Origin of the sequence: Halomonas sp. HAL1, from assembly GCF_030544485.1 — a bacterium.
Taxonomy (GTDB): Bacteria; Pseudomonadota; Gammaproteobacteria; order Pseudomonadales; family Halomonadaceae; genus Vreelandella; species Vreelandella arctica.
The window spans coordinates 1,545,746-1,601,981 of sequence record NZ_CP130610.1; the positions used below are offsets into that span (position 1 = coordinate 1,545,746).

A 56,236-nucleotide genomic window follows, 5' to 3' on the forward strand; every position below is an offset into this window, starting at 1 on the left:
CTGGATAGCAGCGTAGCAGAGCAAACGCTGGAAGTGACGGGTGGCTTTATTGTTCGCACCGCCGCTGAAGGGGTGGGCGATGAAGAACTGAAAGGCGATATGTATTTCTTGCTGCGTCTATGGCGCAAGGTAAGTGAGCGTAAAGTTACCGCGACGCCCCAAAGCGTGATTTATGATGATTTACCGCTCTTTATGCGTACGCTACGCGACGTTATGCGCGACGATATCGAAAAAGTGCGTATCGACTCACGAGAAAACTTCGTCAAGCTGGTAGAGTTTGCTGAAGAGTTTATGCCTGCTGCGGTTGAGCGTATTGAGTACTACCCCGGCGAGCGCCCCATCTTTGATCTCTACAGCGTCGAAGATGAGATCCAGAAAGCGTTAGGCCGTAAGGTACAGCTCAAGTCTGGTGGCTATTTGGTCATTGACCCCACTGAGGCCATGACCACCATTGATGTGAATACCGGTGGTTATGTGGGGCACCGCAATCTTGAAGAGACCATTTTCAAGACCAATCTTGAAGCAGCGACGGCGATTGCCCGCCAGCTTCGGCTGCGTAATCTGGGCGGCATTATCATTATCGACTTTATCGATATGATTGATGTTGAGCATCAGCGGCAGGTATTGCGGGTGCTGGAAAAAGCCTTAGAGCGCGATCACGCCAAAACCAAGTGTACCGGCGTCACCGAACTAGGCCTTGTTCAGCTTACTCGTAAGCGTACCCGGGAAAGTTTGGAGCAGACGCTCTGTGAAGCCTGCCCCACTTGCAGTGGCCGTGGAACGCTGAAAACCCCGGAAACGGTCTGCTATGAAATCTTTCGCGAGATTCTCCGAGAGGAGCGCGCCTACAGTGCCGAAACTTACATGGTGCTTGCCTCGCAGTCAGTCGTTGATCGTCTATTAGATGAGGAGTCAGCTGCGGTAGCAGACCTGGAGACATTTATTAATAAAACGATCCGCTTCCAGGTTGAACAGCACTACTCCCAAGAGCAGTACGATATCGTACTGATGTAATCATGCAGACTAGTTCGCTGGTGCGTTGGAGTTTACTGATAGCGGCTTGGCTGCTGGGTAGCGCCGCTGTGTTGCTGCTACTGCTTCGCTTGGCTTTTAGTCAATCCGACGCTCTTACCCCCCGCGTTGAAGCGCTGCTTGAAGCGCGTATTGGCGTGCCGGTTACTATTGAGCGGTTATCGCTTTCCTTCGCCCGGAGCGACCTGCTGTTACGCCTTGATGGGTTGAACGCAGAAACGCCTGATGGCCAAGCACTGTTTTCCCTGGACCATGCGGGGCTGCGTTTGGATACCTGGGCGTCGCTTGTCAATATGGCGCCGATTTTTAGCGACGCACGCATAAGCGGAACCGAGTTTCATCTCTATCAAGGCACGGGAGCCTCTTGGCAATGGCCTGAGCCGGCCGAGTTGCCGCTATTAATGGCGGCTGAACCGGAGGTCGATCTGACCGCTATTGATGACTGGGCTGAACTCATATTGCGCCAGCGTCTATGGGTAGATGACACCCGCGTGGTGCTGCATGGTAGACACGATACCGTGATGTTGCATGCCGAGACGCTGCTGCTGACTGGCGATGAACGGCGCACACGGCTGGAAGGCGCGATCAATATTGCAGAATCCCTCCAGCAGGCGCGCAAGGTTGCCCTTCCCGCGGCTGAAATTAAGGTTGAGATGCAGCCCGGTCAACATGGCTTGAGCGACTTTTCTGCAGCACTGCAGCTGGATATTCAGCTTGACCAATTGGTAGTGTTGGCCGCTATGTTCCGTCCTGATCATGCCGCCTATTTAGAGCAGGCTGGGGGGAGTGCGCGGTTATGGGGCCGCTGGAGCGCTGGACGTCTTGAGGAAGCCCGTGTTGCCGTCAATGTGCCCCAGTTAACCCTTCGCCATAATGTTCAATACGCGGTGCTAAGGGATATTGCAGCGAATGGCTTATGGCAGCGTGACGGCGACGGGGGCGAGGCCTGGCTAAGTGGTGACGCCGAGAGCGTCGAGTGGGCGCAACCCCCCGGGGGCAGCGTTGGCCCGGCCTTGCCGCGATACTGGCACGCCACCCATCAACCAGGGATGTGGGAAGTTCGCACCAGTGCCTTTGAACTCGCCTCGCTGACAGCCTGGCGCGATTATGTATTGCTACCTGAGTCAGTAACGCGAGTATTGCAAACCCTTGCCCCCCGCGGGCAAGTGCAGGGGTTGCACGTTGGGCAGCAAGATGGTCGCTGGGGAGTCGATGCGGCCCTAACCGGTGTCGAGGTCTCGCCTTGGCAACAGGCCCCAGGCGGTGGCCCGTTGGATGCCTGGGTGCAGGCGCGGGATTTTCGTGGCCGTGTACTGTTTAGCAGCGACGGCGACAGTACCCTCTATTTCCCCGAGTTTTTTGCCGCTCCCATGCAGTTAAGACGTGCCGAAGGAGAAGTAGAGTGGGTATACGATGGTCCCAATACCATGGTGAGTGGCAAGAACCTCAGCGTTGACTGGGATGGCGCTCAGGTGTCGGGTGGTTTTGGTTTAGTCACCGGTAATCAGCGCGGCCATTTTGGCTTAGATCTAGATTTTAGTGAGGTGGACGCGCTAGACAGACCACTGGCTCAATGGCTGCCGCTTAGTGTGATGGATGAAGGGCTACGCGATTGGCTGCTCAACGATATCGGTGGCTATGTCACCGAGGGGTCGTTACAGCTAAGCCAGCCCTTAGGAGAAACGGTAACCGTTGAGGATTTTACCGCCACACTTGCGCTGGCAATTACACAAGGCCATTTGCCGATTGCGCCAGGCTGGCCACGCCTTGATGACGTTGAAGGTCGTCTAAAATGGCAAAATAAGGTGTTAAAGGCTGAAGTTGAACATGCTCAAAGCCATGGTGTTACTGCTTCAGAGGGTGAAGTGGTGATGGAGAATGAGATACTTAATCTATCGGGCCAGTTGAAGGCGGATGGTTCGGCGTTAACGACCTTTTTACAGGCGATGCCCGATATTGATCTTTCCCCACTGAGTGATTTGCGCGTAACGGGCGATGTTAATGGCGATATTGCCTTGTCGCTACCGCTGGAAACGCCTGATGCGCTGCAACTGGAAATTAACGCCTTGCCACGCTTCTCCGAAGTGGTTTACCAGCCGCTGGGTTTACGGCTTCAGTCGGTCCAGGGTGACCTCGCTTGGCTGCAGGACGGAGAGAGCAGCGGGCTGGTGGGTGACGCCAGTGGCCAATTGCTAGGCGGGCAAATAGCCGCAGATATCCACACCCAAAACGACAGAATACAGCTGCAGGGTAATGTAGCGACCTCTGCACTTTTTGAGCTTGCTGGGTTAAATGACAGCCAAGGGCGCCTGCCGTTAGAAGGGCAGCTACAGTGGCAAGGCAATGTCAGCTTAATGCCCACGCCAACCCTGCGCCTGGAAAGCCGTCTACTCGGTGTCACCAGCCATTTACCGGCACCCTTTGCCAAGTCGGCCCAGCAGCCATGGCCCTGGAGTGTGACGGCTGACATTGAAGCTGGACGGATCCAAAGCCGTTTGGCTGATATTGCTTCCGCGCGACTTCAGCAGCGCAATGGCTCTATTGCTGGGTCGCTATATCTAGGCAATGAGGCAACGCGCACGCACGCTTGGCCTACTCAGGCTGGATTTAGCATTGATGCCGATGTGCCACGTATTGACCCGCTGGCTTGGCAGCAGGCGATTGCACTGTTAATGGCAGAAGGCGCGTCTACGCCCAGCAATGGTAACGGCCAGGTGCCCTTAACAGTAGCGTTATCGACACCCTGCGTGGTTTATCAAGATGAGTGTTTAGGCAGCCTTAGTGCCACCGGTGGCATGAACGGTGGCCTCATTGATATGGATTTAAGCGGTAATCTTGTGACCGGGCGTTTGCAGTATAATGCGCAATCGCCGCAGCCTTTGGATATGACGATTGAAGCGTTGTCACTCGATCGTTTGCTGGCGTTAGCTAACAAGCAGTATGACAGTGATGCGCCTACGCCAGACTCCTGGATGCAAGCGGTTAAAACCCAGCGCCAGGCGCCAGCCGCCATTCCTGATTGGCTGGCCGATGTGCCTGATGGGCGATTACGGTTAGCCGAAATTTCCATGGGGCCACGCCGTTTCGGTCCGTTGACCGCCTACTGGAAAACCGATGGAGAGCGCTTTTCGCTCACTCCGGTTGGTTTGACCCTGGGCCAGCTCTCCGCGCGAGGCGAGCTGCACTGGGAGGGTAACGCCGCTTCCAGCCACACCCGTGCGGACATCTCAATTCAAGGTGGGGATATCGGCACCGCCCTTGAGCGCCTAGACCAGCCTGTGGCCATGCGCAGCCGCAGCACCGATGTGGTGGCCTCGCTGGATTGGCCGGGCGCCCCCTGGCAACTAGCGTTAAGGCATGCCGATGGCTATATCAGCACCGACATTCGTGACGGCAGCTTCGTCACCCTGGAATCGGCACCGGCGCGGTTAATCGGCTTGCTCAATTTCGATAACATCTTACGACGGCTGCGCTTGGATTTTTCTGACGTTACCGGCCAGGGCACTGCATTTGACCGTGTCAACGGTACCGCCGATGTAACCGGTGGACTGTTAACCCTTCGCGGCCCATTGCAAATTGACGCCCCGGCCACCACCCTAACGTTGACAGGCAACGTCGATCTTGTAACGCGTGAACTTGACCAGCGGCTTGGCGTCACACTGCCAGTGACGCAAAGTTTGCCGATTGCGGCCATTGCCGTTGGTGCGCCCATCGTCGGCGGCGCGCTATTCCTCGCCGATCAACTGTTTGGCGACGCCCTAGATCGCGCCACAACGCTTCATTATCGCGTGCGAGGCCCTTGGACCTCGCCGCAGGTTACTTTAGAAGGCCCCCAATGACCGCATATAAAAGTGATGTAGATACCGCTGCAGCCATCCTGTTGACTCCCGGAGGGTTGGATTTAGACGCTCTGGAAACAGGGCTGGGCTACGCCATGGGCGCGGGTATTGACTACGCCGACCTTTATTTTCAGCGGACTTGGCAAGAGGGCTGGGTGCTGGAAGATAGCGAGGTAAAAGAGGCCAGTTATAATATCGATGGCGGTGTCGGCGTGCGTTCGCTGGCGGGTGAGAAGACCGGTTTTGCCTACTCCAACCAAATTACCGCTGATGCATTGATGGATACCGGCCGCACCGCGGCTGGCATTGTGCGCAGTGGTAAGCGCTTGCCTGGGCAGCTGGTTAGTCCGGTGTCCGCCATGTCGCGCTATGCAGGGATTGATCCCTTGGCCGGCCTGAGTGCTGAAGAAAAAGTCGCCATGCTGAAACAGGCTGACCGTGTGGCGCGTGCTGCCGATCCCAGTATTAGCCAGGTAAGTGCCTCCTTATCGGGCACTTATGAAGTGGTTTTGGTAAGGGCTAGTGATGGCACGTTGGCGGCCGATATCCGCCCGCTGGTGCGCTTCAATGTCAGCGTGATTGCAGTTAAGAATGGGCGTCGCGAACGCGGCAGCGCCGGTGGTGGCGGTCGTTACTCCATGGCTAAACTGCGCGATGATCAAGTGGCGGAGCATTACGCCAAAGAGGCGGTGCGTCAGGCATTGGTCAACCTGGAAGCCATCGATGCACCCGCAGGGCAAATGCCTGTGGTGTTGGCATCCGGCTGGCCGGGGATCTTGCTGCATGAAGCGGTAGGGCACGGCCTGGAAGGTGATTTCAATCGTAAAGGCAGTTCCGCCTTTGCCGGCAAGATGGGCGAGCGCGTGGCCGCTAAAGGCGTCACCATTGTCGATGATGCGACGATATCGGATAGCCGTGGCTCGATGAGCGTGGATGACGAAGGGACACCGGGTCAGTATACGCCGCTTATTGAAGACGGCATTTTAACGGGCTATATGCAGGATAAGCTCAATGCCCGATTAATGGGCATGGCGCCCACAGGAAACGCGCGACGTGAATCTTTCGCCCACTTGCCGATGCCACGCATGACCAATACGGTCATGCTGGCTGGTCAGGATGAGCCTAGCGATATTATCAAAAGCGTAAAGCGCGGTATTTACGCGGTCAGCTTTGGCGGCGGCCAGGTGGATATTACCTCGGGTAAATTCGTGTTCTCCGCCAGCGAAGCCTACCTCATTGAAGATGGCAAAGTAACGGCGCCGGTGAAAGGAGCCACGTTAATTGGTAACGGCCCAGAAGCGATGCAGCGGGTATCCATGATTGGTCATGATATGGCGTTGGATACTGGTATTGGCGTGTGCGGTAAAGAGGGGCAGGGCGTGCCGGTCGGTGTCGGCCAGCCTACCCTCAAATTGGATGAGCTGACCGTTGGCGGCACGCAGTCTTAAAAAAGTTTTTTTTAAAGCGCTAAGGTTTCGCGAAGGTGTTTGAAGAGCTTACGCGAGCTGGTCGGTGGTTTGCCCTGCTCGCGCTCCCGCTGGGCGTTGCGAATTAATTGACGCAGCGTTTGGCGGTCCGCATCGGGATGCTCCGCCATGAACAGGTCAACAGCATCATCGCCTTCGTCAATTAAGCGTTCACGCCATTTTTCGAGACGGTGAAACGCGTGGTCGCGCTGTTCCTGCTCTTGATCAATGGAGTCGAACACGCCTTGGATGGCGGCGAGGTCCTCTTTACGGATAAGTTTGCCGACGTACTGCATATGGCGGCGGCGGCCTTCATGAGAACGAATGCGCGAGGTTTCCTCGATAGCGCGCAGCATATCGTCAGAAAGGGGAAAGCGGGCGCGCTCTGCCGGTCGCATAGCGATTAACGTTTCCCCAAGTGCCTGTAAGGCATGCATTTCGCGTTTGAGTTGCGACTTGCTTGGGCGTTCTTCCTGCTCTTCTACTTCAACGGGGTCGGGACGTTGCTTACGCATAGTGTGGCTCACAGATAAAATTCGTTGCGGCATTATACCAGCTGCGAGTACAACATTGATTCGCCGAAGACATTCTCTTGGAGACATTCGGTTGAGAAAGGAGGCCATATGGCACAGGCATTTGATGCATCCGCGCAGCAGTCGTTACTAACCGCGCGGGCCGAAGAGGCGCTAGCGTTGGCAAAGCGCTTGGGCGCGGATGCTGCCGAAGTAGGCGCAAGCGTCGATCAGGGAATAGGTGTTAGCGTACGCCAGGGTGAAGTTGAGACGGTTGAGTTATCCCGTGATCAGGGCATCGCCGTGACGCTTTACGTAGGCCAGCGTAAAGGTAGTGCCTCATCAACGGATGCTAGCAGTGCCTCGATCCAGGCTGCGGTAGAAAAAGCGCTGGCGATTGCCCGCTATACCGGAGAAGATCCGGCCGCCGGGTTGGCCGATGCATCGTTGATGGCCACCGAGTTACCCGATCTGGAAGTGCATTACCCCTGGGCACTCACAACCGATGAGGCGATCGAGCTAGCGCTTGCTTGCGAGCAGGCGGGGCGTGATGTTGACGGTATCTCTCAGTCGGATGGCGCATCACTTTCGAGTGGCGAAGGCGTGCGCGTTTATGCTAATAGCCACGGCTTTTTAGGCACCCAAAAGGGCAGTAGTCACTCTCTTTCATGCATGCTGATTGCCCAGGATGCGAGCGGTATGCAGCGCGACTACGACTACACTTCTGCACGTGATCCCAAGGCACTGCGCGACCCCGCTGCAGTAGGGCGCGAAGCTGCCGAGCGTACGCTGCGCAGGCTCGGCGCAAAACGTCCGCCCACGGGTACCTTTCCAGTGCTATTTGACCCGTCGCTGTCCAGTGGCTTGATTGGTCATTTACTGAGTGGTTTAGCCGGTGGTGCTTTATATCGCCAAGCCTCGTTTCTGTGTGACCGGCTTGGCACGCCGCTGTTTCCCGATTGGTTCAGCCTTGAAGAACGTCCAATGGAAATCGGTGCCACAGCGAGTTCGCCGTTTGATGGCGAGGGCGTGCAAACCCGTAATAATCGTTTTATCGATCAGGGTAGCATTGCCAGCTATATGCTCTCTTCCTACAGCGCTCGTCGGCTGGGTATGCAAACCACGGGTAATGCCGGTGGGGCACGAAATGTGCGTTTGGTGGCACCACTGCAATCCCGTGACAGTCTATTAAAAGAGATGGGCCGGGGGATTTGGGTAACCGAGCTGATGGGGCAGGGCGTTAACGGCGTGACCGGTGATTACTCACGTGGCGCTGCAGGGTTTTGGGTAGAGGATGGAAAAGTACAGTACCCGATCGAGGAGTTTACGATCGCCGGGAACCTGGAGCGGATGTTTGCCGGGTTAGTGGGGATTGGCGATGACACCGATACCCGTGGCAGTGTTCACACGGGTAGTTGGTTAATTGATGCCATGACCGTAGCGGGAGATTAAAAGCTACTGATCTTCTTCAAAACGAGCATCGAACAGCGCTTGAATAGCATCAAGCGCCTGTTCGGCGTCATCGCCTTCAGCGTTGATGGTTAGCTCGGTACCGCAAGGGGCGGCGAGCATCAGCAGTGACATGATGTTGGCGGCGTCAGCGACCTGTTGCTGTTTTTGAACACGTATTGTCGCCGTGAACTGTTGGCCGCATTTTACCAGTTTGGTCGCCGCGCGTGCATGCAGGCCGCGTTGATTGGTAAGTGTGAGAATTCTTTCTGGCACCCTGGTTCCTTTTCGCCGAGTGGTGTCATTAATGGATAGAAGCGCTTAAGAAGTTGCTTGCTGCTCGTCGGTTTGGGATGTGCTGGCGGGCGGAGCAGCTAGCTGTTCATTTAATGTGTACTGCAAGCCTAACTCGCGATGACGTAATTGAATTTCGCCCATACTGTGTACTAATCGCTCTGCTAGCTGTTCGACCATATAGACCGAGCGGTGTTGCCCACCGGTGCAGCCAATCGCGATAGTCATGTAGCTACGCTGGCTATCTTGGTAAGCGGGCAGCCAGCGCTCAAGCCAAGCCTGAATATCGTTAGTCATGGCGTCTACGATAGGATAACCGCTTAAGAAGGCCACTATGTTCGCATCGCGGCCTGTGAATTGGCGTAGCGTTGGGTCCCAATATGGGTTTGGCAGGCAGCGCACGTCGAAAACCAAATCAGCATCCAACGGTACACCGCGCTTATAACCAAACGACTCAAGCGTCAGCGTGAGCTTGTCGCGCCGCTGATGGGCGACTTGGTCGGTAATGCGACGACGCAAATCGTGAACTGATAGCCGCGAGGTATCGATCAATAAATCGGCTAGATCACGAATGTCGAGCAGCGTTTCTTCTTCTTTATTGATAGCCTCTTCAAGCGTCATTTCGCTATCGCGCGTCAGCGGGTGCCGCCGCCGTGTTGCGGAGTAACGCTCAAGTAAGATGCGCGCATCAGTGGTCAGATAGATCACTTGAAAATCAATTTTACGTTGCCGCAAATCCTCTAATAAAGAGGGCAGTCGTGCCAGGGCGCCAGGCAAGTTACGGGCATCAATACTGACCGCCAAATGGGCGCGGTCGCCCTGGTCGCGTAATTCGTCCACCAACGACCCCAGCAACATGGCAGGGAGGTTATCAATCGCATAGTAGCCAAGATCTTCAAGCGCTTGTAAGGCGATAGATTTACCTGACCCAGAGCGGCCGCTAATGATCACAAGTTGCATAGAGTCTCTCTTTGCTTTGATCAAGCTGCGTTAAGGGTGGCGAGCGCAAAACAACCTGCCGTTGAGTACCGCTTGGCAGGTTTAGGCTTTCAGGAGGTTGTTTGCTCACGAATTTTAGCGGTAAGCAACTCAAGTAGTTCGCGCTGGCTGCCTGCTTTACGCAGTTTCTGACGCGTATCCGCATCGTTCATGATGGTAGCTACCTGGCCGAGCAGAGAGAGATGTGTGTCATCAGCCTCTTCTGGAACTAGCAATACAAACACCAGATCCACCGGGTCGCCGTCGATAGCATCAAAATCAATCGCTTCTGCGAGTTTTAAAAAACCAGCAATCGGGGCCGAGCAGTGAGGACTACGCGCATGGGGAATAGCCACGCCGTTACCAATCCCGGTACTGCCTAAGCGCTCACGGCCAATTAAACGGCTAAACACTTCTTGGCTGTCCAGACTGGGGATATTTTGGGCAATAAAGGTGCTGAAAAATTCCAGCACCCTTTTTTTGCTGCCCCCGGGTACGTCAAAGAGAACCCGTTCCGGGGGGAGTATGGTTTCCAACGTCATTGAATTAACGCACGCCTGCGCCTTGGGCGCGAGCTTGTGCTTTTTCCTTATGTTTAACGAGTTGCCGATCAATTTTGTCCGCTAATGCGTCAATAGCGGCGTACATATCACTGTCTAGGGCTTCCGCATGTAAATCAGCACCTGCTGCGTGCAGTGTACAGGCGGCCTGCTGGCGCTCTTTCTCCACAGATAAGGTGACTTGCACCGTGGTTATGTTGTCGTAATGGCGCTCTACACGTTCAAGCTTTTCGTTGACATAGTCACGCAAGGCGTCAGTCAGTTCTACGTGATGACCAGTGATATTAACTTGCATTGACGTACTCCTTATCCATCGGACTGTACTTCGATTGTAACCCTTTTTGCCGCGTTGCAAAGCCCTTGTCGAGAGTTTCCCTAAAACGTTGATTTGTGCTAGCGCAAACGACGTCGCTCGCTAGAGGAGGGAATGCCCATGGCTTCACGGTATTTAGCCACCGTTCGACGCGCTACTTGAATTCCCCCCTCTCCTAATAGCGTGACTAAGCGGCTATCAGAAAGCGGCTTGCCTGGCGGCTCCTCTTGAACCAATTTCTTAAGCCGAGCGCGGATAGCGGTGCTTGAATGGCTGTCTCCATCCTGGCCGCTGACTTGGCTTGAGAAAAAGTATTTGAGTTCAAATACGCCGCGAGGCGTATGAATAAATTTCTGAGTGGTTACCCGGGAAATAGTCGATTCGTGCATTTCCACGGCCTCGGCGATATCGGCCAATATGAGCGGCTTCATGGCTTCTTCGCCGTGTTCTAAAAAGCCAATTTGCCGGGTGATAATCTCGCGTCCAACGCGCAGTAGCGTATCGTTGCGGCTAGAGAGGCTCTTGATCAGCCAGCGTGCTTCCTGCAAGTGTTCTTTTAAAAACTGATTGTCCTGACTTTTATCCGCACGCTTTATTAAGCTTGCGTAGTCGGGCTGAATGCGCAGCCTTGGCAATGCCTCAGGATTGAGCTCTAAGTGCCAGCCTTCGTGGTCATGGCGTACGACCAGGTCGGGCGTTACATAACTATCATCGGTATCGCCATAGGCGCTGCCCGGGCGTGGATCAAGGCTACGAATGAGGAGAATGACATCAGCCAGCTGGTTATCATCGAGTCCCAGGCGGCGTTTTAGTAAGCGCATGTCATCTTTGCCGAGCGCTTCCAGAAACTGCCGTACTAAGCGGCGGGCAGGAACCAGCAACGGCGTATCATCGGGAAGAGTGGCCAGCTGCAGCATCAGGCACTCCCGCAGGTCGCGGGCGAATATTCCTGTTGGCTCAAATTGCTGAAGCTTAAGCAGAATGGTTTCTACTTCGCGCTGGCTAAGCCCGTCGATACCTTGAGCGCGAAGCCCTTCACGTATGTCGTTGAGCGGCTGAGTTAAATAGCCATTAGCATCTAACGCGTCGATAAGACTTTCTGCGACAAGTTGCTCTCGCGCGCCAAAATCAGTCATGGCTAGCTGCCACAGCAAGTGCCCATGAAGACTCTGGCCAGCCGCTTGGCGCTCAAAATCAGGTCCTTCGCTGCTGGTGCCACCGTGACTGCCCATATCTTGGTAGGTATCAGACCAGTCACTATCTACCGAGAGCTCGGTGGGAATGCTCTCTGACCACTCTTCCTCTTTGGGCTCGCTGACAGCCTGTTCGCCAAATTCATCCTCTTGTTCCAGCATGGGGTTGGCATCTAGGGCCTGCTGAATTTCTTGACGTAAGTCCAGCGTTGATAGCTGTAACAGGGCAATGGCCTGCTGCAGCTGAGGTGTCATGGTCAGCTGTGTGCCCATGCGCAGTTGAAGAGAAGCTTTCATGACCATCTGAGAACCACTCGTTAATCAGAATGCTCCACCCTAGTGCGAGTAGGTCTCAGGTGCAAGTGCAATAAGCATGCCATTGGTAGTAAAGTTGTTGTAGAGCGCTAATTAGAAGTGAAAAATAAGCTAGAGGCGGAAATCAGCGCCTAAATAAACCTCCCTCACTTTCTGGTTAGTGAGTATCGAGGCTGGAGAGCCGCTGGCGATGATTTGACCATCGCCCACGATGTAGGCGATATCACAAATATCCAGGGTTTCGCGAACGTTGTGGTCGGTAATCAGTACGCCGATGTGGCGCTGCTTTAATGCCCGAATAATGGTTTTGATCTCGCCCACCGAAATGGGGTCTACGCCAGCAAAGGGCTCGTCCAGCAGAATGAATGCGGGTTCTGTCGCCAGTGAGCGAGCAATCTCCACACGCCTGCGTTCACCGCCTGAAAGGCTCATGCCCAGGTTGTCGCGAATATGGGTAATGTGAAAATCTTCAAGTAGCGCTTCCAGGCGCTGCTCGCGGTCGCTACGGCTGAGTTCTTTGCGTGTTTCGAGTATCGCCATAATATTATCGGCAACCGATAATTTACGAAAAATAGACGCTTCTTGCGGAAGGTAGCCGATACCCGCCGCAGCGCGTTCATGCATTGGGGCGCGGGTTAGATCTACATCGTCGATACCCACTTTGCCAGCATCGGATTTCACCAGCCCCACAATCATATAAAACGAGGTGGTTTTGCCCGCGCCGTTAGGGCCCAGTAAGCCCACGATGCTGCCTTGGGAGATCTCTAAATTGATGTCTTTAACGACTCGACGTCGCTTATAGCTTTTGGCCAAGTGATGGGCATATAGGGTTTTGATTGGCGCAGTGTCTGTAGTTGCCAAGGCTTGGCTCCCTATTGTTCAGGCTGAAGGGTCATACGTATGCGCTGGGGCTCGCTGCCGTCAACGTCAGAGCGTGCTTGAATCACTTCACGGTCAATAAAATACTCAAGGCGCCCGCCGGTGAACGTATCCTCGAGCTGGATCAGCTCGGCTTGGTCAATCAGCTCTACGCGGCGCTCAGCGACGTGATAAATAATCCGTCGCGCCCAGCCTTCAGTGGGGCCATCTTGGCCTTCAACTTGATGACGCAGGTAGGCGCGTTCGCCGGTGGATGTCGCTTTCGATAGTTCGCCAGCCTCGTTGCGTTCGATCTCTACCCGTTCGCCTCGCAACTGCATTTCGCCTTGGCGAATATCTACATCCCCGGTGTAAACGGCGGTGCCCGCCCGCTGGTCCAGATCTAAGCGGTCGGCTTCTACTTCTACAGGGGCTTGTTGTGACGTTTGGGCCATTGCCGATAACGGCATCGTGAGGGCAAAAAGAGTGGTGGAGAAAAGGGCTGTATAAATAATGGCTTTCATGGCGGCTCCTCTTAAGGTTGCGTGGCCGGGGGGTGTGTGCCGCGCACATTATCATTTAGGCGGACCTGGCTGGTGTTAAGCCACGCGTCCATACGTGAAGCGCTCATTTGCTGGGGTGGTTGCTGCAGTAATACCGGTGTTTCACTCCAAGCATGTTGATTAAGGCCATCATAATGCAATAGCTCGGTATCAAGCTGCCAGCCTTCATCCGGGGCGATCAGTCTGGCCGAGCCAGACATCAGCAGGGCCTGTGTAACAGTGTTGAGCGTGCCTACTTCGGCGCTAGCCAGCCACTGACGATTCTCACTATCATACAGTACCGCTTGAGGTTCTTCCGTCCAGGTTTCGCTTCGCTGCGGCGTATGAATAAGCCGCGGCGTTTTTAGCGACTGCATAACGTTGCCGTTATCGCCGAACAGGGTGATTTCAGCATTTTCCAGTACGTGGCCTGGCTCTTGAGCCTGCGCGTCGGGATCGATGCTAATGTCTTGAGGCCCGCGGGGGTCAAGCCATACCAATAAAGCCCCTAAGGCAATCACCAGTCCGGCTAACCAGATGCGTACTTTAAAGCGTTTAACCATTTAATTGCGGCCGTGCAGGTAGGTGTCGAGCACCGCGCTCCAGTGCCCTTGAGCTTCAAGCAGCGTATCGCAGATTTCGCGGACGGCACCGTGGCCACCTAGACGTTCCGTGGTCCAGTCGGCGTGGGTATGCATGTAATCGGGCGCATTAGGGACGGTAATGCCGACGCCGCAACGCTTAATAGCGGCCAAGTCAGGTAGGTCGTCACCACAGTAGGCCACCTGCTCTAACTCTATATCGAGACGCTGGCAAAGCCCGCGCAGGATGGCAAGCTTGTCTTCACAGCCTTGATGGACCAGGTCGATGCCCAGTGATGCGGCGCGCTGGCTCACCATGGGAGAGTCGCGGCCCGTCACCAGCGCTACATGTATACCCACTCGCTTGAGAAGCTTCAGCCCATGACCATCCTGAGTATGAAATGCTTTGATTTCGATACCGTCAGCCTGGAAGTAGAGGCGGCCGTCGGTCAGTACGCCGTCAACATCCAACGCTAATAGGCGCACGCGGCGGAGTCGATCAAGTAGCGCATTAGGTAAGGTCATAGAACCTCCTTATCAATAAATTCGTAAAGCGGGTCGGTAATATTGCTGAATGACGCCGCTGTCTTAAATAACGCCGCTGGCAAGCAGGTCATGCATATGTAGCGCCCCGATAGGACGCTGTTGTTCATCAACCACTGCTAGCGCCGTAATGCGGCTCTCTTCCATGATGCGTACCGCTTCCGCCGCAAGGATATCGGGGCCGATGCACTTGCCCGGCCGGGTCATTACATCGTCAACGATGACATCGCGCAGGTTGTGAAACTGGTCGAGCGTGCGTCGAAGGTCACCGTCAGTGTATACCCCGGCCAGGCGGCCATCGCTATCTACCACGCAGGTAAAGCCTAGCCCTTGACGGGTGATTTCCAATAACGCGTCGCGCAGCGGGCTTCCCAGGGGGACTTGGGGCAGTCGCTCACCGTCGTGCATAAGATCTCTAACGCGCAGCAGCAAGCGTTTGCCTAAGCTGCCACCAGGGTGGGAAAGGGCAAAATCTTCAGCGGTAAAGCCGCGCGCTTCCAGCAGCGCCACAGCCAGAGCGTCGCCCAGGGCGAGCGCCGCCGTGGTGGAGCTGGTGGGGGCCAGGTCGAGCGGGCATGCCTCACGCTCTACGCCGCTGTTCAGGTGCGCATCAGCGTGTTTAGCCAGCGTGGAGTTGGGGCGGCCTGTCATACTGACTAGCGGCGTACCCAGGCGTTTAAGCAGCGGTAAGAGCGCAGTGACTTCGGCGGTTTCACCCGAGTTAGACAGCGCCAATACCACATCGGAACGGGTGATCATGCCTAAATCGCCGTGGCTGGCTTCACCAGGGTGAACGAAAAAAGCTGGTGTGCCTGTGCTGGCAAGTGTGGCCGCCAGCTTACCTGCGATATGCCCCGACTTGCCCATGCCGGTCACCACCACGCGGCCTTGGCAGGCGAGAATTAGCTCGCAGGCACGGTCAAAACTTTCGTCTAGTTTGGCTTGAAGGCCGCCAATGGCTGCCTGCTCAATTTGCAGCGTACGCAATGCACTTTCGCGTAGTAGGCTGGGTGGAGCGAGAGGCTGGCGCATAGCGTTTTCTCTTAATCCTTGAACATATAAAAAGTAGTAACCACCAAGAATAACATCTTGGCACCCTTTATAGGCAGTCGTTGAGATAGTAGTTGGAGACGTTAGCCCGGGTGCGTTTTGACGATAAGGCGGCCTGCTACCGGTTCGCTATCAATAAATGGGTAGGCCAGTAGAAACACTCAAGCGTACCGACGTGTTTTGTAGCGTTATAGTACAATGTTTGATAATGTTTTAGAAACACTGTTTTATAATCGCGATAGCCGCAAGTAGGGTATGATGGCTAACCCAAGTGCGCCTCGTTAAGAGTCAACTGATCCATGATAGATGCTCCATTTATTGAAATTGAAGACCTCCATTTTTCACGTGGCGATCACGAGATTTTTCGCGGCATAAATATGACGATTCCTCGCGGCAAAGTAACCGCGATTATGGGGCCAAGCGGTACTGGTAAAACCACACTGCTTAAGCTAATCGGCGGGCAGTTGACCCCTGAGCGTGGGCGGATAGTGATTGATGGGCAAGATGTTCATCGGCTATCTCGTAAGGCGCTATTTACGTTACGTAAGAGAATGGGAATGCTATTTCAAAGTGGCGCGCTGTTTTCCGATTTAGATGTATTCGAAAACGTTGCCTTTCCGTTACGCGTACATACTGATTTGCCCGATACCATGGTGCGCGACCTAGTGCTACTTAAGCTGCAGGCGGTCGGGCTGCGCGGTGCGCGTCACTTGACGCCCGCAGAACTGTCGGGAGGCATGGCGCGTCGGGTCGCACTGGCTCGCGCCGTGGCGCTGGATCCGGAGTTGATCCTGTATGACGAACCTTTCGTTGGTCAGGATCCCATCTCTATGGGCGTTTTAGTGCAGCTTATCAAGCGCCTTAATCAAGCGCTGCAACTCACCTCTGTGGTGGTATCTCACGATATTAAAGAAACTCTGAGCATTGCAGACTATCTCTATTTAATTGCTGATGGTCAGGTGGTTGCCCATGGTACGCCGCAAACCTTAGATACGAATCAAGATCCCAGGGTTAGCCAGTTTATTCATGGCGAGCCCGATGGCCCAGTGCCGTTTCACTATCCCGCTGAGGCGTTTTATCGCGATATTTTGGGCGAGCCCCCGATGGCAAAGACAGGCTAATGGCTTCAATGCAGGGTAAATACAGGGCAAGGACAAATGCAGTCAAAATTTTCTAACGGTACCGCGCGTATTACCCGATTGGGGCGTCGAGGGTGCGATTTAATGGAAGCATTAGGCCGTGCGGGGGTGTTTCTCTTCCAATCCGCTGTCGGTGTGCCATCCCGTGCGGGTTGGCGCTTATGGTTGCATCAGATGCATTTTGTCGGTGTGCTTTCGCTTGCCATCGTGTTGGTGTCTGGGCTGTTTATCGGCATGGTGCTGGCACTGCAGGGCTATACCATTCTGGTCGATTTCGGCGCTGAACAGGCGCTTGGGCAGATGGTGGCGCTGTCATTGCTGCGTGAGCTTGCGCCTGTGGTGGCCGCGCTGCTGTTTGCTGGCCGTGCGGGCTCGGCATTGACTGCTGAGATTGGCTTGATGAAAGCCACCGAGCAGCTCACCAGTATGGAGATGATCGGTGTTGATCCGCTGCGCCGGGTGGTCGCTCCGCGGCTATGGGCGGGCTTTGTATCGCTACCCATTCTAACCGTAGGTTTTAGTGTGGTGGGTATCTGGGGTGGCTACTTGGTGGGCGTAGAGTGGTTGGGTGTTTTTGAGGGCTCCTACTGGAGCAACATGCAGGCCAATGTGGCTTTTGTCAGTGATATTGGCAATGGCATGATCAAAAGCGCTGTGTTTGCGCTGGTGGTGACCTGGATTGCTGTCTTTCAGGGCTACGACCTGGTGCCGACCTCAGAAGGCATATCTCGTGCTACCACACGCACGGTAGTGTATTCGTCGCTTGCAGTTCTGGGGCTTGATTTTGTGTTGACTGCCGTCATGTTTGGCGGCCTTTAATGGGTGGAGCAGTTTCATGAGACGCAGTAAAACCATGGAGTTCGGTGTTGGCCTGTTTATGATTGCTGGCATTTTGGGACTTGTATTCCTCGGCTTGCGTGTTAGTGGGCTGACACTCTCCGCACCCGCTCAGTCGTTTCAGTTGGAGGCCAATTTTGCCAATATTGGCAGCTTAAAACCTCGCGCCCGGGTCACTATGGCGGGGGTGACGGTGGGGCGCGTTGAATCTATTGAGTTGGATACGCAGTGGTTCGATGCACGGGTGGTGCTAAGCCTGGACAGCGAGCTGGAAGGCCAGCTCTCCAGAGACACGATAGCGTCTATTCTTACTGCTGGCTTATTAGGTGAGCAGTATATCGGCCTTAGCGTAGGCGGTGACCCTGAGGTGTTGGAGGAGGGTGACACGATTCGTGATACCCAGTCGGCGCTGGTGTTGGAAGAACTTATCCAGCAATTTGTGTCCAACATGGCAAGTAATTAATGTTTCAAATAATGAGACACGAACCCAGTGCATTAACGGGTCGGGAGATAATGGTTATGAAAGGAGTAAACGGGATGGTAAGTCGTTGGTTGCTGGTGGGTATGATCATGGTGGGGTTAGTGGTGCCGCTACAGGCCCTAGCACAGAGCCAGTCCCCTGAAGCATTGGTTCGCGATAATGTTGAATCACTAATGGAAGACCTTGAGGGTCGTAAAGATTATTACGCTAATAATCTTGGTGAGCTTGAGGCATTAGTGGATAGAAATCTCGATCAAGTGGCTGATTTTCGCTATATCGGTGCCAGTGTGATGGGTAATTATTTCCGTAACGCCACCCCAGAGCAGCGCAGCCGTTTTGCCGATGTGTTTCGTCAAACATTGATTGATACCTATACCCGTGGACTGGTGACATTTGATTATGACGAGCTGCGAGTGCTGGATGCCCAGCAAGCACAGCGCTATGACGATCAAGCCAGTGTCGCGATGGAAGTGGTGGCGAATAACGGGCAAGTATATCCCGTGAGCTATAGCTTAAGGCTTTCTAATGGCGAGTGGCGGGTGGTCAATGTGATCGTAAATGGCATTAACCTGGGCTTGACGTTCCGCAATCAGTTCGACCAAGCCATGCGTGATAATAATCGCGATTATGATGTTGTCATCGACGGTTGGTCGCCTGAGGTGGGTGTTGAAGAGCTTGAGCAGGGGGGCGATGCGTGACAACCCTTTTTTCACGCCCCGGTGTCACGGTGGATGCTGAAGACGCTACCTTGCAGGTAGTCGGTGATGTGGATGTGACGTTGGCGGCCGATTTGGCCGCCAGCGGCGTTACGTGGCTCAAGCAAGCCGAGTTAACTTCACTAACACTGGATTTTAGCCGCGTTGAAAAAGCCAGCAGTGCTGCCATCAGCGTGCTGTTTGAATGGTTGCGCACGTGCCGGCAGCGTGAAATCCAGGTTCAGGCTATCCGCTTTTCAGCCCCTCTACGCCGACTTGCCTCATTAGCCGAACTGGATGCATTAATTGATCATCCATCAGCGACCTTGGCTGTTTAAAGCTACGCCATCGCCAAGCGCGTTGCTTTTCTTTATTATGTCGACCCAATTACGTTTATTAATATCGACGACCCCAAAGGAGTTTTTTGCGCCATGCAACCCAACGAGGTAAAAGCACTGCTTGAATCCCGTATAGACGGATGTCAGTTCCATATTCAGGGTGAAGGCTGTAATTTTCAGGTGATTGCGGTTGGCGATGCCTTTGAAGGTCTCTCTCCAGTCAAACGTCAGCAGCTCGTCTACGCTGCTCTCAGTGATGAGATCGCCTCTGGCGCGCTCCACGCCATTAGTATCAAAACGTTTACTCCGGCGCAGTGGCAAACTGCACCGGAAAACGTCCAGTAACGGTCGCTCCATGGATAAATTAATCATTACCGGCAATGGTTCGGTAGACGGTGAAGTGTGGGTGAGCGGTGCCAAAAATGCAGCGTTACCCATCTTGTGTGCCAGCCTGTTGGCCGACGGCCCCGTAGTGATTGGTAATTTGCCGCACCTGCAGGATATTACCACCACCTTAGAGCTGCTTGGTCGTATGGGGGTTGAGCCGGTAATGGGTGAGAAGCTGAGTATCCAGTTAGATGGTTCTCAGGTGACCCAATGCCACGCACCTTATGAGCTGGTTAAAAAGATGCGTGCTTCCATCTTGGTGTTAGGGCCACTGCTTGCCCACTTCGGTAAAGCCGATGTGTCGCTGCCCGGTGGCTGCGCGATTGGTTCGCGCCCGGTGGATTTGCACATTCGTGGTTTGGAGGCCATGGGTGCTGAGATTCGCGTTGAAGCGGGCTACATCCGTGCGCGGGTCGATGGCCGCCTGAAAGGCGCGACGATTTACTTTGATACCGTGACAGTAACCGGTACCGAAAACCTATTGATGGCGGCGACGTTGGCCGATGGCAAAACCGTTCTAGAGAACGCTGCCCGCGAGCCAGAAATCGTCGACTTGGCAGAGTGTTTGATCAAGATGGGCGCTAAAATCAGCGGCCAAGGTACTGACACTATTACCATTGAGGGCGTTGAGAAACTTCACGGCTGCGAACACGATGTCATGCCCGACCGTATTGAAACGGGCACGTTTCTGGTAGCCGCTGCCATGACAGGTGGGCGAGTGAAGGTAAAGCGCACCCGGGCGGATATCCTGGATGCGGTCATCGCCAAGTTGGAAGAGGCGGGTGCTGAGATTACCAGCGGTGACGATTGGATTGCTCTGGATATGCACGGCAAACGCCCAAAGGCGGTGAATATTCGCACGGCGCCTTATCCTGCGTTTCCAACCGATATGCAGGCGCAGTTCGTAGCTATGAACGCAGTGGCCGTGGGGCACTCTCGAGTGGTCGAAACGATCTTCGAGAACCGCTTTATGCACGTTCAAGAGCTTAATCGCATGGGCGCCAATATAGTGCTGGAAGGTAATACCGCATTAATAGAAGGGGTCGAGAAGCTTTCCGGCGCGCCTGTCATGGCGACCGATCTACGCGCTTCCGCTTCGCTGGTGATTGCAGCGATGATGGCCGAAGGCGAAACCCTGGTCGATCGTATCTATCACATTGACCGTGGCTACGAGTGCATCGAAGAAAAATTGCAGTTACTAGGCGCGCGCATTCGCCGTATTCCTGGCTAAACTATGCGACCAAACTCGCTTGCTACTAATTCTGCATGCTACTGGCGCTGCATGCTATTAACCACTGGCCTAAACGATGAGTAAGCAACTGATTTTAGCCCTCTCGAAGGGCCGCATTCTGGAAGAAACGCTGCCACTGCTGGCCGATGCGGGCATCACGCCCGTCGAGGATCTGAGCAAAAGCCGTAAGCTGCTGTTTGACACCAACTTGCCAGACGTCAAGCTGGTGATTATCCGCGCAACCGACGTGCCCACCTACGTTCAGTTGGGTGCCGCGGATGTCGGTATCGCTGGGAAAGATGTACTGCTTGAGCACGGCGCTGAAGGGTTATACGAGCCGCTGGATTTGGAGATTGCTCGCTGTAAGTTGATGACGGCGGGCGTTACCGGCCAGTTGCCTGCGCGTGCCCGGCGCCGGGTAGCCACTAAGTTTGTGAATGTGGCCCGTCGCTATTACGCCGAGCAGGGCATTCAAGCCGAAGTGATCAAGCTTTATGGCGCCATGGAGCTTGCGCCCCTGATGAACCTAGCGGACGAAATTGTCGATATCGTTGATACCGGCAATACATTGCGGGCGAATGGTATGGAGCCGCGTGAGCTAATCGCCCATATCAGCACCCGACTAGTAGTGAATAAGGCGGCCATGACCATGAAGCATGAGCGCATTAAGCCGTTACTGGCTCGCCTAGACAGCGCGGTCAAAAAGCGTCAGGCACAGCTTGCTGAATGACATGAGGTGACCCATGAGCGAACAACGTAATGCCACCATTTCACGCCTGTCGACAAGCGATGCAGACTTTAACCATCAGCTTGATGCGCTGTTAGATTGGGAAGGGGTGTCAGACAAAGCAGTTCAGGCGCGCGTAGAAGAAATTCTTGCCAGTGTTAAACAGCGAGGCGACGCCGCAGTAATTGAAGCTACCAACCGCTTTGATCGGCTTTCTGTTAGCTCAATGGACGAATTGCAACTCACACCTGAGCAGTTGAAGCAGGCGTTTGATCACCTGCCTTCTGAACAGCGTGAGGCGCTATCCAGTGCCGCCGAGCGCATTAAGCAGTATCACGAGCGCCAAAAGCCCAGCTCCTGGCAATACGAAGAGGCTGACGGCACGGTGCTGGGGCAGAAAGTCTCACCACTGGATCGCGCCGGTATCTATGTGCCGGGTGGAAAGGCGGCTTACCCCTCTTCGGTGCTGATGAATGCGATTCCTGCCCATGTGGCCGGTGTACGTGAGATCGTCATGGTAGTACCTACGCCGGATGGCGTGCTCAATGAGTTGGTGCTGGCGGCGGCCCATCTGGCCGGGGTCGACTATGTGTTCACGATTGGTGGGGCTCAGGCGGTGGCTGCGCTTGCTTATGGCACAGAAACAGTGCCTCGCGTCGACAAGATAGTGGGCCCAGGCAATATTTATGTAGCCACGGCTAAGCGCGCGGTGTTTGGTCAGGTGGGGATCGATATGATTGCCGGCCCTTCGGAAATCATGGTGGTGTCCGATGGGCTGACTGATCCTGATTGGTTGGCAATGGATCTGTTCTCCCAGGCCGAACACGACGAAGATGCTCAGGCGATCTTGGTGAGCTGGGATAAAGCGCACTTAGCTGCCGTTGAGGCCGCGATTGAGCGCCTACTGCCGACTTTAGAGCGCGAAGAGATTGTGCGTGAATCGCTGCGCCGACGTGGAGCGCTAGTACACTGTCAGGACGCCCAAGAAGCGATTACGCTAATTAACCGGATCGCCCCTGAGCATCTGGAGCTTTCGGTGGCTGAGCCAGGCACTTGGTTGGACGATATTCGTCACGCCGGGGCGATCTTTATGGGACGTTACACTGCCGAAGCGCTGGGAGATTATTGCGCGGGCCCCAATCACGTGCTGCCTACCTCTGGAACGGCACGTTTCTCGTCACCGCTGGGTGTCTATGATTTCCAGAAGCGCTCTTCGATTATTCACTGCTCGGCAGGCGGTGCGTCTGAGCTGGGTAAAATTGCCTCGGTATTGGCGCGGGGCGAGTCATTAACCGCCCACGCCCGCTCAGCTGAGTACCGTATTCGCGATTGATGCCCCCCTAGCACCTTGTCAACGCGCTCAAGCTGTTACCGCTATGAGTCGCGTTGGCCGGGCACCTCTTCATTAATCGGAATAGCGGGAAGCGGGCGTTCGCCTACTTCCAGTGTCATTTCCATACGCTCACCGCTGCGCACAATGGTTAATGGTAGCGACGTGCCGGGCGGTATTGAGGCGATCTCGCTCATCGTGGAGCGAGCATCCAGAATGGGCTCTCCGTCCACGGCGAGTAGTACATCGCCAGGCTCTAGGCCTGCTAGCGCAGCCGGGCCGCCGCTGACGACACCGGCAACAATAACGCCTTGAGGTGTTTGCAGCCCAAAGGAGGCCGCTAGCTCACGTGACAGCGCTTGTGCCTCTATACCCAGCCAGCCACGAATCACACGCCCTTGCGTAACCAGTTCATCTAGGATGCTGTGGGCAAGGTTGGCGGGGATCGCAAACCCAATACCCTGGGAGCCACCTGAACGTGAGAAAATGGCGGTATTAATACCCACCATGGCACCGTCAGGGTTGACCAGCGCGCCGCCAGAATTGCCTGGATTGATCGCAGCATCTGTCTGAATAAAATCTTCATAGGCGTTGAGCCCTAGATGATTACGCCCCGTGGCGCTAATAATGCCCATGGTGACGGTTTGGCCGACCCCAAAAGGGTTACCAATGGCCAGCGCTACGTCGCCCACTGCTACATCGGCAGAATCGGTCAGTTCAATAACCGGCAAGTCGTCCAAATTAATGCGCAGCACGGCTAAATCACTTTCAGGGTCGGTGCCAATCACTTCGGCCAACGTTTCGCGCCCATCACGTAACGCCACCTGAATTTCGTCGGCGCCATTGATAACGTGGTGATTGGTTAATACGTAGCCGTCTTCACTCACAATAACCCCAGAGCCTAGGCTGGAAAGCATCCGCTGGTGAGTCGTCGCATCGTCGCCCTGGCTATCAAAAAATTGCTGGAAGAAGGGGTCCGACATCAGTGGGTGCTGATCGCGTTCCACAATACGTGATGAATAAATGTTAACCACGGCCGGCGCTGCTTGTTCGACTGCTCGTGAATAGCTCACCGGGCCCTTATTGCGGGATAGAGGTGCAGCTTGGTGTATTTCTGGAGCTGGGCGATTAGGGTTGGGTTCCACTGCCGCTGGGACCGTAGAGATCACCGGGGCCGGAGATTGAGGCGCCTGTGGCGGTGAATCACGAAATGGGTTGGGAAGTTGCTCGGGGAGCGCAAACAGAATCACCACAGCGAGCAGTACGCCAGTAACAACAGGCCATAGGTAAGGCAGCACATAGCGTCGCATGTAATAAATTCCTTAACGAGTCAGTCTCACTGTTCGCGATAAAAAGCCGCGAGTTTTACAATGTTTTAATGGTAACACTTTCTTAGCAAGTTCCTCACGGGTGCAGTTAAATCAATAAAAGGACGCAATATGATTCATCGTGACCAATTAGTGGCAGCCTGTGACCATCAGCTGCGCGCTGCTCAGTTTAAAGATTATACGATTAATGGTTTGCAAGTGGCGGGTAGTGAGCACGTTAAACGCGTTATGACGGGAGTGACAGCCTGTCAGGCTTTGCTGGACGAAGCCGTTGCTTGGCAGGCGGATATGGTGTTGGTCCATCATGGCTATTTCTGGAAAAACGAACCCGTTGCGATCACCGGTATGAAGCAGAAGCGGATTAAAACACTGCTTGATAATGATATCAGCCTGCTGGCGTACCACCTACCGTTGGATGCTCACGCCGAAATGGGCAATAACGCCGAATTGGCCAGGCGCCTAGGCTGGAAAGTGGAGGGGTGTATTGATGGCGAGCTAGGAGAAGGGCTTTTATGGTCAGGACGTTTAGCGCAGCCACTTTCTGTACAGGATCTCGCAGCGCAAGTTGCGCACACCCTTCAGCGTGAGCCTTTGGTCATTGAAGCCCCGCAGGTGGGTGATATTGAGCGCATTGCCTGGTGCACCGGTGGGGCGCAAGACATGATTACGGCAGCCTTTGAAGCGGGGGCGCAGGTTTTCGTGTCGGGTGAAATATCAGAGCGAACCACCCACTTGGCGCGCGAAATGGGAATCCATTACATCGCTGCTGGCCATCACGCTACCGAGCGTTATGGAATCCAGGCCATGGGTGAGTGGTTAAGCGATGAGTATGATGTTGAGCATCGCTTTGTGGATATTGATAATCCTGCTTAACACATTAAGCGCCCCGAAAGATCGTTGACGAGAATCGGGGCAGCTTACTGTGGTTTGGTTACTTAATGTTGTCGTTTAGTTACTTAATAGCGAGGTGGTTGAGGCGTTGCCACCTCATTACTTTTCAAGCCAAAATCCTCAGATAGCGTGCCGCCTTTACCGTCGGCATAGTCGCGCGGGGTAGCGGGAGCCGCTGTATCAGCCTGTGCCTGCTGTTCAGAGGTAGAATTGATGCCAGAAAGATCAAGGCTTGGCTGAATCGCCGCATCGCGAATATCCCATTCCTCAGCGTCCTCTTTTAGCTGAAGTTCTAGTTGGTTGGCTTCATCGCGAATATTGCTGAGTCGCTGATAGATCCCGGTCAAATGGCTGCCCACGCTGTTCTTCATTTCAGCGATTTGATGTTCGCGTTCGAGTAGCTTTTGACGCATGGAAGCAGCCTCACGCTGGCTTTTGCTGAAGAGGCGGTAACTGCCCAATCCAACGATTAAACCGACGATAAAACCGATAATGGCAAAGGTTAATGGTGAGCTTGCGTCCACAGTGTTCTCCCTGGCGCCTTGAATATAACCGCAGACTGCATTAGCCAGCAGCTTTTGAATTAAACAGGCTGCCATTATAGGCGTCAGTCTGCCAGTTGGGTCAATCCACTCATGCGCTTAGACGTCTCTACGGGTATAATCGCAGCCTTCTTAGGGTTGCCAGTCATTGTGCTGGCTGCTGCCTTACATGCTGTGGGAGGCGATTGCATGTCATCAACATCTGCGGATAGGGCAATGTCCAAAACACGCCCGGCATCGCCTATTGAGCGCTACCGCGCGGATTTAGAGCGTGAGGATTTTCAATATGATGCGGCGCAGGAATCAGCAGTAAAACATTTGCAGCGGCTTTATGATGAGCTTGTAGCTGCACCTACGACCGTGCCAAAAACCTTGGTTGCCCATAAGGGCTTGAAAGCCAAAATGGCCGGCTTAATGGGTAAAAAATCTTCCTCTGCCGATAAACCGGTCTTGCCTCAGGTAAAAGGGCTCTATTTTTGGGGAGGGGTAGGGCGTGGTAAAACCTATTTAGTGGACACGTTTTACGAATCCCTTCCTTTTCCTGACAAAATGCGTACCCATTTCCATCGCTTTATGCAGCGCGTCCATAATGAGCTGACACACTACAAGGGTGAAAAAAATCCCCTCACGCTGATTGCGGGTAAATTTGCCACTGAGGCGCGTGTGATTTGCTTTGATGAATTTTTCGTCAAAGATATTACCGATGCTATGATACTTGCCAACCTGCTGGAGGCGCTTTTTGAGCGCGGGGTGGTGCTGGTGGCAACCTCAAATATCGTGCCTGATGACCTGTATAAAGAGGGTCTGCAGCGGGCCCGTTTTCTGCCTGCCATTGAGCTTGTCAACCGGCATTGCAGCGTGGTGAACGTCGATTCAGGCGTTGATTATCGTCTGCGCGCACTTGAGCGGGCTGCTATTTTTCACTCACCGCTGGAAGAAGCGGCTGAGCATGAACTTTCGCGTAGCTTTCGTGAAATAGCGGGGCAGGCGGGCGAAGTAGATGCGTCGCTAGAAATTAACCATCGTGTGCTTAAAGCCCGCCGTTTGCATGATGATATTGTTTGGTTTGAATTTCTTGAGTTGTGTGACGGGCCGCGTAGTCAAAATGACTATATTGAGCTGGCCCGTGAGTTTCACACCGTGTTGGTCTCCAATGTAATGCGAATGGATGCAAAAAAAGATGATCAGGCGCGCCGTTTCATCAATATGGTCGATGAATTTTATGACCGTGGCGTAAAGCTGCTGATGTCGGCGGAAGTGCCAATTGAGCAGCTTTACAGCGATGGCAAGCTGACGTTTGAGTTCCAGCGCACGCTTTCCCGGCTACAGGAAATGCAGTCGAAAGAATACTTGGCGTTGGCGCATAAACCCTAGAAGGCAAAGAGTCTATCGGGCAAGTAAAAAAGTCACGATACGGCTTAACTTGTCGCTGTCCTTACTGTAGAATGCCGCCTCGCTACATGTTGCTTGCGTAAGCTGGCAACCAAAAAGAATAGGGATGGTGCTTCGCCGTATAGCGGTGTGAGTCACCCAATACATTTAATCTGGTGATTTTATCCATGAAGACGTTCAGTGCTAAGCCGCAGTCCGTCCAGCGCGACTGGTATGTTGTCGACGCTAAGGACAAAACGCTCGGTCGCCTGGCAACCGAGATTGCTCGTCGCCTACGCGGCAAGCATAAGCCCGAATTTACCCCTCACGTTGATACCGGCGACTACATCGTTGTTATCAACGCAGAGAAAGTCCATGTGACCGGCAACAAGGCGAAGGCTAAAACCTACTACCGCCACACTGGTTACCCGGGCGGTCTGCGCTCTATGACGTTCGACAAAATGCTTGATCATGCGCCCGAGCGCATCATTGAGTCTGCCGTTAAAGGCATGTTGCCGAAAGGTCCTTTGGGTCGCGCCATGTACACTAAGTTAAAAGTGTACGCCGGTGCCGAGCATCCGCATGCTGCCCAACAGCCGCTTGAACTAGACATCTGAGGAAATCTTCGCCATGACACAGCAGTATTACGGTACCGGGCGCCGCAAGACTTCCACCGCTCGCGTGTTTATGAAGCCAGGCTCTGGCAAAATTACTGTCAATAACCAAGACCTAGACCTTTACTTTGGTCGCGTTACTGGTCGTATGGTTGTTCGTCAGCCGCTTGAGTTGACCGAAACGCTAAGCCAGTTTGACATCTTCGTGACTGTCGCTGGCGGCGGTGGCTCATCTCAAGCAGGTGCTATTCGTCACGGCATTACACGTGCCCTGATGAACTACAATGAAGACCTGCGTCCTTCGCTACGTGCCGCTGGTTACGTAACGCGTGATGCTCGTCAAGTTGAACGTAAGAAAGTCGGCCTGCGCAAAGCACGTCGTCGTCCGCAGTTCTCTAAGCGTTAATTCTTTACGCTATGCGGCAAAACGCCCAGGTCATCGACCTGGGCGTTTTTTATTGAAATATCATAAAATTATATTGCTCGTACCACTATGGTCACGGGCGGTTGTTCTTGTGCATAGCGCTTTGTTTTTTTACCATAGAGCGTATTTGATATTCGTCGCCGCAAGACGCCTTTGCGGCGAAGCGGGTAAGCTGATGGGAGAAACCTGAAATGGCAGATAACGGCGTAAACAAAGGCCGACGCCGTTTCCTCGTAGGCGCCACCTCCGTTGTGGGTGCGGTAGGTGCTGTCGGGGTTGCGGTACCCTTTGTGGCTTCTTGGCAGCCTAGTGCCAGGGCAAGAGCGGCGGGTGCTCCTGTTCAAGCGGATATATCGAGGCTTGAACCAGGACAGCGTATGACCGTTGAGTGGCGTGGTCGTCCTATATGGATTATCAATCGTACACCAGAGATGATTGAGCGCACTGAATCGCTGGGTAGTGACCAGTTAGCTGATCCTGATTCGGAAGTGCCACAACAACCTGCGTACATTGATGGTGGGTTGCGGTCGATTCGACCTGAGATTGGGGTGCTGATTGGTATCTGTACACACTTAGGTTGCTCGCCACTTTTTCGCCCTGAGCCTGATGCAGAGGGCGTAGGCGTCGATAATTGGCCGGGTGGTTTCTTCTGTCCTTGCCATGGTTCTCGCTTTGACTTAGCTGGTCGTGTGTTCAGTAACGTTCCTGCGCCGACTAACCTCGAGGTTCCACCCTACCGCTTTGAGAATGACGACATCATTGTCATCGGCGAAGATGAGGAGAGTGCCTAATGGGTAACCCGAATAAAGCCAAAGCGGAAAAGGGCGTCATGCGGTGGGTAGATGATCGGTTTCCTGCGACTCAAATGTGGCAAGAGCATCTATCTAAATATTACGCGCCAAAAAACTTCAACTTCTGGTACTTCTTTGGCTCGTTAGCGCTGCTGGCGCTAGTTAACCAAATCCTAACCGGGGTTTGGCTGACGATGAGCTTTAATCCCTCGGCTGAAGGTGCGTTTGATTCTGTCGAATACATCATGCGCGATGTGGAGTGGGGCTGGTTGATCCGCTATATGCACACCACCGGCGCCTCTGCTTTCTTTCTCGTTGTTTACCTGCATATGTTCCGTGGCCTGTTATACGGTTCTTACAAAGCCCCCCGCGAGTTAGTGTGGGTCTTTGGCATGACGATTTACCTGGTGCTAATGGCGGAAGCCTTTATGGGCTACCTGCTTCCTTGGGGCCAAATGTCCTATTGGGGCGCGCAGGTTATCATTTCGCTATTCTCTGCCATTCCCGCTATTGGCCCTGATTTAGCGCAGTGGGTGCGCGGTGACTTCCTGATCTCAGGGATTACCCTTAACCGTTTCTTTGCGCTGCACGTGGTGGCCCTGCCCATCGTTATTTTGGCGCTTGTAGTGCTGCATATCATTGCCCTGCATGAAGTGGGTTCAAATAACCCCGACGGTATTGATATCAAGCAGAAGAAGGATGAGGCCGGTGTTCCGTTGGACGGAATTCCTTTCCATCCCTACTACACGGTTAAAGACTTGGTAGGTGTCGCGGTATTCCTGTTTGTTTTCTGTGTGGTGGTGTTCTACTTCCCAGAAGGCGGAGGCTACTTCATTGAGCGGCCTAACTTTGATCAGGCTAACCCGCTGCAAACACCTGACCACATTGCGCCCGTTTGGTACATGACGCCGTTTTACGCCATTCTTCGTGCGATTACTTTCTCGGTGTTTGGCTTAGACGCTAAGTTCCTGGGCGTTATCTTTATGGGCGCGGCGATTGCCATATTGTTTGTGCTGCCTTGGTTGGATCGTAGTCCGGTGCGCTCTATGCGTTATAAAGGCTGGATGTCGAAAGTGATGTTGCTGCTGTTTGCCATCAGCTTCGTTATTCTCGGTGTTTTAGGTGTGTTGCCATCAACGACAGGGCGAACCATTCTGGCGCAAACATGCACCGTGATTTATTTCGCCTTCTTTGTCTTGATGCCTGTCTACACCAAGCTTGAGAAGACTAAACCCGTTCCAGAAAGGGTGACTGGCTAATGAAAAAGCATCTATTAGGACTCCTTTTCGCCTTAGTGCCAGTAACCGCGATGGCTGCAGGGGGGGCAAGTGTGCCTCATTCGATGGAGCCTGATCTTCACGATCAAGCCTCGCTGCAAAACGGCATGAAGCTCTACGTTAACTACTGCATGGGTTGCCACTCGCTTCAGTACCAGCGTTTTGCCCGTGCGGCTGACGACTTGGGGATGCCTCAGGATTTGGTGGAAGAGAATCTGATTTTTTCACCTGAGTTGGCCTATAACGATCAAATGCACATTGCTATGGACAGTGGCGATGCAGAGGGTTGGTTTGGTGCGCCGCCGCCTGATCTGTCGCTGAAAACACGTGTGCGAGGAACCGATTGGATCTACTCCTATCTGCTCGGTTTTTATAAAGATCCCAGCCGTCCAACCGGCGTCAACAACACGGTATTCGATTTGGTAGCAATGCCTAACGTGTTGGAGCCTCTGCAGGGCGTGCAAGAGCTGGTGTGCGCTGAAACGGATCATCCGGTAGAAGGGCAAGAGCCGGATGCGCTATCAGGTAAGTATCAGTCTTGTGACGTGCTGCAAGTCACAGAGCCTGGTGAGCTCGAGCCTGCTGAGTTTGAGGAAGCGGTGTATGATCTTACTAACTTCCTGGCTTATGTAGGCGAGCCCTCCAAGCTCCAGGCCCAGGCACTGGCGCCTAAGGTGCTGATCTTTATTTTCATTTTTGGTGTGATTGCTTACCTGCTCAAGCGTGAGTATTGGCGAGATATCCACTAATTAGTAGTAGCTGATCGTCAGTAGGGCGCACGGCGTGAGCTGTGCGCCTTTTTCTTGTCAGCATGACAATAAAGCAAAGCAAGCTAGCTTCCCCTAAGGGTGTGCTGGCGTGTTATTATCCAAGATTGTTTTGAAGTGAGGATGCTTTCATGGGTGTTGTGGCCAAGCGGTCGTCGATGATCTTTTACTCAGGTGGTGATGATCATTTCAGTCATCGTGTGCGCATTGTGCTGGCCGAGAAGGGGGTCGCCGTTGATATCGTCGATGTTCTCGACGAAAAACCACCAGAAGAGCTGGCAGACCTCAATCCGTACAACAGTGTACCGACACTGTTAGATCGTGACCTGGTGCTTTATGAGTCCAAAGTCATGATGGAGTATCTGGATGAGCGTTTCCCGCATCCTCCGTTGTTGCCTGTTTACCCAGTGGCTCGGGCGCAAAGTCGTCTATGGATGCACCGCATTGAGCGTGAGTGGTGTCCAATGGTTGATCAGATTCGCAGCGGTGGAAAGAAAGAAGCGGATAAAGCGCGTAAAGAGCTACGCGAAAGCTTAATTGGTATATCACCAATTTTTGAAGATATGCCGTATTTCATGAGCGAAGAGTTTACGCTAGTGGATTGCTGTTTAGCGCCTGTGTTGTGGCGTTTGCCGGATCTCAATATTGAACTGCCTGAAAAGCAGGTTAAGCCGTTGCTGGCATATATGTCACGTGTATTTGAGCGTGAAGCGTTTAAGGCATCTTTAAGTGAGCGTGAAAAAGAGATGCGCGCTTGAATTCATTCGGCTCCCGTTCGCTTGTTAGAGGCAGGGAGCCTTACTTGTAAGGAGGAGGGAGTCTAGATGAAATCGAGTCGCCCCTATCTCGCCAGAGCGCTTTATGAGTGGCTGCTGGATAATGAGCTAACGCCTTATCTGGTGGTGGATGCTACTTTGCCAGGCGTCGAGGTGCCTCGCCAGTTTGTTCAGAATGGCCAGATCGTTTTGAACGTGGCACCTACTGCCGTGCGCGATCTTTTTATGGAGAATCAGGCAATAGGCTTTAATGCCCGCTTTGGTGGGCAGCCGATGCAGGTGATGATTCCGACGCCGGCTTTGATTGCTATCTATGCCCGGGAAAATGGCGCTGGAATGGTTTTTGGCCATGAGCCTGAGCTGGGTGAAGACGCCGAATCTTTTGGGGATATTGAGGACGACGAGAAAGCCTCTGGTAAGCCTGAGCTTTCAGTCACTGAGCCAGTTCATGATGAACATGGCGATCCCAAAACTTCAGCCGAAACCTCTGATAAAGCTTCTAAAGCTAAGAAAAAACCAACGCTACGGGTTGTTAAATAACGTGAGTTAAATAACGCCAGTGGAGTGGATTAAAAAGCCTCGCTTTTATCAAGCGAGGCTTTTTTATGCGAGTTGGCAATAAAAGTACGTACAGATTAGTCGATGTAGTCAAACACCTTGACGATTCGTTGTACGCCGCCAACTGCGGAGGCTGCATTGACGATGCGGTCGGCTTCTGCACGCGTCACGCTACCCATCAGATAAACGCTGGCGTTTTCTGTAGTCACTTTTAGTTTAGAAGAATCAATATGGTCATTAGTTGCCAGTTGGCTGATGACGTTGGTGGTTAGCCATGTGTCCGTCAGGCGCTGGCTGGCCGGTAGGCGAGCGGCAATGGTGAGTTCGTTATGAACTTCATTGACCCCACGTAAGCTGCTGGTGACTTCGCCCGCCATCGCGCGAAGCTCTTCACTAGGCACTTGTCCCACCAATAGCACCACACCGTTATAGGCATGGGCGCGGATACGAGCGTCGCCGAGTCGCGCATCGGCACGCTCAAGTGCGTCGTCAACTTCGCGCTCTATGGTGGCATCAATGGCTTCAACGTCGTCGCTACGTTGGGCATAGTTTGACTGATTGGAAGCGGAGTTATTGGCACAGCCGCTGATAAACATTACCGCGCAAAGCGCAGCAGCGATAAAACCGCGAGAGGAGAGGTGCTGGGGCATCGGTATGGCTCCTTGGTGCTAGCTAGCTGTTAAAAATTAATCAAAGTCCGTTTATGTTAACGCTATAAACAAGGACTGCTGGTGTTTAAGCGCTGCCAAACAGTTGTTCGTCGATAAGATCGCATAGGCAGTGAATGACCAAAAGATGAACCTCTTGGATGCGCGCCGTCGAGGTGGCAGGAACGCGGATTTCACAATCATCCTGGCCTAGCAGCGAGGCCATATCGCCGCCATCGCGACCGGTAAGGGCGACAACGGTCATATCACGATCATGCGCCGCCTGGATAGCTTGCACAATATTGCCTGAATTGCCGCTAGTTGAGATAGCCAGCAGCACGTCACCCGGCTGGCCCAGTGCGCGGATCTGCTTTGAAAATACCTCATTATAGCTATAGTCGTTAGCGATAGACGTTAGCGTGGATGTGTCGGTGGTAAGCGCTAACGCAGGCAGGCTTGGCCGTTCGCGTTCGAAACGGTTGAGCAGTTCAGAGGAGAAGTGTTGGCTGTCGCCTGCACTGCCGCCATTGCCGCAGCTAAGTATTTTTCCTTCGCTAACAAGGCACTGCACCATCATTTGGCTTGCCACTTCAATAAAGGGCGGAAGCACTTCGCTGGCATACGTTTTAGTGTCGATGCTGGCGTTAAAGTGGCCGAGTATCCGAGATTGAAAGTCCATCAGGGCTTCCTGGTTAAATTAAAGTGTAAAGACCGTTTTTAAAGACAGTCAAAAGGCATCAAAAGCAGCTTTCACCCAGTGAAAATCAAGATCGGGGGACTTGCCAGTAATCGCCAGGATATCAAAGCGGGATGGCGATGAAAGCCCACCGCGAGCGATATATAACCTGGCTGCACGAACCAATCGCTGCTGTTTCTGGTGGGTGACCGTTTCTAGAGGATGTCCATAGCGCGTCGTCGTGCGATGTTTAACTTCGACAAAGACGAGAATATCGCCATCTCGCATTACCAAGTCAAGCTCACCCCCTTTCACGTGATGATTCTGCGTGACGAGGGTGAGTCCCTGTTGGCGCAGCCATTGAGCAGCTATCTGCTCAATGGCTGCGCCGCGGGCACGAGCGGTATGGGCGTTATTCGTCACTGACGTTACGGTTAGGGATCAAAATAGGCGATGGAACACCGTTTTGGAATTTTGCCCAAGGCAGCTCACGGTAAATGCGGCCGTCGTCGTTTAAGTAAAGCATGCCGGTACTGCCGTTCAAGCCGTTGAGCTCGTTAAGATTTGAGAAGCGAATTGCCAGCTCGTAAGCATCAACACCCATGGCCATTAGGCGGAACATAGACGCATCCGATTCATCGCGTAGGCTCTGATAGGTGGATGCAAAAGGAAGCGCTTCTTCACCACCAACCGCAGCATCGGGGATTTGCCAGGGGATATCCATAAACATGACATCGTTTAAATCTTGATCAAGGCGCGTTTGCAAGCGGCCTTCATGTAAATGCGATGTGGCATAAATTGGCAGATCGGGGGCGTAATAATAGTCCATGGTGGGCGGCACTTGGCGCGCATATTCCGGTAACGCGAGTAGGAAAAGTGCGTCAATATTGCTTAGGCGGGCGCGTTCGCCGCTGACATTGAGAGCGGTTTGTACCGCATTAGAGACTGAGCTATCAGGGTTATAGCGTACGGCGTTGGCAACTTCACCGCCTTGGCTATGCCACTCATTCCAAAAGGCTTCACCTACGCGGCGCCCCCAGTCGTTATCAGGCACCATCATGGACATTTGGCGGTGGCCATCCTGCCACGCACGGCGAGCCGCTTGGCGTGCTTCATCTTCAGCGGAGAGGCCGTACTGGAATAGCCGCTGTGCTTGGTTGTTATCGCCACTGCCATAGTTGAGCGCCAGCGTAGGAAGGGGAACACTATCGCGTTGCTCTAGCTGGGTGACTTGGCTTTTATCTAATGGGCCAATCATTAGTTGCGCGTTCATTTGCTGGGCGCGGTCATAGAGCTCATCAAGTGAGTAGCGCGACGCGTCGAGAAAGCTGAGTTCGGTATTGCCGCCTTTAACATCATGGTGCTGACGCATGGCGGTAGCGATGGTGTTAGCGACGCTGCTAAGTGGGCCAGATTCGGGCAGTGCAACCACGATACGGCGTATTGCCTGACCTTCAAGCTCAGGCAGTGCGACCGTTACCGCGCCAGGTTGGTCAAGCGCTTCACGAGCCCAGCGCTGACGCTCTGCAAGCCTCTCTTGCTGGCTAGCCTGCATTGGTAGTTCGTCGTCGAGTACTTGTGTGGCGCGTAACACGGCGCGTGGTTCGTCCAGTGCGCGGGCAAGTTCGGAAAATAGCAACGCCCAGCGCACACGATCAGGCTCTGATAGCAGGCTTTCATCGATTCCGTCGGCGGTTTCAAAGGCTCTGTCGCGCTCACCCTGCCTCGCCAGAATGTTGGCTGCTTCCAGGCGCGTTTTAGCTGCTTGTTCGGGTGCCTGCTGTTCCGCTTGGTTGAGTAATTGACCTGGGTCTTCAACAGGCACGCGGTCTACCACGCTTGGCGACTGCATCGCACAGCCAGCAACGAGAAATGCCACAAGGGCAGCGGCGAGTAAGCCACGTAATGACTGTTTCATGTATCCTTCCTTAAGTTTCCATTTGCGCTGTCGCTGCTTGCCAGCGTTTGCCGAGGCTACGGCACAAGCATAGCGCACCGATAGAGCAAGCCATCAACGAATTGAGAGTCAACAATGCCAGACCATAATCCGGGTACATTGTACGTGGTTGCCACGCCAATTGGGAATTTGGACGACTTAACCGCACGTGCCGCTCGGGTATTAGGGCAAGTCGCGCGGGTTGCAGCTGAAGATACCCGCCATAGCGGCCGCCTGTTGGCGCACTTAGGCTTGAATAAGCCGATGGTCTCCTTACACGAACACAATGAAGCGCGTCGTGTGGATACCTTGGATAGCTATCTCGCCGCAGGAGAAGATATTGCCTTAATCAGCGATGCAGGAACACCGTTGATTAGCGATCCAGGTTTTGTGTTGGTTCGTGAGCTGCGGGCGCGAAACCGCCATATCGTGCCGATTCCTGGCCCCTGTGCGTTGATCACCGCGCTGTCAGGAGCCGGGCTGCCCACCGACCGATTCGTATTTGCTGGCTTTTTGCCCGCTAAGCCAGGTGCTCGACGTCAAGCACTAGAAGGCTGGAAAACCCGTGAAGAGACGTTGGTGTTTTACGAGTCGCCTCACCGTATTGTGCACACCCTTGAGGCGCTGCAGGAGCAAATGGCCGGGCGGGATGTGGTATTAGCGCGTGAGCTAACCAAAACTTTTGAGACATTTTTGCACGGAACGCCTGAGAGTTTGCTTGAGCAGTTGGCGGCTGACCCTAATCAAGCTCGCGGCGAATTCGTCATTATTGTGGCTGGCGCTCCGCCGGTTGAGCAGAGTGAACATCAGAATATATCAGCGGAGGCCTTGCTAGAGGCACTGCTGGCAGAGGGCGTGGGCGTTAAGCAGGGCGCTGCGATTGCCTCGCGAATGCTCGGTGGGCGTAAGCAAGCTTGGTACGCTCGTTTGCAAGCAATTAAAGGCGAGCATTGAGGCAAGTCGAGGGCGCTGGTATGCTTGCCGCCGGAGTTGGCCAGACAGTCGCCGCTAATACCTCTTAAAAGGTGTTGGGGGAGGAAAGTCCGGGCTCCATAGGGCAGAGTGCCAGGTAACGCCTGGGCGGTGTGAGCCGACGGAAAGTGCAGCAGAGAGTAGACCGCCTAAGCCCCTGAAATAAACCTCTGGGGCCGGTAAGGGTGAAAGGGTGCGGTAAGAGCGCACCGCGCGCCTGGTAACAGTGCGTGGCATGGTAAACCCCACTCGGAGCAAGACCAAATAGGGACCCAATGGCGTGGCCCGCGCTGGGTCCGGGTAGGTTGCTTGAGCGCTGTGGTAACGCAGCGCCTAGAGGAATGGCTGTCCACGACAGAACCCGGCTTATCGGCCGACTCCCCCATTTCCACATCAGGGCGTGCATGCACGCTCTTTATTACGTTGTCTCTAACATCTTGTGTGAGAAAAAAATGCCTTCTCCTGACGCTGAACAGGTTGCTTCCCGCTTTCGCCATACCAGCGTACTACTGGAAGGTGCTATTGATGCCCTGGTGCATGACGATCAAGGCGTCTATTTAGACGGTACTTTCGGGAGAGGCGGTCACTCAAGGGTAATTCTTGACCGTCTGACCGAGCAAGGTCAGCTGCTCGCCATGGATCGCGACCCCCAAGCCATTGCCGCAGCGGCTGACATTGATGATTCGCGTTTCCAGATTACCCAGCGTGAGTTTGCCCAGCTTGCCGAGTTTGCTCGTGAGCAAGGCGTGTTCGGTAAGCTTTCAGGGGTGCTGCTTGATGTAGGCGTTTCCTCCCCTCAGCTTGATGATCCCGAGCGCGGTTTTAGTTTTATGCGTGATGGCCCGCTGGATATGCGCATGGATCCTACCCAGGGACAAAGTGTTGCTGAATTCTTGGCGCGTGCCAGTGAGGCTGATATTGCCTACGTGTTTAAAACCTATGGTGAAGAGCGTTATGCCAAGCGTTTAGCCCGGGCGGTGGTCGCTCGTCGAGTCGAGAAGCCATTCACCCATACGGTGGATTTGGCTGAAGTACTTAAAGTTGCTCACCCCGCCTGGGAAAAAGGGCGTCACCCAGCCACCAAAGCGTTCCAAGGGCTGCGTATATTCGTCAACGGCGAGCTTGAGCAGTTAGACAGTGCGCTTGATGCGGCGCTTGAGGCGCTTGCCCCCGGCGGTCACTTAGTGGTGATCAGTTTTCACTCGCTGGAAGATCGCCGCGTGAAGCGTTTTATCCGTCATCATGTGCGCGGTGACACTGACCTTCCGCGTGGGGTGCCTATTCGCGACGATCAAATGAATCGGCGTCTTGAGGCGTTAGGTAAAGGCGTGCGGCCAAGTGAGGAAGAAGTGGATGCTAATCCTCGCGCACGAAGTGCCGTCATGCGGGCTGCACGCAAGCGGATGTAATCACGGATGTCATCACGGATGTAATCATGAGCATGGATCGGATTGAGCAGTGGGCAACCACGCTACGCACCGAATGGCCTTTCAAGCTACGTCTGCGCGCCTGGCCACTGGTTATTAGCCTGCTATTTTTACTCTGCATGGCCTCTGGGTTAGCTGTTGTCATTACTACGCATATGACGCGGGTGCAATTTGCTCAGCTGCAACAGCTAGAGCAAGAAGAGAACCAGCTGCAAACAGAGTGGGGGCAGCTGCTGCTTGAAGAGGGCGCATGGTCAACGCCCGCCCGCATTGAGCAAATTGCCACTGAGCGCTTGGGCATGAGAATCCCCGATGTCCATGATGTTGAGGTGATTAGGCCATGAGAAGCGAGCGTCGCGGAGGCACCTCTCGTCAGGCCCCGATTGCACCTCCTCTTGGAGGCGGCCGGTTCGTATTTATTTTATTGGCGATTGGTTTGGCATCCGCTATTTTAATCGGCCGCATTACGCTGCTTCAGGTTATTGACCGCCCCTTTCTGCAAAGCCAGGGCGACGCACGTACTCTTCGTCACGAAACTATCCCCGCCCACCGCGGCATGATTACAGACCGCAATGGCGAACCGTTGGCGATTTCCACGCCAGTGGTCACCCTCTGGGCCAATCCGCAAGAACTGCCCGACGATGCTATACAGCGTGTAATGCTAGCCCAGGCGTTAGGGATGACGCTGGATGACTTTGAGTCGCGTGTAGCACGCTTTAGCGAGCGTGAATTTATGTACTTACGCCGCCAAATGACGCCCGCCGCGGCCCAGCAGATCCTTAATCTACGGACCCCCGGTGTCTATCCCCAGCGTGAATACAAGCGCTACTATCCTGCTGGTGAAGTGGCGGCGCAATTATTGGGCGTCACCAATGTTGATGACATTGGACAAGAAGGTTTAGAACTCTCCTATCAGCCCTATTTGGCCGGCCACCCTGGACAGCGACGGGTAATTAAAGATCGCCGCGGGCGTCTGGTGCGTGAGCTTGGCGTGATTAACGAAGCCCAGCCGGGGGGGGGGCTCACCTTGGCTATCGATCAACGTATTCAGTATATGGCCTACCGCGAGCTGCGCGCGGCGGTTGCTGAGAATGAGGCTGATGGTGGCGTGCTGGTAATGATGGATGCGCGCACGGGGGAAGTGTTGGCAATGGCGAATTTGCCCTCCTATAACCCTAATAACCGGGCAGGACTCGATCCGCGTGGGTTACGTAACCAAGCACTGGTGGATGTATTTGAGCCTGGCTCGGTCATGAAGCCGCTGGCCATGGCAGCTATTTTGGAAAGCGGGGTGGTAGACCGCGATGCCATAGTGGATACATCGCCCGGTTGGATGCGGCTGGACCAATTTACGATTCGCGATTTTCGTAACTATGGCAAGTTGGATCTGGCCGGTATCCTGGAGAAGTCATCGAATATCGGTATGTCACGCTTAGCGCTGCAACTGAGCGATACTGCCCTTTGGGAAAAATATAACCAGTTAGGGTTAGGACAAGCGCCCGGTACAGGCTTTCCTGGTGAGTCGACGGGTAGTTTGCCCGCACCGGTGCGCTGGTCGCGCAGTGAGCGAGCGGCGCTCTCTTATGGCTATGGACTCTCTGTTTCCGCGGTGCAGCTAGCGAGTGCTTACACAGCGTTAGCTAATGATGGTGTTCGTTTGCAGCCCTCTCTTTTACGCCTTTCTGAACCCCCTCAGGGCATTCCTGCTATATCGCCTACGGTTGCGAATGATCTGCTCAATATCTTGGAAACCTCGGTAGCCGCTTATACCGGTGGTCGGCGAGCCCGTGTGGAAGGTTATCGCGTGGGAGGGAAAACGGGCACCGTGCGTAAGACCGGACAGCAAGGCTATACCACCGATGCTTATCGCAGTGTGTTTGCAGGGATTGCGCCTATTTCTGATCCGCGTATCGTCACTGTAGTCATGATTGATCACCCCAAGGCCGGCGAATTTTATGGTGGTGCTGTTGCCGCCCCGGTTTTTTCCAGCGTAACGGGTAATGCTTTGCGCTTATTGGATGTTCCGCCGGATCACGATGCCGAGTAGTTTTTCTAAGGAGTTTGCATGACGCTGAGTTCAGTCGATGTGGTGTCGGCGCTTGCGCACGTATGGCCTAATTCACCACTGCCCGCCGACCTGCCTGATCGAGTACGCATAGAAATGGATTCCCGCAAGCTACAAACGGGCGATGTTTTTGTGGCAGTACCGGGCAGCCAGCGTGATGGTCGCGATTTTATCGAGCAAGCGCTCGAGGCGGGTGCTGCGCTTGTGTTAGCGCAAGGCGAGCCCGGTCAGGTGTTGCTTGAAGGCCGCGTGCTGAAACTGCCGCATCTTTCGGTGCGCTTGGGTGAGTTAGGGCGCGCCATGTTTAAAGTGCCTAATGATCTTGAAGTGATTGGCGTGACCGGTACCAACGGTAAAAGCTCCGTCACTCATTATATCGCTGCACTTAGCGAGACATTAGGAACGCCCACCGGACTGATTGGTACGTTGGGTGTAGGGCGCCCCGGTGAGTTGCGCGATAGCGGCTTAACCACGCCTGGCTCCTTAGCGCTGCAGGCGACATTGGGTGAGCTTGCCAGCCAGGGTGTGCGGCGTGTGGCGCTTGAGGCCTCTTCCCATGCGCTGGATCAGTACCGCTTGGAAGCGGTAAACGTAAGCGTAGGCGTGTTTACCAATCTGACTCGCGACCATTTGGACTACCACGGCAGTATGGCCGCCTATGCGGCATCCAAAGCGAAGCTTTTCCGGCGCTCTGAGCTCCGTCTAGCGGTAGTCAATGGCGATGACCCCTTAGCACGCTTAATGCTGGCAGGTTGCAACAGTAATGTACGGGTGCTGGCGACGGGTAAAGATGAAGCCGTTACCTTGCGCGTGCTGGACTGGCAGCCCTCTGAGCAGGGGCAGCAGGCAATGATTGCGACACCCGATGGCGAGAAAATGCTCAGCTTAGGCTTAATGGGGCGTTTTAATTTAGATAACGTGCTGTTAGCGATGGCTGTGTTGTACGGATTAGGCGAATCACTCGACGACCTCTTCTCCTCCGCCTCTTCGCTGACGCCGGTGCCGGGCAGGATGGAGCGCTATGGTGATGACAGCACGCCTACCGTGGTGGTGGATTATGCGCACACGCCGGATGCGCTTCATAGCGCGCTACAAGCGCTGCGTGCCCATCTGGGTGATGCTGGCAAATTGTGGTGTGTATTCGGCTGCGGGGGAGAGCGTGATACGGGTAAACGAGCCGAAATGGCTAAAGCTGCCGAGGCGCTGGCCGACCACATTATCGTTACCGATGACAATCCTAGGCACGAGTCCGCTGAGCAAATCCGCCAACAGATTTTGTCTGGGTTCTCTGATACCGCGCACCCTATTGAAATGGGGGACCGCCAGAAGGCCGTGGCCACCGCTGTTCAGCAGGCGGCTGTTCAGGATGTCGTGCTTATCGCCGGAAAAGGCCATGAGGCGTATCAGGATATCCAAGGGGTTCGCCATGCCTATGCCGATAGCGAAGAGATCCAGCGTGCCTTCGCTGGGCGGAGAAGCGACTAATGCAGTGGACACTTGGCCAGCTCGCCTCTGTGCTGGGTATTGAGGCGCCTGCTGATAAGGCGCAGCTGCTAGTCAGTTCAGTCGTAACTGATAGCCGCAAGATCGAGCCTGGCTGCCTGTTTGTTGCCCTTAAAGGCCCCCGCTTTGACGGTCATGATTTTGTTGCGCTTGCCCACGAGCTCGGTGCCGTAGCGGCATTGGTAGAGGCGCCCGTTGCTGTCGACTTACCCCAGCTGGTATGTCCGGATACACGTTTGGCCCTGGGGCTGATTGCCGGTGCGCACCGGCGCGCATGGCATGGTCCCGTGGTAGCCGTCACCGGCAATAGCGGTAAGACGACCGTCAAAGAGATGTGTGCTGCTCTGCTAGCGCCTTTAGGCGACGTATTAGCCACTCAAGGTAATCTGAATAACGACTTTGGCGCGCCGCTGACCTTATTACAATTGCGGCCGCATCATCAAGCCGCGGTGATTGAGCTGGGCGCTAATCATTTAGGTGAAATCGCCTGGACAGCCCCGCTGTCCAAGCCCGATGTGGCGATTATTACCAATGTCACCGGTGCCCATGTGGGCGAGTTCGGAGGCATGGGGCAGATTGCCCAGGCGAAAAGTGAGCTGCTGGTCGGGCTGGGCGAGCAGGGTACTGCTGTTCTGAATAGGGATGATCACTATTTTACGTTTTGGGCTGCTCGTGCGGCTCCGCGGCGGGTGGTGAGCTTTGGTTTTCACCCCGAGGCGGATGTGAGCGCCGCAGCGCTTTCCTGTGATTCGCAAGGGCGGTATGCTTTCACGCTATTGCAGCATGGTCGAGCGCTGGGCCAAGTGCGTTTGCCGTTACTGGGCAAGCACAATGTCAGTAATGCGTTGGCCGCTGCAGCTGCGGCATTAATGCTCGGCGTGCCGGAAGAGCAAGTTATATCACGCCTGGAATCGCTGCAAGCGCTTGCCGGTAGGTTGGTCGTGGTATCCGGATTGCGGGGTGGCACTGTGCTGGATGACACTTATAATGCCAATCCTGGCGCGGTCAAAGTGGCCCTGGATACCTTGGCCAGCTTTCCTCCGCCACGCTGGTGTGCGTTAGGGGCGATGGGCGAACTGGGGGAAGCATCGGCTGCGCTGCACGCCGATATCGGCCACTACGCCGCCGAGCTTGGTATTGATGAGCTGTTAACGCTGGGCGAGGCCGCACGTCCCGCCAGCGAAGCCTTTGGTCGTGGGCTGCACTTTAACGATCACGAGACGCTAACGCGTTATGTCACTCATACTTTGCCGCCTGACACCACGTTGCTGGTGAAAGGGTCGCGCAGTGCGGGCATGGAACATGTCGTCAATGCACTGCGTTCGGATAAATAAGGTAAACGCCGTTCATGTTACTTCACTTGGCGAATTTTCTGTCGCAGTACCAATCTGATTTTCAGGTCGTTAACTATTTAACCCTTCGCGTAATTTTAGGCGCTCTCACGTCGTTAATGCTCTGCTTATGGCTGGGGCCATGGATGATTCGGCGCCTGGTGGAAGGGCAGATCGGGCAATCCGTGCGTGACGATGGGCCGCAGTCCCACCTCTCAAAAGCGGGCACCCCCACCATGGGTGGGGCAATGATTTTGCTGGCCATTGCCATCAGCACCTTGTTATGGGGTGACTTAACCAACCTTTATATCTGGGTGGTGCTAGGCGTCACGCTCGGCTTCGGCGCCATCGGTTGGGTCGATGATTACCGCAAAGTAGTGGAAAAAAATCCACGCGGTTTACCCGCTCGCTGGAAGTATTTCTGGCAGTCGGTGGTGGGTTTGGGGGCGGCGCTGTTGCTCTATTTAACCGCCTCCACGCCGGTCGAGACCAGCCTGCTGGTGCCGCTGTTCAAAGAGGTGGCGCTGCCGCTCGGGGTCTTCTATATCGTGCTTACCTATTTCGTGATTGTAGGGAGCTCCAACGCCGTCAATCTAACTGATGGCTTAGATGGCCTAGCTATTATGCCGACGGTGCTCGTGGCCATGGGCTTATCGGTATTCGCTTATGCCAGTGGCAACACCGTTTTCGCCGAATATCTGCATATTCCGTTTATTGCCGGAACCGGTGAATTAGCCGTGTTCTGCGCAACGATTGCTGGCGCTGGGCTGGGGTTTTTATGGTTTAACACTTATCCCGCCCAGGTCTTTATGGGCGACGTAGGTGCCTTGGCGTTAGGGGCTGCGCTGGGTGTGGTGGCCGTGATCGTACGCCAGGAGATTGTGCTGTTTATCATGGGCGGTGTTTTTGTCATGGAAACGGTGTCGGTCATCCTTCAGGTGGGATCCTACAAGCTCACCGGGCGTCGTATCTTCCGAATGGCGCCTTTGCATCATCACTATGAATTGAAAGGCTGGCCTGAGCCACGGGTCATTGTCCGTTTTTGGATTATTACCGTGGTGCTAGTGCTGCTTGGTCTCGCAACGCTCAAAGTTCGTTAATGCATCTGACCATGAGTGCGTCGACTGATCGTTGGCATGATGCGAGAGGGAGCTTGTAATGGTTCAAGTAGCTAAGGGAGTAACGCTGGTTGTCGGGCTGGGGCTTTCCGGTCGGGCGATCTGCCGTCATTTAAGTCGCTTAGATGTACCTTACATGGTAGCGGACACGCGGGCCGAACCGCCGGGGCTTGATGATTTTCGCGCCGCGCATCCGGGGGTGGAAATTCACTGCGGCTCGCTTACTGAGCTGGACCTGCGCGATGTGGAAGAGGTAGTGGTAAGCCCTGGGCTTGACCCAAGAATGCCGGGCTTAAAAGAGCTGGCGGATCAGCTAAATCCTCGCACTGGGGAGCCGATGGTGGTGGGTGAGATGGCCCTGTTCGTGCGTGCCGCGAAGGCGCCCATTGCTGCTATCACCGGTTCTAATGCGAAGTCGACGGTGACCACACTGCTCGGTGAAATGGCAGCGGCGGCAGGCGTGAATGCGGCAGTGGGCGGTAATTTGGGCACCCCCGCGCTGGACTTGTTGGCCAGCCACCCGGATGCCGCGCTCTATATCCTTGAACTCTCGAGCTTTCAGCTGGAGACGACTCCTTGTCTGGGGGCGAGCTGTGCCGCGTTCCTGAACCTGTCCGAAGACCACCTTGATCGTCACGGTGATATGCAAGGTTATCGAGCTGCAAAACAGCGTATCTTTATCGGCGCCCAGCACGCGGTGGTGAATGGGGATGACCCTCTGACATGGCCTGACTATCCCGTTGACCAAGTGGCCTACTTTTCCCATGACGCTCCGGTGGAGGGCCAGTGGGGGCTGGCGCGTGATCAAGGTGAGTTAATGCTGATGCAGGGTGACACGCCCTGGTTGAGCATTGACAAGTTACGCATGACTGGGCAGCACAATTACCTTAATGCACTGGCTGCGCTGGCGATGGGGCAGGCATTAGGGTTTGCAGCGGCGCCCATGTGTCGCGCACTGCGTGACTTTAAAGGGCTGGCACATCGCAGCGAAATGATAGCGCGTATCAACGATGTCACCTGGGTTAACGACACCAAGGGCACCAATGTGGGCGCTACTCTGGCGGCCATCAATGGCATTGGCGTTACGCTGGAAGGACGTTTGATTTTATTGGCCGGTGGGGTTGGCAAGGGCGCGGACTTTACCCCGTTGGCCGGGCCTTTGAAGAAGTGCGCGCGTCATGTGCTGCTGTTTGGGTTGGATGCTCCGCGATTGGCGGAGGCGTTGGATGGTCACGTAACGACTCAGCAAGTAGACGATCTAACTCAGGCCATGCAAGCAGCGTTTGAAATCGCTCAGCCTGGAGACTGCGTGCTGCTATCACCTGCCTGTGCAAGCCTGGATCAGTTTGCTAATTACCAAGAACGCGGCGAGGTATTTCGCCGCTGGGTGCACCAACAGGCAGCGTCCACTACTGGGGGAGCGTCATGAGCCGACTTCAGCGTCTGCGTACTGTTCTTTCCACGCGGGATTTGCCCTGTGATATCTGGCTGGTGATGGCGGCAGTAGCCTTAGCGGGTTTGGGCTGGGTAATGGTGAGTTCGGCATCAATTGGCTTACTGGAAGATACTTACCACTACTCCCGCCAGCACGGCGTTTTCCTAGTACTCGCTATCATGGCATGTGTATTTATGCTCTGTGTGCCGCTGGAAGCCTGGCGCCAGAATGCTGCGCTTATTCTGCTTGCCTCTATCTTTCTGTTGGTTCTAGTACTGATTATTGGACAGGAAATTAACGGCAGTAAGCGCTGGATAGCATTGCCGGGGCCATTGCCTAGTTTGCAGGTCTCTGAATTTGCCAAAATCGGGCTGATTTTTTATATGGCGGCGTTCATGTCGCGTTTTACTTATGACCTGCGTCGCCGGGCGTTCAGTATGTGGCGCCCGCTTGCCGTGCTGGCAGTGCCTGTTGGGCTGCTTTTCTTAGCGCCTGATTTTGGCGGCATGGTGGTCTTTACCATTTGTGTGATTGGCATGCTGATGATGTGCGGTGCGTCGTTGGTGCTGTTAATGGGTAGCGGGTTGTTGCTAGGTTCTGGTGCGGTTGTGATGGTGTTGATTGAACCCTATCGGCTAGCGCGTTGGACCAGTTTTTTGGATCCCTGGGCCGATCAATTTGCGACTGGCTACCAATTAACCCAGGCGTTGATTGCTTTTGGGCGGGGCCATGTAACCGGTACGGGTCTGGGTAACAGCGTTCAGAAATTGCACTACCTGCCTGAGGCGCATACCGACTTTATCTTTGCGGTGATCGCCGAAGAGTTGGGTATGATCGGCGCGATTATTGTCGTGCTGCTGTTTACGCTATTTATTGCGCGCGCTATGTGGGTAGGGCGCAAAGCGGAGATGGCCGGGCATCTTTTTGGCGCTTATGTAAGTTACGGCATTGGGTTTGTTGTGGCTGCGCAGGCATTTATTAATATGGCGGTAAGTTCGGGGCTGTTGCCAACCAAAGGTTTAACATTGCCGCTAATGAGCTATGGCGGTTCTAGTCTATTGGTAACTGGCGTGATGGTGGGGCTGCTGCTGCGCACGGATGCCGAAACGCGTCATCGCCCCCGACGTGCGTCCACCCCGTATAAATCGCGCCATGAACCGCGTTTATCGTAACGTTATGCCGCTTGGTGCTATCAGGAGTTTGATGTGAAGACTAATGTTAGGCGACGAGTGCTGATAATGGCAGGTGGCACCGGCGGCCATGTGTTCCCAGCGCTTTCACTCGCTAAAGCACTGCAGGCGCAGCAGGTGGATGTTGAGTGGCTGGGCAGCCCCAGAGGGATTGAGAACCGACTGGTGCCTGAAGCGGGTATTAAATTACATACTATTGCCATTAGCGGGCTACGCGGCAACGGCATAGCCGGCTGGCTGAAGGCGCCGTTGAACCTCTCCCGTGCAGTCTTAGAAGCGCGGACGGTGATTCAAGAGTTCAAACCGCATGTTGTGGTTGGCCTGGGTGGTTTTGCCAGTGGCCCAGGCGGGTTAGCGGCTTGGTTGACACGTATCCCCCTGGTTATCCATGAACAGAACGCTGTGGCAGGGCTGACAAATCGCGTTTTATCGCGACTGGCTAAGCGTACCTACGCCGCCTTCCCAGAAGCCTTTGGCTCGCGCGCCGAAGTGATTGGTAATCCCGTACGTGACGATATTGCTGCCTTGGGTAGTACACCGCGGAATGTTGACGAGCTCTCTGCACGGCCACTGCGTCTGCTAGTGGTGGGGGGCTCGCTTGGCGCAGTGGCACTAAACGAACGCTTGGCGCCAGCGCTTGCTGCACTGCCTGTTGAGCAGCGACCCGAGGTCCGCCATCAGGCGGGTAATGATCGTGATGTTGCGACTGCCGAAAATTATCAGCAGCACGGCGTAAACGCTGAGGTTAGTCCCTTTATTGATGATATGGCTGCTGCTTATGAGTGGGCCGATTTAGTGGTATGCCGCTCTGGTGCGCTCACCGTGGCCGAGCTGGCTGCCGCCGCCAAGCCTTCACTGCTGGTGCCTTTTCCCTTTGCGGTCGATGACCATCAGCGTATCAACGCGCAGGTGTTAGTTAAGGCGGGCGCCGCCAAGTGCGTTGTACAGTCTGAGTTGACGGTTGAGCGTTTAAGCGACTTTTTAAATGAATTGCTCGTCCCCAATACCCTGGCTGCGATGGCGGCGAACGCCCGTCAGGCCGCGCATTTGGATGCGACTCAGCGCTTGGCTGAAGGGTGTTTGGCGATGATAAAGCTAGGAGATTCTGCGTGATCGATAAAGACAAACCCACGGCACCCTCACGTGGCACTCCCGCTGGCCCAGGCATGCGTCGCATTCGACGCATTCATTTTGTGGGTATAGGTGGCGCCGGTATGTGCGGTATCGCAGAGGTGCTAGCCAACCAGGGCTACATCGTCAGCGGTAGTGATATGAAAAACTCTTCAGTCGTAGAGCGGCTGCGCCAATGCGGTGTATGCGTGGCGATCGGTCATGCTGAAGAAAACGTAGAAAGCGCCGACGTGGTGGTGGTGTCTAGCGCAATCGATGAAACCAACCCTGAAATTCGCTGGGCCCACGAGCATCGTGTACCGGTCGTGCGCCGGGCTGAGATGCTCGCCGAGCTGATGCGCTTCCGTCACGGTATTGCCGTGGCGGGTACCCATGGTAAAACCACCACGACCAGTTTGACGGCGACGCTGCTGGCAGAGGGGGGGTTAGACCCGACCTTTGTTATCGGCGGCAAGCTGACCAGCGCCGGTACTAATGCTCGCCTGGGCGAGGGCGACTATCTTGTTGCCGAAGCCGATGAGTCCGATGCCTCATTTCTGCACCTGCAGCCAATGGTATCCATCGTTACCAATATCGATGCTGACCATATGGCGACCTATGGCGGTGATTTTGAGCGGCTGAAAAGTACCTTTATCGAATTTCTGCATAATCTACCGTTTTATGGCCTGGCGGTGCTGTGTATCGATGACCCGCATGTCCGTGTGCTGTGCGATCAGGTGAAGCGGCAATTTGTGACCTATGGGTTTGATAGCGATGCTGACTATCGCATTGTCGATTTTGCCCAGCGCGAAGGAGAAGTTTCGTTTACTGCGTTACGCCCAGGTGGCGCTGAGCCGCTAGCGGTACGCTTGGCCATGCCTGGGCGGCACAATGCTCTCAACGCCATGGCGGCCATTGTGGTGGCTACTGATGCAGGCGTCAGCGATAGTGCAATTTTGAGTGGGTTGGCGAGCTTTGCAGGCGTGGGTCGTCGGTTTCAGGTGCATGGGCATTTCCCTGCACCTAAAGGCGGCGGCGACATCATGCTGGTGGATGACTACGGTCACCATCCGCGTGAAGTCGACATGGTTATTCAGGCCGTTCGCGCTGGGTGGCCCGAGCGCCGCCTGGTGATGCTTTACCAACCCCATCGCTATAGCCGTACCCGCGATTTGTATGAAGACTTTGTACGCGTACTTTCCCAAGTCGATACGTTGGTGCTGCTCGATGTTTACAGCGCCGGTGAAGCTATTATTCCTGGTGCCGAGGGAAGGACCCTGGCCGGGTCGATTCGCCAGCGCGGAGAAGTCGATCCACTCTTTGTCGAGCATAAGCACGAGTTACCGGTGCTGTTAGCCAATGTGTTACGGCCAGGCGATATTTTAATTACCCAGGGTGCTGGTGATGTGGGGGGGATTTCCCTGCGTCTGGCACAGGCACAGCTAGCGATGAACGAGGTAGACTTGTGAGCGTTGACGTAACAACCCCTGAGTCGCATGGAAAAGTCGTTGTCGTTTACGGCGGTACGTCTGCTGAACGCGAGGTATCGCTTAAAAGCGGGGCGGCAATACTTGAGGCCCTTCAGCGTAAGGGCGTCGATGCCTGTGGTTATGACCCCCGCGAAAGCGGCCTGGTGGGATTAGAGCAGTTGGCTCCTTCAGTGGTCTTCGTTGCCTTGCATGGGCGCGGCGGTGAAGACGGCACGCTGCAGGGGGCGTTGGAGTTACTCAATATCCCTTACACCGGTAGCGGAGTGCTCGCTTCAGCGCTGGGCATGGATAAGCAGCGCACCAAGCAGGTATGGAGTGCGGTTGGCTTGCCGACACCCGAGAGCATCATGCTGGATGCCGGTTCGGATTGGTCAGCCGTGGTCGCCCGGCTTGGCTTGCCGCTGATTGTGAAGCCCGTGCATGAAGGCTCAACGCTAGGTATTAGCATTGTCAAAAGTCAGGCGGCGCTTGAGGCTGCGTATCACGAGGCGGCGCAGTTCGACGCACGCGTAATGGCAGAGCGCTTTATCGTCGGCGACGAGTACACGGTCGCGCTGCTGGGTAGCCAGGTATTGCCAGCGATTCGCGTTGAAGTGCCGGGCGGTTTCTACGACTACGAAGCGAAATATATCGCCAATACCACTCAATACCATTTGCCGTGTGGGCTGCCCACGGAGCAGGAGGCGGCGTTAGCGGATATATGCCAACAGGCGTTTGCCGCGATTGGCGGCGTTGGCTGGGGGCGAGTGGATGTCATGCGCGATAGCGAAGGGCGTTTCTGGCTGCTGGAAGTTAATACCGTGCCTGGGATGACCGACCATAGCTTGGTTCCCCAGGCAGCGGCACATGCGGGTATCTCATTTGACGAGCTAGTGATGGAAATTTTGAATACCGCTGGCAGGCAGTTATCGCTATGACGAGTTTGTTATGAAGGGTGCCTTATGAAAAGGCGTAATGCCTGGTTGGGCGTTATTCTATTAGCCTTGCTGATGGGCGCCGGTGGCCGGGCGCTTTGGTTGTGGCTAGACCGCCCGATTGAGCGGGTGTCAATTCGCGGTGAATGGGAATATGTCAGCGCTGACTATCTGCGTACCCAATTGGCGCCCTTGGTGGTCGATGCCACCTGGCTTTCGGCGGATCTGGGTGAGCTGCGCGACCGCGCTTTGCAAGTGGGCTGGTTAAATGAAGTGCGTATTACCCGTGAGTGGCCCAATGCGTTAGTCTTTGAACTAATTGAACAACAGCCGGTCGCACGCTGGAATGATGATTTTTTACTTAACCCAGAAGGCGAGCCTTTCGCATTTGCCCCCTTAAACCCGCCCTCAGGTTTGCCTGATTTGGCCGGTCCCGGCGGTAGCAGTGAAGAAGTGTTAACCTATTATCATCGTCTAAAGCGTCACTTTGAGCAGTTATCGCTTGATCTTACGCAACTCCGTTTAGAGCCACGCGGCGCATGGCGGCTGCAATTAAATGAAGGCGCTTGGGTGATGTTAGGACGTCGGCAGCATGAAGTCCGTTTGGCACGTTTATCGGCTTCATGGCAACGCGAGTTGAATTCGCTAAGCGAGCAAATTCGCTATATAGATCTGCGTTACCCTAATGGTGTCGCTGTCGCTTGGCACGGAGAAAGTGAATTTGCTGTGCAAGATGAGTAACTCTTCTATTACTTGATGCAAATAAGGTGTAAAAGTGAGTGGTTGCCATCGTTGAAAAAGCCAATAATCGGCTTTAAATTGCTTTCTATGCCTATTATTGTGGGTTGATGCTAGTCGTATTGCGACTATTGTTTCTATACTATGGGCCAGACGCTGGTTAAGTGGTTTTTAATTTCAGCTATTTGTAATTAGTGAGTGTCAGAAAAAACCACTGTTTATTTTGGATAGCACGCTTTCAATGTTAAGCGCTGGATTAAGCGGCACCCAATTAATATTTATTTTTTAACAATCACGCAAGGAGATTTCCCGACTCATGGCAGGCTCACCCAACGCATCCAATATGGTGGTCGGGCTGGACATTGGAACGTCCAAGGTCGTCGCGATAGTCGGTCAACCCACCGATGACGGCGGAATTGAAATTGCCGGTATTGGTTCGCACCCTTCGCGTGGTATGAAGCGTGGTGTTGTGATCAATATTGAATCAACGGTGCAGTCTATCCAGCGCGCAGTTGAAGAAGCCGAGTTGATGGCTGGCTGTGATATCCATTCAGTATATGTTGGCGTGGCCGGTAGTCATATCAGTTCAATGAACTCTGACGGTGTTGTTGCTATTAAAGAGCGTGAAGTGACACCTTCTGATATTGAGCGCGTTATTGATTCTGCTCGGGCGCGCGCTATTTCTGAAGGCCAGCGGGTATTGCATGTATTGCCCCAAGAGTTTTCGATTGATGCTCAGGGGGGGATTCGCGAGCCGCTAGGCATGTCCGGGGTGCGCTTGGAAGCTCAAGTGCATTTAGTGACGGCCGCCTTAAACGCAGTGCAGAATATAGAGAAATGCGTACGTCGCTGCGGGCTAGAGGTAGATGCTATTATTCTGGAGCAGCTAGCCTCAAGCATGGCAGTGCTGACAGAGGATGAGCGTGAGCTGGGCGTCTGTATGGTGGATATCGGCGGCGGCACGACTGATATGGCTATTTTCAGTGAAGGCGCCATACGTCACACGGCGGTTATACCTATTGCTGGTGACCAAGTGACTAACGATATTGCCATGGCCCTGCGAACGCCAACCCAACACGCTGAAGAGATTAAAGTTAAATACGCTTGCGCGCTAACTCACTTAGCGTCAAGCGATGAAATGATTAAAGTACCTAGCGTAGGTGATCGACCTGCGCGTGATCTATCGCGCCAAGCACTGGCTGAAGTGGTAGAGCCGCGCTACGAAGAGCTATTTACGCTAGTAAGAGATGAATTGCGCCGAAGTGGCTATGAAGACATGGTGGCTGCTGGGATTGTACTTACCGGTGGAACCTCGCGCATGGAAGGGGTTAGCGAATTGGCGGAAGAGATTTTTCATATGCCGGTTCGCATCGCATGTCCGCAGAATGTAAGAGGTTTGGCGGACGTGGTTCGTAACCCAATTTATGCGACGGGCGTAGGTCTGCTGCATTATGCCTTGCAGGAAACGCGTTATGGGCAAGGCCTAAAAAACCACGGGGGAGTGGTTGCTGCCCATAAGGGGCGCAATGAGCTTTCCCGGCGTGATATCAAGGAAGACCATTCGGCGCTGGCTAGAATTAAAGGCTGGTTCAAAGGAAATTTCTGACAGGGCCGCAAGCGCGGTTCAGGAGACGGGGCTTATGTTCGAATTGGTAGATAACGCACCCTCGAGCAGTGCGGTCATCAAAGTGGTTGGTGTTGGCGGCGGTGGCGGCAATGCTGTTAACCACATGGTCGAAAGCAATATTGAAGGCGTTGAGTTTATCTGCGCTAACACTGACGCTCAGGCGCTTAAACGCTGTTCAGCAAAAACCGTGCTGCAGCTGGGTAGCGAAATCACTAAAGGATTAGGCGCAGGTGCCAATCCCGACGTGGGACGCCAGGCGGCTATGGAAGACCGTGAGCGTATCGCGGAATTGCTGGTAGGCGCTGATATGGTGTTTATCACTGCTGGCATGGGCGGGGGTACCGGCACTGGTGGTGCTCCTGTAGTGGCACAGGTCGCCAAAGAGCTAGGGATTCTCACCGTCGCGGTGGTGACTCGCCCCTTCCCCTTTGAAGGGCCGAAGCGAATGCGTGCCGCTGAGGAGGGCATGAAAGAGCTTTCCGAGCATGTTGATTCGTTGATCACTATCCCTAACGAGAAGCTGCTTTCCGTGCTGGGCAAAAATGCGACATTGCTAACGGCTTTCAGTGCGGCTAACGACGTGCTGCTGGGCGCTGTGCAAGGTATCGCAGAGCTGATTACCAGCCCAGGTATCATTAACGTCGATTTTGCTGATGTTCGCACCGTGATGTCTGAAATGGGCATGGCGATGATGGGTACCGGTGGGGCGACGGGCGAGAATCGTGCTCGTGAAGCTGCCGAAAAAGCCATTCGCAGCCCGTTGCTGGAAGATATCGATCTTCATGGCGCACGGGGTATTCTGGTCAACATCACCGCTGGCCCTGACTTGTCCATCGGCGAATTCAATGACGTCGGTGCCACTGTTCAAGAGTTTGCGTCTCCGGATGCAACTATAGTGGTGGGCACCTCCATAGATATGGAAATGTCCGACGAGCTACGTGTAACCGTTGTGGCTGCTGGTTTAGATGGGCAAAAACCTAAGGCTTCTTCGCGCGAGCCTGCCCGTCGGTCAGCCGCAGAATCCTCGGATTACCGCAAGCTACAACAGCCAACGGTAATGCGTCAGCAGGCGACAGCGCGCGCTGAAGCAACCGAAACTGCCGCTAAACCTCGTCCTGAAAAGCGTCGCTCTACTGAAGCCGATGACTATTTGGACATCCCCGCGTTTTTACGCCGTCAGGCGGATTGATTCTACAAAACAGCTTTATTGCAACAGTTGGCGAGCGTTTTATTGGCTAAAACGCTCGCTTGCTGTTAAAGTGAACACTGTTTGATAACTTTTTCTCTACGGTCACTGCCGTCACCAGAGTTCGATTACTGCCCATGATCAGACAACGCACCCTACAAAACGTCATTCGCGCCACCGGAGTGGGCCTGCATTCTGGCAAAAAAGTCCACTTAGCGTTGCGTCCGGCGCCCGCCAATACTGGGATTGTGTTTGTTAGAACCGATCTGGATCCTGTCGTACACGTGCCAGCGCGCGCTGAATTGGTTGAAGATACCAAGCTGTGTACAGCACTCTCCAATAATGGGGTTAAGGTTGCTACCGTTGAGCACCTTATGTCGGCTTTTGCAGGGCTGGGGATTGATAACGCTTATGTGGACGTAAGCGAACCTGAAGTGCCGATTATGGATGGAAGTGCTAGCCCGTTTGTATTTTTGATTCAGTCAGCGGGTATTTTGGAACAGGATGCTGCGAAGAAATTTATTCGCATCAAGCATCGTGTAGCGGTTACCGATGGTGATAAAGAGGCTGTTTTCTTGCCCCACCAAGGTTTTAAAGTCTCGTTTGCGATTGATTTTGACCACCCCGTTTTTGAACAGCAGAAACAGACGGCGCTGATCGATTTTTCGACCACATCTTTTGTCAAAGAAGTGTCGCGCGCGCGTACCTTTGGTTTTATGCGTGATTTAGAGTTTTTACGCTCTAACAATTTGGCATTAGGCGGCAGTTTAGACAATGCGATCGTGGTAGACGATTACCGCATTGTTAACGAAGGTGGTTTGCGCTACGAAGATGAGTTCGTCAAGCATAAAGTATTAGATGCCATCGGGGATTTATACCAGTTGGGTTACAGTCTGATTGGTGAGTTTCGTGGTGTTAAGTCAGGACATGCGCTGAATAATCAGCTGTGTCGTGAGCTGATGGCTCAGCCTGACGCTTATGAAATAGTGACGTTTGAAGAAGATAAGGCCGTGGCGCCGATCTCTTATGCTGCGCCCGCAATGGCATAATATAGCCGCTTATAGAAAAGCGGCTATTAGCTAATAAGGTAGTCCGAAGAGTTATCGTAGCAATGGTAATATCAATAAAGCATCGCTTAGGCGGTGCTTTATGCATTTTGCCGCCAGCATACGTTTTACGCCAAGAGCGTTATAGCCGGTAAATTTGTTTGCCATAGCCCTTATGGCAACTGTTACTCGTTGGGTGGCCGAGCATGAGAGGCAAGCCGTTCAAGGGCGCGCTTTAACGTGGGATTGGTCGTGTCTTCAGCGCATTCAGCCAGTGTTTTGCCTGCATCTGCTGAAAGGCTGCGTGTATTACGTGGCGGGGGCACGATAGGGTGCACTGGGCGCACTTTAAAGGTAAAGCCGCTCACGCTTTCAAAGCCAGGTAACTGATGAAGTAGCTCTAATAGGCGACGCTGCTCAAAACGTAACCAGGTTAGCCAGCCTGCTTGACCACTGATCAGTGTTAAGCGACCTTCGCGAAAGCCACCGACAAAAATATGTTCACGCATCTCTTCGGGCAGGTGCGCGCGAAGATGCTGCTGCGCCTGGTCAATTAAACGAGATAGGCGCATTAACTGACTAATATCGCCCGACTTTGAGAGTAGGCGGGCAATGGGCTGTGCGCGAGAACGCTTAACCTTTATACTCATACGCTTAATTCCTAGGGCACCGCTATCCTAGGGTGCCGCTAATGATGACGTCGGAGACATTAACCGATCTCATTTTAGCAGATTTTACCACGCTCAGGAGCCGGTCTACAGCATGTCACCTACGCTTGATGTTCAATCAGCTTTGCCGCGGCGCCATCGCCGCTATGGCTTAGCGCGTTGGTGGCTGGCCGGCTTGTTAGTGAGCTGCCTATTACCCGCGAGTTTAAGCCCCGCGGATGCTTTTCGCAGTGGCGAACGCAGCGTTACTATCTGTTTATGGGTACCCGCGATTTTACGTGCGCAGTCGCACTGGGTTGCTAAACGGCAGCGCGCCCTGCGCCGTTGGGCTCAACGCCCTAGGCGCTTTGCCCCGGTGCGGCGTCTAAGCAGTTGGCTTGCGCCGATGGCCCTGCTGGTGGCAGCGCGCGATGTCTTGACTCAGCGCGGCCCTCCTACCCATCAAGTATGCCGTTAAGATACTTACTTTGTCCCTACGCTGGTAGGTAAAAGACCTGAAGAAAAAGGGTCTGCCGTATATAGGCAAAGTCCGATGGGTTGTTCGTGAATACTTGGATATTTCATGCTTAATAATTTATTACGTAAAGTCGTTGGTTCTAAAAATGACCGCGATGTTAAACGCATGCACAAAAATGTGCCTCAGATTAATGCCCTAGAAGCAGAGTTTGAGGCATTAAGTGACGCTGATTTGCAGCAAAAAACAGCGCAATTGCGCGAACGCCTGGCGTCAGGTGAGCCACTCGATGCGCTGTTAGCTCCCGCCTTTGCAATCGTCCGCGAGGCCAGTAAGCGCGTTATGGGCATGCGCCACTTTGACGTGCAGATGGTGGGTGGTATGACCCTGCACCGTGGCCGTATTGCAGAAATGAAAACCGGTGAAGGTAAAACCCTGGTGGCAACGCTGGCGGTGTATCTGAATGCGCTGACGGAGAAAGGCGTTCACGTGGTGACCGTGAACGACTATTTGGCCCGTCGTGATGCTGAGTGGATGCGGCCGTTGTATGAATTTCTAGGCCTTTCCATTGGTGTTATTTTCTCCGGCCAGTCTGGCGAAGAGAAGCGTCATGCCTATCAGTGCGATATTACCTACGGTACCAATAACGAGTTCGGCTTTGATTATCTACGCGA

At 54.2% G+C, this 56,236-nt stretch carries 58 protein-coding genes and 1 other RNA gene (2 of these 59 cut by a window edge); 41 read left to right on the forward strand and 18 right to left on the reverse strand.

Translation table 11 applies throughout. The features are described 5' to 3' along the window. The 3 genes in view from rng to tldD are tightly spaced (at most 2 nt apart) and all read left to right on the forward strand, a layout consistent with a single transcriptional unit that may run on beyond the window. Positions 1-1,014: the 3' portion of a ribonuclease G gene (gene rng / locus Q3Y66_RS07270; RefSeq protein ID WP_008958642.1), read on the forward strand. 450 nt of this gene lie to the left of the window's left edge; only the last 1,014 of its 1,464 coding nucleotides appear in the window; the start codon falls outside the window, past its left edge; it ends in the stop codon at positions 1,012-1,014. A 2-nt stretch (positions 1,015-1,016) separates the two neighbouring features. Next, on the forward strand, positions 1,017-4,871 hold the full coding sequence (locus Q3Y66_RS07275) for a YhdP family protein (RefSeq protein ID WP_008958643.1): 3,855 nt from the start codon (positions 1,017-1,019) through the stop codon (positions 4,869-4,871). Further along, positions 4,868-6,319, forward strand: a complete 1,452-nt coding sequence (gene tldD, locus Q3Y66_RS07280) for a metalloprotease TldD (protein ID WP_008958644.1) — start codon at positions 4,868-4,870, stop codon at positions 6,317-6,319. The genes Q3Y66_RS07275 and tldD overlap by 4 nt, the downstream gene beginning before the upstream one ends. Positions 6,320-6,330: 11 nt before the next feature. Here the strand turns inward: tldD and yjgA are convergent, their stop codons facing one another. After that, positions 6,331-6,852 carry a ribosome biogenesis factor YjgA gene (gene yjgA / locus Q3Y66_RS07285; RefSeq protein ID WP_008958645.1) on the reverse strand — a complete coding sequence of 174 codons (522 nt, stop codon included), beginning with the start codon at positions 6,850-6,852 and terminating at the stop codon, positions 6,331-6,333. A gap of 108 nt (positions 6,853-6,960) precedes the next feature. On the opposite strand from yjgA, the gene pmbA reads away from it, so the two are divergent. Continuing rightward, entirely contained in the window at positions 6,961-8,301 is a 1,341-nt protein-coding gene (gene pmbA / locus Q3Y66_RS07290) for a metalloprotease PmbA (protein ID WP_008958646.1), read from the forward strand. 3 nt (positions 8,302-8,304) lie between these two features. Here pmbA and Q3Y66_RS07295 read toward each other — a convergent pair whose 3' ends face one another. From Q3Y66_RS07295 to Q3Y66_RS07340, 10 genes are all read right to left on the reverse strand, one after another. Next, positions 8,305-8,574: an HPr family phosphocarrier protein gene (locus Q3Y66_RS07295; protein ID WP_008958647.1), complete on the reverse strand. Its 270-nt coding sequence runs from the start codon at positions 8,572-8,574 to the stop codon at positions 8,305-8,307. Positions 8,575-8,619: 45 nt separating this feature from the next. Then, a complete protein-coding gene (gene rapZ / locus Q3Y66_RS07300; protein WP_008958648.1) occupies positions 8,620-9,552 on the reverse strand; it encodes an RNase adapter RapZ in 933 nt (310 codons plus the stop codon). Positions 9,553-9,641: 89 nt separating this feature from the next. Further along, positions 9,642-10,112, reverse strand: a complete 471-nt coding sequence (locus Q3Y66_RS07305) for a PTS sugar transporter subunit IIA (RefSeq protein ID WP_008958649.1) — start codon at positions 10,110-10,112, stop codon at positions 9,642-9,644. A gap of 4 nt (positions 10,113-10,116) precedes the next feature. Further along, positions 10,117-10,425, reverse strand: coding sequence for a ribosome-associated translation inhibitor RaiA (raiA, locus tag Q3Y66_RS07310; RefSeq protein WP_007114683.1), 309 nt, complete (start codon positions 10,423-10,425; stop codon positions 10,117-10,119). Between the two features lie 98 nt (positions 10,426-10,523). Beyond that, positions 10,524-11,939, reverse strand: coding sequence for an RNA polymerase factor sigma-54 (locus Q3Y66_RS07315; RefSeq protein ID WP_008958650.1), 1,416 nt, complete (start codon positions 11,937-11,939; stop codon positions 10,524-10,526). Between the two features lie 123 nt (positions 11,940-12,062). After that, on the reverse strand, positions 12,063-12,812 hold the full coding sequence (lptB, locus tag Q3Y66_RS07320; RefSeq protein WP_008958651.1) for an LPS export ABC transporter ATP-binding protein: 750 nt from the start codon (positions 12,810-12,812) through the stop codon (positions 12,063-12,065). 11 nt (positions 12,813-12,823) lie between these two features. Continuing rightward, on the reverse strand, positions 12,824-13,333 hold the full coding sequence (lptA, locus tag Q3Y66_RS07325; protein ID WP_008958652.1) for a lipopolysaccharide transport periplasmic protein LptA: 510 nt from the start codon (positions 13,331-13,333) through the stop codon (positions 12,824-12,826). Between the two features lie 11 nt (positions 13,334-13,344). Next, positions 13,345-13,914, reverse strand: a complete 570-nt coding sequence (lptC, locus tag Q3Y66_RS07330; RefSeq protein WP_008958653.1) for an LPS export ABC transporter periplasmic protein LptC — start codon at positions 13,912-13,914, stop codon at positions 13,345-13,347. Next, on the reverse strand, positions 13,915-14,457 hold the full coding sequence (locus tag Q3Y66_RS07335) for an HAD family hydrolase (protein WP_008958654.1): 543 nt from the start codon (positions 14,455-14,457) through the stop codon (positions 13,915-13,917). A 63-nt stretch (positions 14,458-14,520) separates the two neighbouring features. After that, the gene (locus Q3Y66_RS07340) at positions 14,521-15,507 is read right to left on the reverse strand and encodes a KpsF/GutQ family sugar-phosphate isomerase (RefSeq protein WP_008958655.1); all 987 of its coding nucleotides are present in this window, start codon (positions 15,505-15,507) and stop codon (positions 14,521-14,523) included. A 317-nt stretch (positions 15,508-15,824) separates the two neighbouring features. Here Q3Y66_RS07340 and Q3Y66_RS07345 point away from each other — a divergent pair, with 317 nt between their 5' ends. The 9 genes from Q3Y66_RS07345 (at position 15,825) to hisD (ending at position 22,693) form a co-directional block, all read left to right on the forward strand. After that, complete coding sequence (locus Q3Y66_RS07345; protein WP_008958656.1) at positions 15,825-16,646, forward strand: ABC transporter ATP-binding protein; 822 nt, start codon at positions 15,825-15,827, stop codon at positions 16,644-16,646. 36 nt (positions 16,647-16,682) lie between these two features. Beyond that, complete coding sequence (gene mlaE, locus Q3Y66_RS07350; protein WP_035587056.1) at positions 16,683-17,483, forward strand: lipid asymmetry maintenance ABC transporter permease subunit MlaE; 801 nt, start codon at positions 16,683-16,685, stop codon at positions 17,481-17,483. A 16-nt stretch (positions 17,484-17,499) separates the two neighbouring features. Next, positions 17,500-17,964, forward strand: coding sequence for an outer membrane lipid asymmetry maintenance protein MlaD (gene mlaD / locus Q3Y66_RS07355; RefSeq protein WP_008958658.1), 465 nt, complete (start codon positions 17,500-17,502; stop codon positions 17,962-17,964). A 74-nt stretch (positions 17,965-18,038) separates the two neighbouring features. Further along, positions 18,039-18,680, forward strand: coding sequence for a phospholipid-binding protein MlaC (locus Q3Y66_RS07360; RefSeq protein ID WP_008958659.1), 642 nt, complete (start codon positions 18,039-18,041; stop codon positions 18,678-18,680). Then, a complete protein-coding gene (locus Q3Y66_RS07365) occupies positions 18,677-19,015 on the forward strand; it encodes a lipid asymmetry maintenance protein MlaB (protein ID WP_008958660.1) in 339 nt (112 codons plus the stop codon). Before Q3Y66_RS07360 ends, Q3Y66_RS07365 begins: the two co-directional genes overlap by 4 nt. A 93-nt stretch (positions 19,016-19,108) precedes the next feature. Further along, positions 19,109-19,360 (forward strand): BolA family protein, encoded by a 252-nt coding sequence (locus Q3Y66_RS07370; protein WP_007114696.1) that lies wholly within the window; start codon positions 19,109-19,111, stop codon positions 19,358-19,360. 10 nt (positions 19,361-19,370) lie between these two features. Then, on the forward strand, positions 19,371-20,633 hold the full coding sequence (gene murA, locus Q3Y66_RS07375) for a UDP-N-acetylglucosamine 1-carboxyvinyltransferase (RefSeq protein WP_008958661.1): 1,263 nt from the start codon (positions 19,371-19,373) through the stop codon (positions 20,631-20,633). A gap of 76 nt (positions 20,634-20,709) precedes the next feature. Beyond that, a complete protein-coding gene (gene hisG, locus Q3Y66_RS07380; protein WP_008958662.1) occupies positions 20,710-21,363 on the forward strand; it encodes an ATP phosphoribosyltransferase in 654 nt (217 codons plus the stop codon). A gap of 13 nt (positions 21,364-21,376) precedes the next feature. Beyond that, a complete protein-coding gene (gene hisD, locus Q3Y66_RS07385) occupies positions 21,377-22,693 on the forward strand; it encodes a histidinol dehydrogenase (RefSeq protein WP_008958663.1) in 1,317 nt (438 codons plus the stop codon). Between the two features lie 41 nt (positions 22,694-22,734). On the opposite strand, the gene Q3Y66_RS07390 is transcribed toward hisD, so the two are convergent. Beyond that, positions 22,735-24,000, reverse strand: a complete 1,266-nt coding sequence (locus Q3Y66_RS07390; protein ID WP_008958664.1) for a Do family serine endopeptidase — start codon at positions 23,998-24,000, stop codon at positions 22,735-22,737. 129 nt (positions 24,001-24,129) lie between these two features. Between Q3Y66_RS07390 and Q3Y66_RS07395 the strand changes: the two genes are divergently transcribed. Continuing rightward, positions 24,130-24,891, forward strand: a complete 762-nt coding sequence (locus tag Q3Y66_RS07395; RefSeq protein ID WP_008958665.1) for a Nif3-like dinuclear metal center hexameric protein — start codon at positions 24,130-24,132, stop codon at positions 24,889-24,891. Positions 24,892-24,974: 83 nt separating this feature from the next. Here the strand turns inward: Q3Y66_RS07395 and Q3Y66_RS07400 are convergent, their stop codons facing one another. Further along, positions 24,975-25,433: a DUF1043 family protein gene (locus Q3Y66_RS07400; protein ID WP_035587068.1), complete on the reverse strand. Its 459-nt coding sequence runs from the start codon at positions 25,431-25,433 to the stop codon at positions 24,975-24,977. A gap of 207 nt (positions 25,434-25,640) precedes the next feature. On the opposite strand from Q3Y66_RS07400, the gene zapE reads away from it, so the two are divergent. The 8 genes from zapE (at position 25,641) to Q3Y66_RS07440 (ending at position 32,011) form a co-directional block, all read left to right on the forward strand. Further along, positions 25,641-26,825, forward strand: coding sequence for a cell division protein ZapE (gene zapE / locus Q3Y66_RS07405; protein ID WP_035587059.1), 1,185 nt, complete (start codon positions 25,641-25,643; stop codon positions 26,823-26,825). A gap of 185 nt (positions 26,826-27,010) precedes the next feature. Further along, positions 27,011-27,439: a 50S ribosomal protein L13 gene (rplM, locus tag Q3Y66_RS07410; protein ID WP_008958668.1), complete on the forward strand. Its 429-nt coding sequence runs from the start codon at positions 27,011-27,013 to the stop codon at positions 27,437-27,439. A 13-nt stretch (positions 27,440-27,452) separates the two neighbouring features. Beyond that, a complete protein-coding gene (rpsI, locus tag Q3Y66_RS07415) occupies positions 27,453-27,842 on the forward strand; it encodes a 30S ribosomal protein S9 (RefSeq protein ID WP_008958669.1) in 390 nt (129 codons plus the stop codon). 209 nt (positions 27,843-28,051) lie between these two features. Next, the gene (gene petA, locus Q3Y66_RS07420) at positions 28,052-28,651 is read left to right on the forward strand and encodes a ubiquinol-cytochrome c reductase iron-sulfur subunit (protein ID WP_008958670.1); all 600 of its coding nucleotides are present in this window, start codon (positions 28,052-28,054) and stop codon (positions 28,649-28,651) included. Beyond that, complete coding sequence (locus tag Q3Y66_RS07425; protein ID WP_008958671.1) at positions 28,651-29,910, forward strand: cytochrome bc complex cytochrome b subunit; 1,260 nt, start codon at positions 28,651-28,653, stop codon at positions 29,908-29,910. Before petA ends, Q3Y66_RS07425 begins: the two co-directional genes overlap by 1 nt. Further along, complete coding sequence (locus Q3Y66_RS07430) at positions 29,910-30,677, forward strand: cytochrome c1 (protein WP_008958672.1); 768 nt, start codon at positions 29,910-29,912, stop codon at positions 30,675-30,677. The genes Q3Y66_RS07425 and Q3Y66_RS07430 overlap by 1 nt, the downstream gene beginning before the upstream one ends. A gap of 149 nt (positions 30,678-30,826) precedes the next feature. Continuing rightward, a complete protein-coding gene (gene sspA / locus Q3Y66_RS07435; protein ID WP_008958673.1) occupies positions 30,827-31,453 on the forward strand; it encodes a stringent starvation protein SspA in 627 nt (208 codons plus the stop codon). A gap of 66 nt (positions 31,454-31,519) precedes the next feature. Continuing rightward, the gene (locus Q3Y66_RS07440; protein WP_008958674.1) at positions 31,520-32,011 is read left to right on the forward strand and encodes a ClpXP protease specificity-enhancing factor; all 492 of its coding nucleotides are present in this window, start codon (positions 31,520-31,522) and stop codon (positions 32,009-32,011) included. Between the two features lie 95 nt (positions 32,012-32,106). On the opposite strand, the gene Q3Y66_RS07445 is transcribed toward Q3Y66_RS07440, so the two are convergent. From Q3Y66_RS07445 to Q3Y66_RS07460, 4 genes are all read right to left on the reverse strand, one after another. Further along, positions 32,107-32,679, reverse strand: coding sequence for a BON domain-containing protein (locus Q3Y66_RS07445; RefSeq protein WP_008958675.1), 573 nt, complete (start codon positions 32,677-32,679; stop codon positions 32,107-32,109). Between the two features lie 85 nt (positions 32,680-32,764). Further along, the gene (locus tag Q3Y66_RS07450) at positions 32,765-33,355 is read right to left on the reverse strand and encodes a phosphoheptose isomerase (RefSeq protein ID WP_008958676.1); all 591 of its coding nucleotides are present in this window, start codon (positions 33,353-33,355) and stop codon (positions 32,765-32,767) included. 48 nt (positions 33,356-33,403) lie between these two features. After that, positions 33,404-33,775: a YraN family protein gene (locus Q3Y66_RS07455; protein WP_008958677.1), complete on the reverse strand. Its 372-nt coding sequence runs from the start codon at positions 33,773-33,775 to the stop codon at positions 33,404-33,406. Further along, positions 33,765-35,270, reverse strand: coding sequence for a penicillin-binding protein activator (locus Q3Y66_RS07460; protein ID WP_008958678.1), 1,506 nt, complete (start codon positions 35,268-35,270; stop codon positions 33,765-33,767). The genes Q3Y66_RS07455 and Q3Y66_RS07460 overlap by 11 nt, the downstream gene beginning before the upstream one ends. 114 nt (positions 35,271-35,384) lie before the next feature. Between Q3Y66_RS07460 and rsmI the strand changes: the two genes are divergently transcribed. The 17 genes from rsmI (at position 35,385) to lpxC (ending at position 54,443) form a co-directional block, all read left to right on the forward strand. After that, complete coding sequence (rsmI, locus tag Q3Y66_RS07465; protein WP_008958679.1) at positions 35,385-36,242, forward strand: 16S rRNA (cytidine(1402)-2'-O)-methyltransferase; 858 nt, start codon at positions 35,385-35,387, stop codon at positions 36,240-36,242. Positions 36,243-36,274: 32 nt separating this feature from the next. Next, positions 36,275-36,645: RNase P RNA component class A (gene rnpB, locus Q3Y66_RS07470), an RNA gene on the forward strand. A gap of 67 nt (positions 36,646-36,712) precedes the next feature. Beyond that, the gene (rsmH, locus tag Q3Y66_RS07475; protein ID WP_008958680.1) at positions 36,713-37,669 is read left to right on the forward strand and encodes a 16S rRNA (cytosine(1402)-N(4))-methyltransferase RsmH; all 957 of its coding nucleotides are present in this window, start codon (positions 36,713-36,715) and stop codon (positions 37,667-37,669) included. 26 nt (positions 37,670-37,695) lie between these two features. Then, the gene (gene ftsL, locus Q3Y66_RS07480; protein WP_008958681.1) at positions 37,696-38,031 is read left to right on the forward strand and encodes a cell division protein FtsL; all 336 of its coding nucleotides are present in this window, start codon (positions 37,696-37,698) and stop codon (positions 38,029-38,031) included. Further along, entirely contained in the window at positions 38,028-39,734 is a 1,707-nt protein-coding gene (locus Q3Y66_RS07485) for a penicillin-binding protein 2 (protein ID WP_008958682.1), read from the forward strand. Before ftsL ends, Q3Y66_RS07485 begins: the two co-directional genes overlap by 4 nt. Positions 39,735-39,752: 18 nt before the next feature. Continuing rightward, positions 39,753-41,237: a UDP-N-acetylmuramoyl-L-alanyl-D-glutamate--2,6-diaminopimelate ligase gene (locus Q3Y66_RS07490; RefSeq protein WP_008958683.1), complete on the forward strand. Its 1,485-nt coding sequence runs from the start codon at positions 39,753-39,755 to the stop codon at positions 41,235-41,237. Then, positions 41,237-42,589: a UDP-N-acetylmuramoyl-tripeptide--D-alanyl-D-alanine ligase gene (gene murF, locus Q3Y66_RS07495; RefSeq protein ID WP_008958684.1), complete on the forward strand. Its 1,353-nt coding sequence runs from the start codon at positions 41,237-41,239 to the stop codon at positions 42,587-42,589. Before Q3Y66_RS07490 ends, murF begins: the two co-directional genes overlap by 1 nt. Positions 42,590-42,603: 14 nt before the next feature. After that, on the forward strand, positions 42,604-43,686 hold the full coding sequence (mraY, locus tag Q3Y66_RS07500; protein WP_008958685.1) for a phospho-N-acetylmuramoyl-pentapeptide-transferase: 1,083 nt from the start codon (positions 42,604-42,606) through the stop codon (positions 43,684-43,686). Between the two features lie 58 nt (positions 43,687-43,744). After that, on the forward strand, positions 43,745-45,133 hold the full coding sequence (gene murD, locus Q3Y66_RS07505; protein WP_008958686.1) for a UDP-N-acetylmuramoyl-L-alanine--D-glutamate ligase: 1,389 nt from the start codon (positions 43,745-43,747) through the stop codon (positions 45,131-45,133). After that, positions 45,130-46,311 carry a putative lipid II flippase FtsW gene (gene ftsW / locus Q3Y66_RS07510; protein WP_008958687.1) on the forward strand — a complete coding sequence of 394 codons (1,182 nt, stop codon included), beginning with the start codon at positions 45,130-45,132 and terminating at the stop codon, positions 46,309-46,311. Before murD ends, ftsW begins: the two co-directional genes overlap by 4 nt. 33 nt (positions 46,312-46,344) lie before the next feature. Next, positions 46,345-47,442 (forward strand): undecaprenyldiphospho-muramoylpentapeptide beta-N-acetylglucosaminyltransferase, encoded by a 1,098-nt coding sequence (gene murG / locus Q3Y66_RS07515; RefSeq protein ID WP_238528557.1) that lies wholly within the window; start codon positions 46,345-46,347, stop codon positions 47,440-47,442. Between the two features lie 53 nt (positions 47,443-47,495). Continuing rightward, positions 47,496-48,908 carry a UDP-N-acetylmuramate--L-alanine ligase gene (murC, locus tag Q3Y66_RS07520; RefSeq protein ID WP_050805309.1) on the forward strand — a complete coding sequence of 471 codons (1,413 nt, stop codon included), beginning with the start codon at positions 47,496-47,498 and terminating at the stop codon, positions 48,906-48,908. Beyond that, positions 48,905-49,846 (forward strand): D-alanine--D-alanine ligase, encoded by a 942-nt coding sequence (locus tag Q3Y66_RS07525; RefSeq protein ID WP_008958690.1) that lies wholly within the window; start codon positions 48,905-48,907, stop codon positions 49,844-49,846. Before murC ends, Q3Y66_RS07525 begins: the two co-directional genes overlap by 4 nt. A gap of 24 nt (positions 49,847-49,870) precedes the next feature. Beyond that, positions 49,871-50,584 (forward strand): cell division protein FtsQ/DivIB, encoded by a 714-nt coding sequence (locus Q3Y66_RS07530; RefSeq protein WP_008958691.1) that lies wholly within the window; start codon positions 49,871-49,873, stop codon positions 50,582-50,584. Positions 50,585-50,897: 313 nt separating this feature from the next. After that, positions 50,898-52,187: a cell division protein FtsA gene (gene ftsA / locus Q3Y66_RS07535; protein ID WP_008958692.1), complete on the forward strand. Its 1,290-nt coding sequence runs from the start codon at positions 50,898-50,900 to the stop codon at positions 52,185-52,187. Positions 52,188-52,221: 34 nt separating this feature from the next. Beyond that, positions 52,222-53,397, forward strand: coding sequence for a cell division protein FtsZ (gene ftsZ / locus Q3Y66_RS07540; RefSeq protein WP_008958693.1), 1,176 nt, complete (start codon positions 52,222-52,224; stop codon positions 53,395-53,397). 134 nt (positions 53,398-53,531) lie between these two features. Continuing rightward, positions 53,532-54,443, forward strand: coding sequence for a UDP-3-O-acyl-N-acetylglucosamine deacetylase (lpxC, locus tag Q3Y66_RS07545; RefSeq protein ID WP_008958694.1), 912 nt, complete (start codon positions 53,532-53,534; stop codon positions 54,441-54,443). Between the two features lie 182 nt (positions 54,444-54,625). On the opposite strand, the gene Q3Y66_RS07550 is transcribed toward lpxC, so the two are convergent. Further along, positions 54,626-55,090 carry a DUF721 domain-containing protein gene (locus Q3Y66_RS07550; protein WP_008958695.1) on the reverse strand — a complete coding sequence of 155 codons (465 nt, stop codon included), beginning with the start codon at positions 55,088-55,090 and terminating at the stop codon, positions 54,626-54,628. A 112-nt stretch (positions 55,091-55,202) separates the two neighbouring features. On the opposite strand from Q3Y66_RS07550, the gene Q3Y66_RS07555 reads away from it, so the two are divergent. Together Q3Y66_RS07555 and secA are read left to right on the forward strand one after the other, a co-directional pair. Next, a complete protein-coding gene (locus Q3Y66_RS07555) occupies positions 55,203-55,565 on the forward strand; it encodes a hypothetical protein (RefSeq protein ID WP_008958696.1) in 363 nt (120 codons plus the stop codon). Between the two features lie 105 nt (positions 55,566-55,670). Continuing rightward, positions 55,671-56,236 carry the 5' portion of a preprotein translocase subunit SecA gene (gene secA / locus Q3Y66_RS07560; RefSeq protein WP_008958697.1) on the forward strand. It continues 2,167 nt past the right edge of the window, so only the first 566 of its 2,733 coding nucleotides appear in the window; it begins with the start codon at positions 55,671-55,673; its stop codon lies off the right edge, out of view.

Bases quoted from the DNA above. Each gene is read 5' to 3' on its own strand.
- Q3Y66_RS07275 (WP_008958643.1), top strand. From the start codon at position 1,017: ATGCAGACTAGTTCGCTGGTGCGTTGGAGTTTACTGATAGCGGCTTGG.
- tldD (WP_008958644.1), top strand. From the start codon at position 4,868: ATGACCGCATATAAAAGTGATGTAGATACCGCTGCAGCCATCCTGTTG.
- yjgA (WP_008958645.1), bottom strand. From the start codon at position 6,852: ATGCGTAAGCAACGTCCCGACCCCGTTGAAGTAGAAGAGCAGGAAGAA.
- pmbA (WP_008958646.1), top strand. From the start codon at position 6,961: ATGGCACAGGCATTTGATGCATCCGCGCAGCAGTCGTTACTAACCGCG.
- rapZ (WP_008958648.1), bottom strand. From the start codon at position 9,552: ATGCAACTTGTGATCATTAGCGGCCGCTCTGGGTCAGGTAAATCTATC.
- Q3Y66_RS07305 (WP_008958649.1), bottom strand. From the start codon at position 10,112: ATGACGTTGGAAACCATACTCCCCCCGGAACGGGTTCTCTTTGACGTA.
- raiA (WP_007114683.1), bottom strand. From the start codon at position 10,425: ATGCAAGTTAATATCACTGGTCATCACGTAGAACTGACTGACGCCTTG.
- Q3Y66_RS07315 (WP_008958650.1), bottom strand. From the start codon at position 11,939: ATGGTCATGAAAGCTTCTCTTCAACTGCGCATGGGCACACAGCTGACC.
- lptA (WP_008958652.1), bottom strand. From the start codon at position 13,333: ATGAAAGCCATTATTTATACAGCCCTTTTCTCCACCACTCTTTTTGCC.
- lptC (WP_008958653.1), bottom strand. From the start codon at position 13,914: ATGGTTAAACGCTTTAAAGTACGCATCTGGTTAGCCGGACTGGTGATT.
- Q3Y66_RS07335 (WP_008958654.1), bottom strand. From the start codon at position 14,457: ATGACCTTACCTAATGCGCTACTTGATCGACTCCGCCGCGTGCGCCTA.
- Q3Y66_RS07340 (WP_008958655.1), bottom strand. From the start codon at position 15,507: ATGCGCCAGCCTCTCGCTCCACCCAGCCTACTACGCGAAAGTGCATTG.
- Q3Y66_RS07345 (WP_008958656.1), top strand. From the start codon at position 15,825: ATGATAGATGCTCCATTTATTGAAATTGAAGACCTCCATTTTTCACGT.
- mlaE (WP_035587056.1), top strand. From the start codon at position 16,683: ATGCAGTCAAAATTTTCTAACGGTACCGCGCGTATTACCCGATTGGGG.
- mlaD (WP_008958658.1), top strand. From the start codon at position 17,500: ATGAGACGCAGTAAAACCATGGAGTTCGGTGTTGGCCTGTTTATGATT.
- Q3Y66_RS07360 (WP_008958659.1), top strand. From the start codon at position 18,039: ATGGTAAGTCGTTGGTTGCTGGTGGGTATGATCATGGTGGGGTTAGTG.
- Q3Y66_RS07370 (WP_007114696.1), top strand. From the start codon at position 19,109: ATGCAACCCAACGAGGTAAAAGCACTGCTTGAATCCCGTATAGACGGA.
- murA (WP_008958661.1), top strand. From the start codon at position 19,371: ATGGATAAATTAATCATTACCGGCAATGGTTCGGTAGACGGTGAAGTG.
- hisG (WP_008958662.1), top strand. From the start codon at position 20,710: ATGAGTAAGCAACTGATTTTAGCCCTCTCGAAGGGCCGCATTCTGGAA.
- hisD (WP_008958663.1), top strand. From the start codon at position 21,377: ATGAGCGAACAACGTAATGCCACCATTTCACGCCTGTCGACAAGCGAT.
- Q3Y66_RS07390 (WP_008958664.1), bottom strand. From the start codon at position 24,000: ATGCGACGCTATGTGCTGCCTTACCTATGGCCTGTTGTTACTGGCGTA.
- Q3Y66_RS07395 (WP_008958665.1), top strand. From the start codon at position 24,130: ATGATTCATCGTGACCAATTAGTGGCAGCCTGTGACCATCAGCTGCGC.
- zapE (WP_035587059.1), top strand. From the start codon at position 25,641: ATGTCATCAACATCTGCGGATAGGGCAATGTCCAAAACACGCCCGGCA.
- rplM (WP_008958668.1), top strand. From the start codon at position 27,011: ATGAAGACGTTCAGTGCTAAGCCGCAGTCCGTCCAGCGCGACTGGTAT.
- rpsI (WP_008958669.1), top strand. From the start codon at position 27,453: ATGACACAGCAGTATTACGGTACCGGGCGCCGCAAGACTTCCACCGCT.
- petA (WP_008958670.1), top strand. From the start codon at position 28,052: ATGGCAGATAACGGCGTAAACAAAGGCCGACGCCGTTTCCTCGTAGGC.
- Q3Y66_RS07425 (WP_008958671.1), top strand. From the start codon at position 28,651: ATGGGTAACCCGAATAAAGCCAAAGCGGAAAAGGGCGTCATGCGGTGG.
- Q3Y66_RS07430 (WP_008958672.1), top strand. From the start codon at position 29,910: ATGAAAAAGCATCTATTAGGACTCCTTTTCGCCTTAGTGCCAGTAACC.
- sspA (WP_008958673.1), top strand. From the start codon at position 30,827: ATGGGTGTTGTGGCCAAGCGGTCGTCGATGATCTTTTACTCAGGTGGT.
- Q3Y66_RS07440 (WP_008958674.1), top strand. From the start codon at position 31,520: ATGAAATCGAGTCGCCCCTATCTCGCCAGAGCGCTTTATGAGTGGCTG.
- Q3Y66_RS07445 (WP_008958675.1), bottom strand. From the start codon at position 32,679: ATGCCCCAGCACCTCTCCTCTCGCGGTTTTATCGCTGCTGCGCTTTGC.
- Q3Y66_RS07450 (WP_008958676.1), bottom strand. From the start codon at position 33,355: ATGGACTTTCAATCTCGGATACTCGGCCACTTTAACGCCAGCATCGAC.
- Q3Y66_RS07460 (WP_008958678.1), bottom strand. From the start codon at position 35,270: ATGAAACAGTCATTACGTGGCTTACTCGCCGCTGCCCTTGTGGCATTT.
- rsmI (WP_008958679.1), top strand. From the start codon at position 35,385: ATGCCAGACCATAATCCGGGTACATTGTACGTGGTTGCCACGCCAATT.
- rsmH (WP_008958680.1), top strand. From the start codon at position 36,713: ATGCCTTCTCCTGACGCTGAACAGGTTGCTTCCCGCTTTCGCCATACC.
- ftsL (WP_008958681.1), top strand. From the start codon at position 37,696: ATGAGCATGGATCGGATTGAGCAGTGGGCAACCACGCTACGCACCGAA.
- Q3Y66_RS07485 (WP_008958682.1), top strand. From the start codon at position 38,028: ATGAGAAGCGAGCGTCGCGGAGGCACCTCTCGTCAGGCCCCGATTGCA.
- Q3Y66_RS07490 (WP_008958683.1), top strand. From the start codon at position 39,753: ATGACGCTGAGTTCAGTCGATGTGGTGTCGGCGCTTGCGCACGTATGG.
- murF (WP_008958684.1), top strand. From the start codon at position 41,237: ATGCAGTGGACACTTGGCCAGCTCGCCTCTGTGCTGGGTATTGAGGCG.
- mraY (WP_008958685.1), top strand. From the start codon at position 42,604: ATGTTACTTCACTTGGCGAATTTTCTGTCGCAGTACCAATCTGATTTT.
- murD (WP_008958686.1), top strand. From the start codon at position 43,745: ATGGTTCAAGTAGCTAAGGGAGTAACGCTGGTTGTCGGGCTGGGGCTT.
- ftsW (WP_008958687.1), top strand. From the start codon at position 45,130: ATGAGCCGACTTCAGCGTCTGCGTACTGTTCTTTCCACGCGGGATTTG.
- murC (WP_050805309.1), top strand. From the start codon at position 47,496: ATGCGTCGCATTCGACGCATTCATTTTGTGGGTATAGGTGGCGCCGGT.
- Q3Y66_RS07530 (WP_008958691.1), top strand. From the start codon at position 49,871: ATGAAAAGGCGTAATGCCTGGTTGGGCGTTATTCTATTAGCCTTGCTG.
- ftsA (WP_008958692.1), top strand. From the start codon at position 50,898: ATGGCAGGCTCACCCAACGCATCCAATATGGTGGTCGGGCTGGACATT.
- ftsZ (WP_008958693.1), top strand. From the start codon at position 52,222: ATGTTCGAATTGGTAGATAACGCACCCTCGAGCAGTGCGGTCATCAAA.
- lpxC (WP_008958694.1), top strand. From the start codon at position 53,532: ATGATCAGACAACGCACCCTACAAAACGTCATTCGCGCCACCGGAGTG.
- Q3Y66_RS07550 (WP_008958695.1), bottom strand. From the start codon at position 55,090: ATGAGTATAAAGGTTAAGCGTTCTCGCGCACAGCCCATTGCCCGCCTA.
- Q3Y66_RS07555 (WP_008958696.1), top strand. From the start codon at position 55,203: ATGTCACCTACGCTTGATGTTCAATCAGCTTTGCCGCGGCGCCATCGC.